This is a genomic window from Micromonospora sp. NPDC049081 (genome assembly GCF_040648835.1).
Taxonomy (GTDB): Bacteria; Actinomycetota; Actinomycetes; order Mycobacteriales; family Micromonosporaceae; genus Micromonospora; species Micromonospora antibiotica.
In genome coordinates, this window is the sequence record NZ_JBEZEK010000006.1 from 57672 (window position 1) to 115342 (window position 57671).

The 57671-nt window shown below is 73.8% G+C and carries 47 protein-coding genes (2 of these 47 cut by a window edge); 27 read left to right on the top strand and 20 right to left on the bottom strand.

The features are described from left to right. The 18 genes in view from AB0B63_RS11725 to AB0B63_RS11810 are tightly spaced (at most 12 nt apart) and all read left to right on the top strand, a layout consistent with a single transcriptional unit that may run on beyond the window. On the top strand, positions 1-1600 hold the 3' portion of the coding sequence (locus tag AB0B63_RS11725; protein WP_357017262.1) for a phage tail sheath C-terminal domain-containing protein. It extends 416 nt beyond the left edge of the window; 1600 of the gene's 2016 nt are visible here — the last part of the coding sequence; its start codon lies beyond the left edge, outside the window; the stop codon is at positions 1598-1600. 12 nt (positions 1601-1612) lie between these two features. Beyond that, positions 1613-2131 carry a phage tail protein gene (locus AB0B63_RS11730; protein WP_208566079.1) on the top strand — a complete coding sequence of 173 codons (519 nt, stop codon included), beginning with the start codon at positions 1613-1615 and terminating at the stop codon, positions 2129-2131. Next, positions 2128-2844, top strand: coding sequence for a hypothetical protein (locus AB0B63_RS11735; protein ID WP_208566080.1), 717 nt, complete (start codon positions 2128-2130; stop codon positions 2842-2844). Before AB0B63_RS11730 ends, AB0B63_RS11735 begins: the two co-directional genes overlap by 4 nt. Continuing rightward, the gene (locus tag AB0B63_RS11740) at positions 2841-3680 is read left to right on the top strand and encodes a hypothetical protein (protein WP_357017265.1); all 840 of its coding nucleotides are present in this window, start codon (positions 2841-2843) and stop codon (positions 3678-3680) included. The genes AB0B63_RS11735 and AB0B63_RS11740 overlap by 4 nt, the downstream gene beginning before the upstream one ends. After that, positions 3677-4963, top strand: coding sequence for a DUF4255 domain-containing protein (locus AB0B63_RS11745; protein ID WP_357017268.1), 1287 nt, complete (start codon positions 3677-3679; stop codon positions 4961-4963). Before AB0B63_RS11740 ends, AB0B63_RS11745 begins: the two co-directional genes overlap by 4 nt. Then, positions 4963-6801, top strand: coding sequence for an ATP-binding protein (locus AB0B63_RS11750; protein WP_357017271.1), 1839 nt, complete (start codon positions 4963-4965; stop codon positions 6799-6801). The genes AB0B63_RS11745 and AB0B63_RS11750 overlap by 1 nt, the downstream gene beginning before the upstream one ends. Further along, positions 6798-7040: a hypothetical protein gene (locus AB0B63_RS11755; RefSeq protein WP_208566084.1), complete on the top strand. Its 243-nt coding sequence runs from the start codon at positions 6798-6800 to the stop codon at positions 7038-7040. Before AB0B63_RS11750 ends, AB0B63_RS11755 begins: the two co-directional genes overlap by 4 nt. After that, entirely contained in the window at positions 7037-14590 is a 7554-nt protein-coding gene (locus AB0B63_RS11760) for a DUF4157 domain-containing protein (RefSeq protein ID WP_357017276.1), read from the top strand. The genes AB0B63_RS11755 and AB0B63_RS11760 overlap by 4 nt, the downstream gene beginning before the upstream one ends. Continuing rightward, on the top strand, positions 14587-15231 hold the full coding sequence (locus AB0B63_RS11765; RefSeq protein WP_208566086.1) for a hypothetical protein: 645 nt from the start codon (positions 14587-14589) through the stop codon (positions 15229-15231). The genes AB0B63_RS11760 and AB0B63_RS11765 overlap by 4 nt, the downstream gene beginning before the upstream one ends. Then, positions 15228-15650: a hypothetical protein gene (locus AB0B63_RS11770; protein WP_219461722.1), complete on the top strand. Its 423-nt coding sequence runs from the start codon at positions 15228-15230 to the stop codon at positions 15648-15650. Before AB0B63_RS11765 ends, AB0B63_RS11770 begins: the two co-directional genes overlap by 4 nt. Then, positions 15643-16794: a hypothetical protein gene (locus AB0B63_RS11775; RefSeq protein ID WP_357017280.1), complete on the top strand. Its 1152-nt coding sequence runs from the start codon at positions 15643-15645 to the stop codon at positions 16792-16794. The genes AB0B63_RS11770 and AB0B63_RS11775 overlap by 8 nt, the downstream gene beginning before the upstream one ends. After that, positions 16791-17297: a phage baseplate assembly protein V gene (locus AB0B63_RS11780; protein ID WP_067303923.1), complete on the top strand. Its 507-nt coding sequence runs from the start codon at positions 16791-16793 to the stop codon at positions 17295-17297. Before AB0B63_RS11775 ends, AB0B63_RS11780 begins: the two co-directional genes overlap by 4 nt. Next, positions 17297-17641: a hypothetical protein gene (locus AB0B63_RS11785; protein ID WP_357017284.1), complete on the top strand. Its 345-nt coding sequence runs from the start codon at positions 17297-17299 to the stop codon at positions 17639-17641. Before AB0B63_RS11780 ends, AB0B63_RS11785 begins: the two co-directional genes overlap by 1 nt. Next, positions 17638-18000 (top strand): GPW/gp25 family protein, encoded by a 363-nt coding sequence (locus tag AB0B63_RS11790; protein WP_219461715.1) that lies wholly within the window; start codon positions 17638-17640, stop codon positions 17998-18000. Before AB0B63_RS11785 ends, AB0B63_RS11790 begins: the two co-directional genes overlap by 4 nt. Beyond that, the gene (locus tag AB0B63_RS11795; RefSeq protein ID WP_357017288.1) at positions 17997-20375 is read left to right on the top strand and encodes a baseplate J/gp47 family protein; all 2379 of its coding nucleotides are present in this window, start codon (positions 17997-17999) and stop codon (positions 20373-20375) included. The genes AB0B63_RS11790 and AB0B63_RS11795 overlap by 4 nt, the downstream gene beginning before the upstream one ends. Then, positions 20372-22828: a hypothetical protein gene (locus tag AB0B63_RS11800; protein WP_357017291.1), complete on the top strand. Its 2457-nt coding sequence runs from the start codon at positions 20372-20374 to the stop codon at positions 22826-22828. Before AB0B63_RS11795 ends, AB0B63_RS11800 begins: the two co-directional genes overlap by 4 nt. After that, positions 22825-24948 carry a phage tail protein gene (locus tag AB0B63_RS11805; protein WP_357017294.1) on the top strand — a complete coding sequence of 708 codons (2124 nt, stop codon included), beginning with the start codon at positions 22825-22827 and terminating at the stop codon, positions 24946-24948. The genes AB0B63_RS11800 and AB0B63_RS11805 overlap by 4 nt, the downstream gene beginning before the upstream one ends. Next, positions 24945-28376, top strand: a complete 3432-nt coding sequence (locus tag AB0B63_RS11810; RefSeq protein ID WP_357017297.1) for a DUF6519 domain-containing protein — start codon at positions 24945-24947, stop codon at positions 28374-28376. The genes AB0B63_RS11805 and AB0B63_RS11810 overlap by 4 nt, the downstream gene beginning before the upstream one ends. Before the next feature lie 287 nt (positions 28377-28663). Here AB0B63_RS11810 and AB0B63_RS11815 read toward each other — a convergent pair whose 3' ends face one another. The 3 genes from AB0B63_RS11815 to AB0B63_RS11825 form a co-directional block, all read right to left on the bottom strand. Continuing rightward, positions 28664-29944, bottom strand: a complete 1281-nt coding sequence (locus tag AB0B63_RS11815) for a multidrug effflux MFS transporter (RefSeq protein WP_357017300.1) — start codon at positions 29942-29944, stop codon at positions 28664-28666. Between the two features lie 135 nt (positions 29945-30079). Next, on the bottom strand, positions 30080-31042 hold the full coding sequence (locus AB0B63_RS11820) for a siderophore-interacting protein (protein ID WP_208566094.1): 963 nt from the start codon (positions 31040-31042) through the stop codon (positions 30080-30082). Between the two features lie 231 nt (positions 31043-31273). Further along, positions 31274-31834 (bottom strand): GNAT family N-acetyltransferase, encoded by a 561-nt coding sequence (locus AB0B63_RS11825; RefSeq protein WP_208566095.1) that lies wholly within the window; start codon positions 31832-31834, stop codon positions 31274-31276. A 458-nt stretch (positions 31835-32292) separates the two neighbouring features. On the opposite strand from AB0B63_RS11825, the gene AB0B63_RS11830 reads away from it, so the two are divergent. From AB0B63_RS11830 to AB0B63_RS11845, 4 genes are read left to right on the top strand one after another with little or no spacing between them, the layout of a single operon-like run. Beyond that, a complete protein-coding gene (locus AB0B63_RS11830; protein WP_357017305.1) occupies positions 32293-32997 on the top strand; it encodes a tryptophan 2,3-dioxygenase family protein in 705 nt (234 codons plus the stop codon). 56 nt (positions 32998-33053) lie between these two features. Then, positions 33054-34433, top strand: coding sequence for a tryptophan 2,3-dioxygenase family protein (locus AB0B63_RS11835; RefSeq protein WP_357017308.1), 1380 nt, complete (start codon positions 33054-33056; stop codon positions 34431-34433). Further along, positions 34430-35596 carry an aminotransferase class V-fold PLP-dependent enzyme gene (locus AB0B63_RS11840; RefSeq protein ID WP_357017311.1) on the top strand — a complete coding sequence of 389 codons (1167 nt, stop codon included), beginning with the start codon at positions 34430-34432 and terminating at the stop codon, positions 35594-35596. The genes AB0B63_RS11835 and AB0B63_RS11840 overlap by 4 nt, the downstream gene beginning before the upstream one ends. Beyond that, positions 35593-36615: a methyltransferase gene (locus tag AB0B63_RS11845; RefSeq protein WP_357017314.1), complete on the top strand. Its 1023-nt coding sequence runs from the start codon at positions 35593-35595 to the stop codon at positions 36613-36615. The genes AB0B63_RS11840 and AB0B63_RS11845 overlap by 4 nt, the downstream gene beginning before the upstream one ends. Positions 36616-36658: 43 nt before the next feature. Here the strand turns inward: AB0B63_RS11845 and AB0B63_RS11850 are convergent, their stop codons facing one another. Then, positions 36659-37675, bottom strand: coding sequence for a methyltransferase (locus AB0B63_RS11850; RefSeq protein ID WP_357017317.1), 1017 nt, complete (start codon positions 37673-37675; stop codon positions 36659-36661). A 57-nt stretch (positions 37676-37732) separates the two neighbouring features. On the opposite strand from AB0B63_RS11850, the gene AB0B63_RS11855 reads away from it, so the two are divergent. Continuing rightward, a complete protein-coding gene (locus tag AB0B63_RS11855; RefSeq protein ID WP_204924355.1) occupies positions 37733-38113 on the top strand; it encodes a YccF domain-containing protein in 381 nt (126 codons plus the stop codon). A gap of 87 nt (positions 38114-38200) precedes the next feature. Here the strand turns inward: AB0B63_RS11855 and mnhG are convergent, their stop codons facing one another. The 8 genes from mnhG to AB0B63_RS11895 form a co-directional block, all read right to left on the bottom strand. After that, the gene (gene mnhG, locus AB0B63_RS11860) at positions 38201-38566 is read right to left on the bottom strand and encodes a monovalent cation/H(+) antiporter subunit G (RefSeq protein WP_208566100.1); all 366 of its coding nucleotides are present in this window, start codon (positions 38564-38566) and stop codon (positions 38201-38203) included. Continuing rightward, on the bottom strand, positions 38563-38826 hold the full coding sequence (locus tag AB0B63_RS11865) for a monovalent cation/H+ antiporter complex subunit F (protein ID WP_088645903.1): 264 nt from the start codon (positions 38824-38826) through the stop codon (positions 38563-38565). Before AB0B63_RS11865 ends, mnhG begins: the two co-directional genes overlap by 4 nt. Beyond that, the gene (locus AB0B63_RS11870) at positions 38823-39500 is read right to left on the bottom strand and encodes a Na+/H+ antiporter subunit E (RefSeq protein WP_357017322.1); all 678 of its coding nucleotides are present in this window, start codon (positions 39498-39500) and stop codon (positions 38823-38825) included. Before AB0B63_RS11870 ends, AB0B63_RS11865 begins: the two co-directional genes overlap by 4 nt. Further along, complete coding sequence (locus AB0B63_RS11875; RefSeq protein ID WP_067303875.1) at positions 39497-41077, bottom strand: Na+/H+ antiporter subunit D; 1581 nt, start codon at positions 41075-41077, stop codon at positions 39497-39499. Before AB0B63_RS11875 ends, AB0B63_RS11870 begins: the two co-directional genes overlap by 4 nt. Next, positions 41074-41592 (bottom strand): Na(+)/H(+) antiporter subunit C, encoded by a 519-nt coding sequence (locus tag AB0B63_RS11880; protein WP_357017325.1) that lies wholly within the window; start codon positions 41590-41592, stop codon positions 41074-41076. Before AB0B63_RS11880 ends, AB0B63_RS11875 begins: the two co-directional genes overlap by 4 nt. Beyond that, positions 41589-44411 carry a Na+/H+ antiporter subunit A gene (locus tag AB0B63_RS11885; RefSeq protein WP_357017328.1) on the bottom strand — a complete coding sequence of 941 codons (2823 nt, stop codon included), beginning with the start codon at positions 44409-44411 and terminating at the stop codon, positions 41589-41591. Before AB0B63_RS11885 ends, AB0B63_RS11880 begins: the two co-directional genes overlap by 4 nt. Before the next feature lie 146 nt (positions 44412-44557). Further along, complete coding sequence (locus AB0B63_RS11890) at positions 44558-45037, bottom strand: potassium transporter TrkA (RefSeq protein ID WP_208566103.1); 480 nt, start codon at positions 45035-45037, stop codon at positions 44558-44560. A gap of 254 nt (positions 45038-45291) precedes the next feature. Further along, positions 45292-46245: an ion transporter gene (locus AB0B63_RS11895; RefSeq protein WP_357017331.1), complete on the bottom strand. Its 954-nt coding sequence runs from the start codon at positions 46243-46245 to the stop codon at positions 45292-45294. 190 nt (positions 46246-46435) lie between these two features. Here AB0B63_RS11895 and AB0B63_RS11900 point away from each other — a divergent pair, with 190 nt between their 5' ends. The 3 genes from AB0B63_RS11900 (at position 46436) to AB0B63_RS11910 (ending at position 48513) form a co-directional block, all read left to right on the top strand. Then, positions 46436-47176, top strand: a complete 741-nt coding sequence (locus AB0B63_RS11900) for a hypothetical protein (RefSeq protein WP_208566104.1) — start codon at positions 46436-46438, stop codon at positions 47174-47176. Beyond that, the gene (locus AB0B63_RS11905) at positions 47176-47838 is read left to right on the top strand and encodes a DUF6529 family protein (RefSeq protein ID WP_219461659.1); all 663 of its coding nucleotides are present in this window, start codon (positions 47176-47178) and stop codon (positions 47836-47838) included. Before AB0B63_RS11900 ends, AB0B63_RS11905 begins: the two co-directional genes overlap by 1 nt. Before the next feature lie 132 nt (positions 47839-47970). Beyond that, the gene (locus AB0B63_RS11910) at positions 47971-48513 is read left to right on the top strand and encodes a Rieske (2Fe-2S) protein (protein WP_208566472.1); all 543 of its coding nucleotides are present in this window, start codon (positions 47971-47973) and stop codon (positions 48511-48513) included. Here AB0B63_RS11910 and AB0B63_RS11915 read toward each other — a convergent pair. From AB0B63_RS11915 to AB0B63_RS11945, 7 genes are all read right to left on the bottom strand, one after another. After that, positions 48510-50147 (bottom strand): CotH kinase family protein, encoded by a 1638-nt coding sequence (locus AB0B63_RS11915; RefSeq protein WP_357017335.1) that lies wholly within the window; start codon positions 50145-50147, stop codon positions 48510-48512. The genes AB0B63_RS11910 and AB0B63_RS11915 overlap by 4 nt on opposite strands. A gap of 99 nt (positions 50148-50246) precedes the next feature. Then, positions 50247-50939, bottom strand: coding sequence for an urea ABC transporter ATP-binding subunit UrtE (urtE, locus tag AB0B63_RS11920; protein WP_208566106.1), 693 nt, complete (start codon positions 50937-50939; stop codon positions 50247-50249). Continuing rightward, a complete protein-coding gene (gene urtD, locus AB0B63_RS11925) occupies positions 50939-51694 on the bottom strand; it encodes an urea ABC transporter ATP-binding protein UrtD (protein ID WP_208566107.1) in 756 nt (251 codons plus the stop codon). The genes urtE and urtD overlap by 1 nt, the downstream gene beginning before the upstream one ends. After that, positions 51691-52878, bottom strand: coding sequence for an urea ABC transporter permease subunit UrtC (gene urtC / locus AB0B63_RS11930; protein WP_219461649.1), 1188 nt, complete (start codon positions 52876-52878; stop codon positions 51691-51693). Before urtC ends, urtD begins: the two co-directional genes overlap by 4 nt. Further along, positions 52875-53762, bottom strand: coding sequence for an urea ABC transporter permease subunit UrtB (gene urtB / locus AB0B63_RS11935; protein ID WP_208566109.1), 888 nt, complete (start codon positions 53760-53762; stop codon positions 52875-52877). Before urtB ends, urtC begins: the two co-directional genes overlap by 4 nt. A gap of 63 nt (positions 53763-53825) precedes the next feature. Further along, the gene (gene urtA / locus AB0B63_RS11940) at positions 53826-55070 is read right to left on the bottom strand and encodes an urea ABC transporter substrate-binding protein (RefSeq protein WP_208566110.1); all 1245 of its coding nucleotides are present in this window, start codon (positions 55068-55070) and stop codon (positions 53826-53828) included. A gap of 585 nt (positions 55071-55655) precedes the next feature. After that, positions 55656-56795 (bottom strand): substrate-binding domain-containing protein, encoded by a 1140-nt coding sequence (locus AB0B63_RS11945; RefSeq protein WP_208566111.1) that lies wholly within the window; start codon positions 56793-56795, stop codon positions 55656-55658. Positions 56796-56890: 95 nt separating this feature from the next. On the opposite strand from AB0B63_RS11945, the gene AB0B63_RS11950 reads away from it, so the two are divergent. Next, positions 56891-57331, top strand: a complete 441-nt coding sequence (locus tag AB0B63_RS11950) for a MarR family transcriptional regulator (protein ID WP_357017342.1) — start codon at positions 56891-56893, stop codon at positions 57329-57331. A 323-nt stretch (positions 57332-57654) separates the two neighbouring features. Here the strand turns inward: AB0B63_RS11950 and AB0B63_RS11955 are convergent, their stop codons facing one another. Continuing rightward, positions 57655-57671, bottom strand: the 3' portion of a protein-coding gene (locus tag AB0B63_RS11955) for an urease accessory protein UreD (protein ID WP_357017345.1). 925 nt of this gene lie beyond the right edge of the window; only the last 17 of its 942 coding nucleotides appear in the window; its start codon lies off the right edge, out of view — the gene reads right to left on this strand; it ends in the stop codon at positions 57655-57657.

The window sequence follows — 57671 nt, forward strand, 5'->3', positions numbered from 1 at the left end:
CAACCTGACCGTCACCGACACCGCCACCGGCGACACCGAACGGTTCACCGGTCTGTCCGCCGACCCGACCAGCGCCGCGTACGCGGTGCCCCTGCTCAACGACCCGGACCGGGGTTCGGCGCTGGTCCGGGCGCGGGCCGGGGCCGCCGGGGCGGGACGACCGGTGCCCAGCGGCACGGTCGGCGCGGCGCTCGGCACGCCCACCGTGGACGCCGCCAAGAACTACCGGCTCACCGTGCAACCCGACCGGCCCACCAAACCGGACCCGAACGACCCCGCCAAGACCGTGCCGGCGGTCGCCCCGGTGACCGTCACCGCGCTGACCAAGGGCGAACGGCTGCCGTCCTCCCCGGCCGGGGTGGCCGCGCTGCTGCAACGGAAGGTCAACACGGCGCTCGGTGCCGCCGACGGCGCGGCCGGCCTGCGGGTCCGGGTGGTACCCACCGCCGCCGGTGGGCTGCGCGTCCTCGGCGACGTGGACGCGTTGGTCGCCCCGGCGGCCGTGGACGCCGCCTTCACCGTCGCGGGGGTCACCCCCGCCGGTGACGTGGCCGACGGCGCGGCCCTGCTGGGCCTGTCAGGTGCTGCCACCAACGTGGGCCGGATCAGCCCGCTCGGCGTCAAGCGGCTCGGGCAGGGCGACCTGGTCACCGGCTCCGACGGCACCACCCTGCCCGGCACCGGCGCGCTGATCGGCAGCGAGGCCGCCTACACCGGCATCTACGCGCTGCTCAAGACCGACCTGTTCAACCTGCTCTGCATCCCCGACGCCACCCGCGCCAAGCGCGGCGACCCCGGCGTCGTCGACAGCGGGCTGGACCCGGAGGCGGTCTGGTCGGTCGCCTACGACGTCTGCGAACGGCGGCGGGCGGTCCTGCTGGTCGACCCGCCGCCGGGAGTGGACGACCCGGACCGCGCCCTGGACTGGATCAACCAACTCGGGGTCAAGGGCCCCAACGCGGTGGCCCACTTCCCCCGGCTGCGCATCCCCGACCCCACCGACGGCTTCCGACCCCGCACCGTCGCCCCCGGTGGCACCCTCGCCGGCCTGTACGCCCGCCAGGACACCGAACGGGGCGTGTGGAAGGCACCGGCCGGCACCGAGGCACAGCTGCGGGGGGTGACCAGCCTGGTCTATCCGCTGACCGACGCCGAGAACGGTGTGCTCAACCCGTTGGGGCTCAACTGCCTACGCACCTTCCCGGTGACCGGCACCGTCAACTGGGGTGCCCGCACCACCGCCGGCGCGGACGTACTGGCCAGCCAGTGGAAGTACACCCCGGTCCGACGGCTCGCGCTCTATATCGAGGAGAGCGTCTTCCGGGGCACCCAGTGGGCCGTCTTCGAGCCCAACGACGAACCGTTGTGGTCACAGCTGCGGCTGAACCTGACGTCGTTCATGCAGGACCTGTTCCGCAAGGGCGCGTTCGCCGGGCGCACCCCGCGCGAGGCGTACCTGGTGCGGTGCGACGCGGAGACCACCACCAGCGACGACCGGGACCGCGGCGTGGTCAACGTGGTCGTCGGGTTCGCCCCGCTCAAACCCGCCGAGTTCGTGATCGTGCGGATCCAGCAGCTCGCCGGCCAGAGCCCGTCCTGAGAGGTGTGAGTCATGGTGCAGTTCGCGGTCAACCCGACGCGCTTCGACCCGTACAAGAACTTCAAGTTCCGGGTGAAGTGGGACGGCCGCTACGTGGCCGGGGTCAGCAAGGTCAGCGCGCTGAAACGAACCACCGAGGTGGTCAAGCACCGCGACGGCGGCAACGCCTCGACCAGCCACAAGTCGCCGGGGCGTACCGAGTTCGAGGCGGTCACCCTGGAGCGGGGGCTGACCCACGACGCCGAGTTCGCCCAGTGGGCCGGACGGATCTGGGCGCTGCACGCCGGGCTCGGCTCGGAGGTGTCCCTGGCCGACTTCCGCCGGGACATCACCATCGAGCTGCTCAACGAGGCCGGCCAGGTCGCCCAGTCGTACCGGCTGTTCCGCTGCTGGGTCTCGGAATACCAGGCGCTGCCGGAGCTGGACGCCAACGCCAACGCGGTGGCGATCGAGCACATCAAACTGGAGAACGAGGGCTGGGAACGCGACGAGGCGGTGCCCGAACCGGCCGAACCCCGGCTCGGGTCGTGACCGGGGGGCCGCCGCTGACCGAGGTGGCGCTGGTCGACGCCTGGGACAGCGCGCTCGGTCGGCCCGCGCCGGTCCGGGGGTTGCTGCTGCTCGGCCGGGCCGACGCCGACCGGCTGCCGGTGGGCGAGGTGACGGCGCTGCTGCTGGCCGCCGCCGGTGACTGGACGGGCGGCCGGGTGGCGGCCACGGTGGACTGCCGGGCCTGCCCGGAGCACCTGGAGGTGGCCCTCAGCGTCGCCGACCTGCTGGCCGCCGCACCGGACCGCACCGACGCGGACCGGGCCGCCGGGCCGTTCACCCTCACCTGGCGGGGGCACCTGCTGAGCCTGCGGCTGCCCACCACCGCCGACCTGGCCGGGGCGGCCCGGGCCGGTGACGCGGCGGCGGCCGAACGGTGGTTGTTCGACGCCTGCCTGCTCGACGCCACCCCGCCGCTGGCCGACCCGTCCGCCGCGCTGCCGGCGGTGTCCGAGGCGATGGCCGAACGCGACCCGCTCGGCGTCGTCGCGGTCACGCTGACCTGTCCCGGCTGTGGCGGCAGCACCGAGGCACTGCTGGACGTGCCGGCCTGGGCGTGGCAGGCCGCCGACACCCGGGTCCGCCGGCTGCTCGACGAGGTGCACCGACTCGCCCGGGCCTACGGCTGGTCGGAGGCGCAGGTGCTGGGGCTGGGCCCGCACCGGCGGGCCGCGTACCTGGAGCGGGTCCCGTGACCGGCTACCTGGCCGCGCTGGCCGCGCTGGCCGTCGGCACCGCCCCCCGGCTGCGCCCGCGCGGCCACGGGCGTTTCGAACCGGACACCCCGCAGGTGGGCGGGTTCCTGGCCGACGAGCAGGAGTCGACGGCACCCCCGCCGGCCAGCCGGCCGGTCACCCCGCCGGTGCCAGACCCGCCGCCGACGCCCCGCCCCCACGTCGCGGTGGCACCGCCCGGCCCGGTGAGGACACCCGCCTCACCGGCCGCCCGGATGCCGGCCCCCGAACCGCCGCACCCGGTGCCACCGCAGGGCAGCAACGCCGCAGGGCGGCAACGCCCGGTGGCCGGGCCGACCCCGGCGGCGGCGACCCGCCCACCAGCACCCGCACCCCTGCCCGCTCCGGCGACCGGTTCCGGCTCCGTCCCGCCTGTCGGCGTGCCGACGGGCCGGGCCACGCCGCCCCCGCCGCCGGCCACCCCCGCCGCCGCGCAGCGGCCCCCGCAGCCATCCCGCCGGGACCACCCGGACCGGCCGCCGGCCCACACCCCCGCCCCGCACCCCGTCGTCCCGCCCCCGGCCGTCGCGCCGGTGCGCGCCGGCACCGTGCCGCCTCCCGCACCGCCCGCCACCCCCGGGCACCGCCCCCCGGTCACCCGGGCCACCGCCCGGAGCCCGGAGCCGGTCACCGTGCACGTGCACATCGACCGGATCGAGGTACGCCTCGCCGGCAACCGGCGGCCCGCGACCGCACCGGCGGCCACCACACCGGCCACCGCCGCCACCCCGGCCGTCGCCCCGGGGCCGGCACCGGAGTTGGAGTCGTACCTGCGCGGGGCGGGGGTGCCGCGATGAGCACCGGGTACGCCCTGGCCGCCGTCACCGCCGTGCTGCGCGGGCAGCTGATGGCCTACCTGCGGGCCACCGGCGCCTCGTCGGCGGTCGGCGGGGTCTCCGTCTCGGCGGGCCCACCGGACCGGGTGACCGTCGGCAACCAGGAGGGCAACCAGGTCAACCTGTTCCTCAGCCGGGTGACCCGGAACCCGACCTGGGCCAACCTCGGCCCGCCGCCGCGCAGCACCGGCGGGGACGACGTCGCCGCGCCGCCGCTCGGCGTCGACCTGCACTACGTGGCCAGCGTCTACGGCCACGACCCGTTGACCGGGGAGATCCTGCTCGGCCACCTGCTGGCGATGCTGCACGAGACGCCGGTGCTGACCCGGGCGACGATCCGCCGGTCACTCGCCCCCGACCCGCCCGACCCGACGCTGCCCGCCGCGGTGGCCGACTCCCGCCTCGCCGAGCAGGTCGAACTGCTCCGGGTCAGCGTCACCAACAGCCCGGGCGGGGAGGAGAGCTTCCGGCTCTGGTCGGCGTTCAGCGCGCCGTACCGCAGCAGTGTCTTCTTCGACGTGTCGGTGGTGCTGATCGACCCGCTGCGCGGTGCCCGGGAGCCCCTGCCGGTCCGCGCGGTCACCGCCGGCACCGTCGACGTCGACGGCCCCGAGGTGGACCTGGTCCGCGCCGACGGGCCGACCGGCACCCCCGTCACGGCCGGTGCGACGCTGGTGGTGACCGGCCGTAACCTGGCCGGGCCGGACGTCCGGGTGCGGATCGGGACGGCCTCGGCCAGCCCGGCCACCGCCTCGGCCGGTGAGTTGCGGCTGCCGATGTCCGCCTTCGACCGGCCCGTCGCGGCCGGGGTCCGTGGCCTGGTCGTCACCCACTCGGTGGCGTTGGGTGACCCACCCACGCCCCGGCCGGCGATCAGCTCCGACGCGGTACCGGTCAGCTACCGGCCGACGATCACCGTCGCCCCCGGCGACGTGGTAGTCGGGTCCAGCCGGACGGTCGACGGGGTGGTGCTGCGTACCGGCACGGTCACCGTCGACGTCGTGCCGGAGGTCGAGGGCGGCCAGCAGGTCACCCTCGGGCTGACCGGGGCGGGTGGCACGGTGCTCGGCGCGCCGGCCGACAACGGGGTGCCGTCCGGTGGGCAGCACACCGGGCGGATCAGCTTCGCCTTCCAGGACCTGCCCGCCGGCACCTACCTGGCCCGGTTGCGGGTGGACGGGGTGGACAGTCCGCTGCACGCCGACCCGACCGGCCGGTACGACGGCCCCGCCGTGGTGCTGTGATGCCCGCCCCACGCCCGGCCGCCCACTGGCCCGGCCCACCGCCGGCCGCCGGGCACGACGGTGGGCTGGCCGCCGAGGTGGAGCGGATCCACCTGCTCCTCAAGGGCGAACCGGCCCCGGACGGCCCGGCCGACGGGTCGACCCCGCACCGGATCGCCACCGGGTTCGGGCTGACCGCCTTCGAACGGGACGTGCTGGTCGCCTCGGTCGCCGGGGAGCTGGGTCTGCTCGACCGACCGCCGACTTTCGCCTGGTGCCTGGCCGCCCTGCCCGGCGGGCACTGGGACGCCCTCGCCGCCGACCGTCCGCTGCGCGCGGCGCGGCTGGTGGAGTTGGGTGAGGGGCCACTGCCGCACGCCCCGCTGCGGGTCGACGAGCGGGTCCTGCACGAGCTGCGCGGCGTCGGACGGCTCGACGAACGGTTGCGGCCCTACCTGGTGTCGTTGCCCCCGCCGCCGGCCGTCCTGCCGGCCAGCCGTCGCCGGGCCGCGCAGCAGCTCTGCGCCGCCTGGCAGGGCGGCCGTCGCCCGCTGCGGGTCTGCGGCCCCGACCCCGCCGACCGGGTCGACGTGCTGGCGGCGGCGTGCGCGACGGTGGGCCGGGCCGGGCACCGGGTGGCCGCAGCCGACCTGCCCCGCGCGGTGACCGACCGGGACGCGTTCGCCCGGCTGTGGAACCGGGAGGTGGTGCTCGCCGATCCGGTGCTGGTCGTCGACCTGACCGGCGACGAGCCACCCGAGGTGAGCGCCGCCGTGGCGCAGTTGCTGGCCCGGCTCGTCGGTGACGTGGTGGTCAGCGTCCCCCGCGCCGTCGCCCTCGACGGGGTGGCCCCCGGGCCGACGGTGGACCGGCCGTCCCGGGCCGAGCAGCGGGCGCTGTGGCGGGAGTCGCTGCCCGGTCGCGCCGAGGCAGCCGCCGCCGTCCTGGCCCGGGAGTTCGACCTGGGACACCGGGAGATCCTCGACTCCGCCGTCCCCGGTCCGACCGTCGACCCGGTGGCGGTGGCGCGGGGGCTGGTCCGTGAGCGGGTCCGGCGGGACCTGGACGGGTTGGCCGAACGGATCGACGTACGGGCCGGGTGGGACGACCTGGTGCTGCCCGCCCCCGCCCTGACCCAGCTACGTCAGTTGACCGCCGCGGCGGCCGGCCGGGCCCTCCTGGCGGAGCAGGGCTTCGCCGTTCGGACCGGCCGGGGTCTCGGGGTGGCCGCGCTGTTCGCCGGGCCCAGCGGCACCGGCAAGACCCTCGCCGCCGAGGTGGTGGCTGGCGCACTCGGGCTGGACCTGCACCGGGTCGACCTGGCGACCGTGGTGAGCAAGTGGATCGGTGAGACCGAGAAGCAGCTGCGGCGGATCTTCGACGCCGCCGAGCGGGGCGGCACCGTGCTGCTGTTCGACGAGGCCGACGCCCTGTTCGGCCGCCGGTCCGAGGTACGCGACAGCCACGACCGGTACGCCAACATCGAGGTGTCGTACCTGCTGCAACGGATGGAGCAGTACCGGGGCGTGGCGGTGCTGACCACCAACATGCGCACCGCCATCGATCCGGCGTTCCTACGTCGGCTGCGGGTGGTGGTCCCGTTCGGACACCCCGGTCCCGCCGAGCGGGCCGGCCTGTGGCGGCGGGCCTTCCCGGCCGCCGTCGCCACCGCCGATCTGGACCTGCCCCGCCTCGCCGCGCTGGACCTCACCGGTGGGGACATCCACACCGTGGCGCTGCGGGCCGCGCTGGTCGCCGCCGGGGAGGGTGACCCGGTCGGGATGCGGCACGTGCTCGACGCGGTCGCCGCCGAGTACGCCAAACACGACCGGCCCGCCGACCCCGGGTTGTGGTCATGAACATCGAGGTCACGACCATCGAGGTCGACATCCGCCGGCTGGTCCTCACCGGTGTCGACGGGCCGGTCGACGCCACCCTCGCAGCCGAGGTGGGCACCCGGTTGAGCCGGCTGGTCGCCGATCGTGGCCTGCCGTCGGCCGGTGCCCCGGCCAGCGCCCCATCCGCCGGCGACGACCTGCCGACCGCGCTGGCCGAGACGATCTGGGCCCGGCTGCGGCTGCCGGGGGTGGGCCGATGACCAGCCCCGACCCGGCCACCGGCGCGGGAGCCGCCCGGGAGACTGCCGCCCACCGGGCTCCGCCACCGACGACGCAACCCGCACCGGGCCGCGACGACGCCCTCGCCACGCTGACCCGTGAACTGGTCGACCGGTACGCCCCGGCGCTGGGGCTGCGGCCGGACGCCGTGCGGGTGCACCTCGGGGCGGCGGGTCGACGGGCCGCCAACCACGGCGCGCGCGGGCTGCTCGCCGATGGCGCGGTGCACCTGGCCCCGGGCTTCGACCCGTCCCGGGCGGCCGGGCGGGCCCTGCTGGTGCACGAGTTGGGGCACCTGGCGCAGGCGACAGCCGGCACGGCGTACCCGGGGCAGCGGGCGACCGACCCGGAGGGCGAGGCGCGGGCGTTGGCCGACGCCGTCTCGGCCGGGCGGGCACTGTGGACGCCGGTGGCCCGGTTGCCGGCAGGTGTGGTCGCCGCCGACACCGGTGCGGTCGCCACCCCGCCGCGCCCGGCCAGCCCGCCGGCCCCCGACCGGGCGCCGGCCGACGAGGCCGCGACCGGCCCGTTGGAGGCGGAGCTGGGCGCGCTGGTGGAGCGCCGGTACCGGGCGGAACGGGCCCGCATGATCGACCTGCTCGACGGCCTCTGGGTCTCCGGCGACGACGTGCGGGGCTGCCTGCGGATCCTGGACACCCTGCCGTTCGTGGTCGCCCGCAGCCTGGTGCACAGCCTGCCCGCGCCCCGGCGCACCGACCTGGCCGGCAACCTCGACGACGACCACCACCGGGCGTACCCGCGTGCCGCGCTGGCCGCCCTCGGCGGGCAGACCCCCTACCTGCTGCGGGTGCTGGAAGCCGACAACGTGCACGGGTTGAGCGCCGAGGGGCTCGACCCGGTGCAGCGGCGCACCGCGCTGAACGTGCTGCGGGCCCTGCGGACCAGTGTGTTGCGGGAGCTGCTGGGTGGTGACCGCAAGGCGCAGTTCCGGGCGTTGCTGGCCGAGCGGCCCCCGTCGGGCAACGACGCCGACGCCCTGCGCGAGCAGGTCACCATCCTGGGTGGGGCGTCGGCCGACGACGCCCGCCTCGACCGGGACACCGATCTGGCCGCCCTGCTGCGGCGGGTGCAACGGTCGATCGGCGACCGTCGGGCCGACGAGGCGCTGCGCCAGCTCGCCGACCTGGCCCCCGCCGTACCCACCGCCGGTGCCCCGGCCACCGCCGCGTCGGCCGCCGCCGGGCCGCCCGAGCCGGGTCCGAGGCTGCGGTACGCGGTCCGCCAGCTCGACGACGGCGGCCACCTCGACACCCTGCTCGACCAGTTGCCGTGGGAGGAGAAGCGGGTCGACGCGCCGCTCGGCCCCCGGCTGCTGGTCGTGCTCGCCGCCCGCCCGGAGCACCGCAACCTGTCCCGGGTGGAGGGACTGCTGTCGTACGGGGTGTTCGACTGGGCGATCCGCGACCATGAGGCCCGTTTCGCGTACCTGCTGCTGCGTAGTCTCCCGCTGGCCGCGCAGGACCGGTGGCGGCGGCTGGACCAGGGCAGCTGGTTCGACCGGTTGGAGGAGAACATCCCGGCCGAGGATGTGCTCGGTGGCGGCTACACCGGCGTGGGTGCCCTCGCCGAGCCGTGGGACCGCCGCCGGCGCAGCGGCGGGCAGGTCGACGCCGAGCGGCTCGCCGCCGACATCCACCGGATCGTGCAGGACGGCCTGGACGGGGTGAAGGCCGTCGAGCTGGTCCGCCGGTTGATCGGCTACGACCGGCCGACCGGGGCGACCGCCGGGCCGGATGCCCGGGGCCGGGAGGCGTTGCGGACCGCCGTGCACCGGCTGGACGCGCTGCGCGACCTGGACCGCATCCTCGCCGCCCTACCGGATGCGTACCTGACCCACGAGATGTGGCGGGCCGAACTGCTCGACCTGCTGGCCCTGCGCGACCCGGCGCATCTGGAACGGCAGGTCCGTGGCCTGCTGGCGATCGGGCTGACCGACTGGGCGGTGAACCCCCGGGAGGCGTGGCTGGCCTTCCAGCTGGTGCGCAGCCTGCCGGTGGCCGACCAGACCCGGCTGGCCGCCGACGATCCGGACCGGTGGGCCCGGATGCAGTCCGGGATGACCCCGCAGATGCGCGCCTCCCTCGCCGTCACCGCGATCTCCGGTCCGCGCCGTGTGGAGGCCCGCGACCAGCTGCGCGACCGGTTGCGCGACGACCGGCTCTGGCGGGCCGGGCGGGTCACCGAGCTGCGGTCGTTGATCATCCAGGCGTACGCGCTGGACGACCGGCGGTGGGTGTTCCTGCGCTCCCGGGAGGTGCGCGCGGACCTGCTGCCCGACCTGGCGACCCTGGTGGCGGAGCTGCGGCTCTACCACGCGACCCGCCGGCCCTCGTTCGACCCGGAGTCGTTGCGCACCGACGGCCTGCCGACCGTGGTGGGTGACCTGGCCCGGCTGGTCGCGGTGGGGCTGAAGCTGCTGTTTCTCAGCCGCACCGGGTTGAGCCTGTTCACCGACGAGGTCACCGTCGACGAGTTCGACCTGCACGACGCCCAGTGGATCAGCGGCGACCTGGGTGGTGCCCGGCTGCGCGACACCGACCGGGAACGCACCAACCGGCTGTCGCTGTCGGTGGACGCCCGGCAGGGGGTGCTGCGGGTCCGGCTGCCCCGGTTGGAACTCGACGGGGTCAACCGCACCTTCACCGGCAGTTCGCTGCGGACCGGCCGGGTCACCCTGACCGACCTGGACATCGTCGCCTCGTTCTCCGACCGGGGCTACGAGCGGCCGGTCGGCGCGCAGGCCGGGATGGGCGCGTTGAGCGTCTCCGACGTGGTGTACGCCAGCGACGGGCTGCCCGGCGGGCTGCTCGGCCTGACCCGGTTCGGGCTGTCCACGCTGGCGTTCCGGGCCGGGGCGACCGGGCAGGAGAACGTGACCGAGCCGGGCCGGCACGGCTGGGTCGGCATCCCCATCATCGATCCGCTGATCCACCTGCTGCACAACGTCATCTCGTTCTACGGTGGGCTGCCGTTCCTGTCCAAGATCAGCGACGCGTTGCTGGCCCCGTACACGGCCGGAGCGCCGTTCCTGGCCCAGCAGTTCACCTCGCTGACCGCCGGGGAGATCTTCACCCCGCTGGCCAACGCGACGATCGGGCTGCTCACCGACGGGGTGTTCCGCCCGCCCCGTGGGGTCGGCGAACGGGTCACCGACGCGGTGGAGATGATGCACTCGCTGCGGGTCAGCTTCTCCAGCGCCACCGCCGAGGGGCTCTCCTTCGCCGGCCTGCAACAGGTCGGCCGGATCGAGGTGGGTCGCACGCTGATCGGGGTGGCCACCAGCCTGCCGGCCCGGTTGCGTGCCGAGCAGGAGTCGCTGCGGCTGCGCCGCGAGACCGCCACCGGGGCGCAACGTGCCACCCTGGAGGAGCGGCTGCGCGCCGTCGACAGCCAGCTCACCACGCTGGAGCCGGCCGAGCGGGAACTGGACCGGTTGGAGGCCCGGCACCGCTGGCACGCCGAGTCGCTGTCCGAGGCCGAACGCCGCCGGCTGGTGGAACTCTCCGACCAGTTGCGCCAGTCCGTCGGCGGCGCGATCGACATCGGCGGCATCCGGGTCACCGGGCTGACCGGCCGGGTCGAGGCCGCCGGGGTGGAGGTCGACCCGATCCACGCCGAGGCGTCCCTGCCGTCGCGCATCGGCGAGTACCTGCCCGACGACGAGCTGATCACCAGGTTCCGCCGCGACCGGGTCCCGGTCGACGCGGCGACGACGGCCCGGGGCAGCACCGGGTCGGCCACCCTCGCCGGGGTACGGCTGCTGCCCGGCCCGGCCGGCGCACCGGCGCTGCGGATCACCGCCGGGGACCTGCCCACCCGGGCCGACGTCGCCGCCCAACTCGCCGCGCTGCCCGCCGAGCCCCGCTGGGCGGACCGGCGGGCGGAGCTGACCCGCTGGCTGACCGACCTGGACCGGTTGCGGGAGTTGGAGTCGCTGGCCGCCGAACCGGTCGACCCGGCCGGCCGCCCCCTGCCGCGACACCGCACCCGGGCCCAGGAGCAGGAGCTTCAGCTGCTGCGGGAACGGGCCCGCCGGTACTTCGGCATCACCGCCGGCGGGCTGACCGTCAACGGGCTCGACGTCACCCTGGACCCGACCACCCTCGGGGTGCAGGTGCGGCTGGCCGAGCTGACCGCCACCGACGTCCGGGCCGGGGCCACCACCGTGGAGCGGCTGGCCGCGTCCCGGCTGCGGGTACGCGCCGACCTCGACACCGTCGGCGGTGGTCCGCTACCCGCCGAGCTGGCCGGCCCGGCCGCCGCCGCGGGGTTGCCGGTCGGCCGGACCGCCGTCGGATTCGGGGTGGGTGAACTGGCGGTGACCGGGGTCTCCGGGCCGGGCGTGCAGGCGCAGCGGATCGCGTTCACCGCACCGGCCCGCGCCGACGGCACACCCGGCGAGGCGATCCACGGCCGGGTGCTGCCCGACGGCGACGACCTGCGCCTGCCCGACCTGGTGGTGGAGCAGACCGAGCTGACCGGGTTGGCGATGGACTCCCCCGGTCGCAGCGTCTACTCCCGGGGCAGCACCCGGATCGGTCGGATGAGCCTCGACGTGCGGGTCCGCACCGGCGTGACCGCCACCGGCCGGCAGGTCCGTGGCGCGCTGGTCCGCAACCTGGTCATCGATCGGATCGACGCCGACCGGATCGGGATGGACGTCACCGACCCGGCGCCGGGGATGAGCGTCGAGGTGGTCTCCGGCGCGCTGATCGGGGTGCGGCTGCGTGACCTCGACGTGGACCTCACCGGCGAGGAGCTGACCTACTCCGGGCGGTTGACCGTCGGGCAGCTCGACCGGCTCCGGTTCGCCGTGGTGTCCCGCGCGGTACAGGGCGGCCCGACCACGATCACCGGCACCGTGGGTGGCCGGGCGACCCGCCCGAACGCCGCCACGGTGACCGTGGACCTGATCCGGGCCGGCCCGCACCAGGTCGACCCGGTGACCGGCCGGATCCTCAGCGACCCCACCGACAGCCAACGCATCCAGCTCGACGGGCTCACCCTCACCGACACCACCCTGCGGACCCCGGACGGCGCGGTCACCGTACGCCGGGCGGGGCTCGGCGGCCGGCTGGTCACCGAACGGGCCGGCGGGCTGCGCTTCGAGGACGTCGGCCCGGCCCGCATCGAGCTGGGCGCGATCGACTGGCGGGCCGGCGACGGGCGGATCGTCTCCCGGGGGGCGACCGTGCTGGACGGGCTGACCGCCAGCGGTCGCTGGGACAGCACGCCGGAGCAGCGCGACGCCGCCGGTCGGGTCGTCCCGGCCACCGCCGCGCTGCACCTGGAGCGGCTGCACATCGCCCGGATCACCGGGCGGGACCTGCGCTACCGCGACGGGGTGCTCGACGTCGGCCTCGGCCGACCCGAACCGCTCCCGGCCGGGGAACCGGACCGGCCGCCGCTGGAGATCCTCGACGTGGACCTGCGCGGCCTGCGCTGGTCGGCGGCGGCGGGGGTGACCGCCGGACGGCTCACCACCGGGGCGACCCGGGTGGAGATCGCCGGCCGGATCGACGCCGCGCTGCACGTCGACGGCGCGTTGTGGGCCGCCCAGCTCACCCTCGCCTTCGGTCGCGGCGGCCGGATCCAGGCCCGGGTGGTCGGCGGTGAGGCTCAGCTCGGCGTCGGTCCCCGGCCGGGCGAACACGACCAGCACGTCAGCATCCAGGGGCTGGACACCGGCGTGGTCAGCGTCGGCCCGGACCACATCGAGATCGGCCCGGACGGGCAGCCGGGGCTGAGCCTGGCCACCATCTCGGTGGACGCGCTGAACTGGCAGGGTGCGGCGCTCGGCCTGCGGATCCCGTCGGGCGCGGGGGCGATCACCCTACTCGGCATCAGCGCGCGGGCCCGGGTCGACCTGTGGCCGGCGGGCACGCCGGGCGGCCGGTTCCGCCGGCTGCTGCTGCGGGAACTGGTGGTGCAGCAGACCCGGGCCAGCGGGCTGCTGGTGGATCTGCACGACGGCGTCACCATCCGGCTCAACCCGGACATCGAGGCAGTGCTCGGGGAGCTGCGGCTGGTGCCGGCGGCCGGGCAGGACGGCTTCCTGGTGGAGGCGACCCGCACGGCGGAGGGGATGCGGATCCTCGGCGGCCTGCGGATCGGGGCCATCGAGGCGGCCCGGGTCGGCTTCGACATCGGCACGTTCCTGTCCGGCGGCACGGCCGACTTCACCGCCGGTGGGCTCAGCGTCGACTTCCTCGACCACGGTGGGCTGCGGCTCAACCTGGCGCAGCCCACGCTGACCGCGATCAGCGCCCAGGTCACCGCCGACCCGCGCCGGCAACTGCTGTTCCTCGGCGCACCGACCGGACGCCCCGAGTACGGGCTACGGTTCACCTCGATCGGTTACGAGCAGGACCCGGCCGGGCCGGACGGCTCGGCGGCCCCCGGCCGGCGGATCGCCGTACGCGGTGGTGAGGTGACCGGGCTGAGTTTCACCGACAGCGGGCTCGGGTTGTACATCTTCGTCGAGCAGGGGCTGCTCGGCGACCTCACCCACGACCTGACCAGCGGGTCGGGCGAGCTGCCGTCGTTGGACATCCGCAACGCCCGGTTCGTGCTGGACCTGGCCACCATGCTCGGCGGCGGCTCCCCGATCCCGGCCCCGCCGCCCGCCCGGACCACCAGCGCGCAGCGCCGGGCCGCCCTGGCCGGGAAATGGGACGCCCTGGTGCGGGTGTTGGACGCCTACCGCATCGGTGAGGTGCTGGACAGCCTCAACGGGCACATCGACTTCGACGTCACCCACGACGGGTTCCTGTGGGGTGAGCGCAGCTGGGAGGTGCGGCTGGCGTTGCGTGACGGGGCGGTCGACTACCGCCGGCTCACCGGCGCGCTGCCGTGGTGGACCCCGGGCCGGTTCATCGTCGAGGGCGACGACCTGGTCTACCGGGTGCACCTGCCCAGCTTCGGGGCGGAGGGTGCGCCCCCGCCGGACAACGACGTCGACCTCCTACGGTGGCAGCTCGACACCGGCGAGGTCAGCCAGGCCCGCACCGAGCACCTGGTACGCCTCAACCGGCTGCTGCGGCCGACCGCCGCCTCCCGTGACGACCTGCTGCACACCATCGCCGACGTGCAGAGCGACGAACCGTCGACCGGTCCGCCCGGCAGGTTGGCGATCGGCAACGTCGACGTGGACCTGTCGATCAACAACCCCCGGGAGATCACCCTGCCGCTGGGCGGTAGCAACGAGATCGTGCTGGCCCCCGACGCGCTGGTGCACCTCGCCGTCGGCGGTGGGGTGCGCCGGGCCGCCGGTGGGGGCGGCCTGCCGGGTCGGCTGCGGCCGGTGTCGTTGCAGAGCGCCACGGTGGCCCGGGTGAACCTGCTCTTCGACGGGCTCGGCCTGTCGACCGGGCAGATCCGGATCACCGACCTGACCGACTGCACCGTCGACTTCAGCGGGTTGGACCCGCTGCTGATGCAGGGCCGGATCACCCGGGCCGTGGCGGAGCGGATCCGCTGGCGGCGTCCCACCTCTGGAGGCACCCCGTGACCAGTCCCCTCAGCCCCCGGTTGCTGCGCGCCGGCCTGGTCGTGCTCGACCCGGACAGCGGGCGCAGCCGGCGGGTGATCACCCTGCAGTACAACCCGGACTCGTTGACCCGGGGCTTCCAGCTCAAGACGGCCGGGGCCGAGGGCGGGGCGCGGGGCGAGGCGTTGCGGATCACCGGCCCGCCGGTGCAGACGCTCACCCTGGAGGCCGACCTCGACGCCGCCGACCAGCTCACCGACCCCGAGGCGGTGGAGCTGGGGTTGACCGCCCAGCTGGCCGCCCTGGAGTCGCTGGCCTATCCCAGCCTGGCCGCGGTGCAGGACGCCGCGGCGCTGTTGGCCGCCGGCACCCTGGAGGTGGTGCCGCCGCCGGCGCCGCTGGTGCTGCTGGCCTTCGGACGACGCCGGCTCTGGCCGGTACGGATCACCGAGCTGACCATCACCGAGGAGGCGTTCGACCCGATGCTGAATCCGATCCGCGCCAAGATCCGACTGGGTCTGCGGGTGTTGACCGTCAACGACGTGGGCACCGACGGCCGGGCCGGTGGCCTGGCCATGGCCGCCCACCAGCAGCTCGAACAGCTCGCCGGCCGGGCGCGCGGCGGGCGGCTGGCCGACCTCGGCATCGACCGGCTGCCATGAGCGACCCGACGGACACCGATCCGGCCCTGGTGGCCGCGCAGAGCCGGGTCGCGCAGACCCTCTTCGCCGCGACCGGCGCGGGTGGCGTCGACACGCCGGCACCCGGGGCGGTCTCCCCCGACAGCCGGTACGCCACCGTGGGCACCACCGTCACCGTTGACCCGGACACCGGTCGGGAGGTCGTGCACCTGCGTCGCCGGTTCGTGCCGCCCGCGGACCGGCTCGCCACCGCCGGCTGGGAACCGGTCGCCGACGGGGACCGGGTGGACCTGCTGGCCGGTCGGACCGTCGGCGACCCCACCGCGTTCTGGCAGCTCTGCGACGCCAACGGCGTCTTCGACCCGGCGGAGCTGGAGCAGCCGGGCCAGGTGGTCCGGGTCGCCCTGCCCGAGGGGTTCCCGGGGGGCCTCGATGCCTAGCGGGGTGCGGTTGCAGGTGCTGATCGGGCCGTTGACCTTCCGGCCGGCCCCGATGGAGCTGGTGGCGGCGGTGCAGGAGGCGCAGGTCACCCAGAACGCCGGGCAGCGCTCGGGCTTCCAGCTGCGCCTGGCGCTGGGCCGGGGGTCGCTGGTGGAGCGGATGCTCGCCGACGGCGGCCTCGACCCGCCGACCCGGCTGCTGCTGGTGCTGCACGTCGACGGCCGGCCGCAGGTGCTCTCCGACGGGGTGGTGACCCGGCACGACGTGGCCCGCAGCAACGACGCGGGCGCGTCGACGCTCACCCTCACCGGGGTGGACGTGAGCCAGATGATGGACCTGATCGACCTGTCGGACCTGCCGATGCCGATGCCGGCGGAGGCCCGGGTGCTGACCCTGCTCGCCCCGTTCGCCGCGTACGGGGTGGTGCCGATGGTGGTGCCCAGCGTGCTGGTGTTCGCGCCGAACCCGGTGCAGCGGATCCCGGCGGTACGCGGCACCACCTTCGCGTACGTGTCGCAGCTCGCCGACGAGGTGGGCTACACGTTCTATGTGGAGCCGGGGCCGACCCCGGGGATGAACACCGCCTACTGGGGGCCGGAGGTGCGGGCCGGTCAGCCGCAGCCGGCGTTGACGGTCAACGCCGACGCGGGCGCCAACGTGGAGTCGTTGTCGTTCTCCTTCGACGGGGTGCAGAAGACCGTCTACCTGCTCACCGCGTTCCCGGAGCAGGTGCGGGTGCCGATTCCGCTGCCGGTGCCGGACGTCAGCCCGCTCAACCCGCCGCTGGGCCGCAAGATCCCGATTCCGTTGTCGTACCGGCGGATGAACATCGGGCGGTCGAACCCGGGCGGCACCGACGACGCCACCGCCCGGATGGACGTCGTGCAGACCCTCGCCCGGGGCCTGGCCCGGGCCGCCCAGTCGGCGAACGTGATCACCGGGTCCGGCTCGTTGGACGTGCTGCGCTACGGCCGGCTGCTGCGCTGCCGGCGGCTGGTCGGGGTCCGGGGCGCCGGCCGGGCCTACGACGGTGAGTACGTGGTACGCAGCGTGACCACCACGGTCAAGGCGGGCGAGGTCAAGCAGCGGTTCACCCTGGGCCGCAACGCCCAGGTCTCCACCTCGGGAAGGGCACAGCCATGACGACGAGGTACTACGGCAAGTATCGCGGCACGGTGGTCAACCACCTCGATCCGTTGCAGCAGGGCCGCATCCAGGTGACCGTTCCGGACGTCACGCTCCCCCCGTCGAGCTGGGCGATGCCCTGTTTCCCGCTGGCCGGCATCCAGGCCGGCATGTTCGCCGTGCCGTTGCCGGGCACCGGGGTGTGGGTGGAGTTCGAGCAGGGCGACGCCGACCATCCGATCTGGACGGGCTGCTGGTACGGCTCCAAGGCGGAGATCCCGGCGCTGGTGTCGTCGGCCCCGCCGCCCACCCCGCCGATCGTGTTGCAGACCCCCGGCCAGGCCACCCTGATGATCTCCGATGCTCCCGGCCCGACCGGCGGCATCCTGCTCAAGACGCTGACCGGGGCGATGATCTCGATCAACGACACCGGGATCATCATCTCCAACGGCAAGGGTGCCTCGATCACCCTGGTCGGGCCGACCGTCGCGGTCAACCAGACCGCGTTGACGGTGACCTGATGCCCGGCCCGCTGCTGCACGTCGGTGCCGTGCTCACCTGCCCGCACACCGGCCCGGTCACCCCGCAGACCGGCAACGCGCGGGTGCTCGTCGGCGGCCTGCCGGTGGTCACCGCCACCGACGCGTACCCGGTCACCGGGTGCCCGTTCCAGGTGCCGGTGGGCGCGGGCACCAAACCGCAGCCCTGCGTCCAGCTCCGGTGGACCACCCCGGCGGCCCGGGTGCTGGTCAACGGGCAGCCGCCGGTGCTCGCCACCAGCGTCGGGCTCGGGGTGAGCGCGGAGGGCATCCCGCAGGGGCCGCCGACGGTGGCCGGCGTGCAGGTCCGGGCGGTGGCGTCATGACGTACCCGGCGTTCCCGTGGCGGCCGGACAACCGGGGCCGCTCCGGCCTGGCCGGCCCGGACCGGCACGTCGCCGACCTGGTGGAGGCGGTGCTGTTCACCGCGCCCGGCGAACGGGTCAACCGGCCGGACTTCGGCGCGGGTCTCGGCCAGTTGCTGTTCGCCCCGGTCGACGACGCGGTGGTGGGCACCGCCGAGTTGCAGGCCCGCAGCGCGTTGCAACGCTGGCTCGGCGAACTGATCGAGGTCGACGACGTCCGGGTCGACCTGGCCGAAGCGGCGGTGCGGGTGCACGTCGGGTACCGGCTGCGGGCCACCGGCCGGCCGGCGCAGGTGTCGGTGGAAAGGGGTGCGGGATGAGCGTGCGCTGCGACGACGACGAGCGGCGGGCCGAGGTGGGCCGGCCGGGCAGCGCCTTCAACGGCATCGACTGGGTCGAGGTGGACGCCACCGACCAGCGGCTGCTGCACGTCGGTTTCCTGCACCCGTTGCCCGGCCAGACCGGCGGGGTGCCCGCCGGGGCCGCGCTGGCGGTGGAGAACGTACTGGTCGACGGCGGGGTCCGGATCACCGGTGTGCGGGTGCTCAGCGTCGCCGCCACCGGCGCGGAGTTGACCGTCCGGGTGGACCGGGCCGGTGACTTCTCCCCGTACACCCTGCGGTTGGTGCGCTCGGCGGTGGACGACCGGGTGCCGCCCGGGTTCGACCCGGTGCTGTCGGTGCAGACCTTCTCCTTCAAGGCCAACTGTCCCAGCGACCTGGACCCGGCACCGGCCGCCCCCACCGTGACGCCGCCGCCGCCGACCACCGCGCCGGCCGACTACCTGGCCAAGGACTACGCCGGGTTCCGGCGGCTGATGCTCGACCGGCTCGCCGCCCTGCCCGGTGGGGCCGAACGGCACCCGGCCGACCCGCTGATCACGGTGGTGGAGGCGCTGGCGCACGTCGCCGACCGGCTGTCCTACCGGCAGGACGCCGCCGGCACCGAGGCGTACCTGGGCACCGCCCGCAGCCGGATCTCCGTGCGCCGGCACGCCCGGCTGCTGGATTACGCGGTGCACGACGGTTGCGCGGCCCGCGCCTGGCTCAGTGTGCGGGTGGCCGCCGGGTCGGACGTGGAGAGCCGGGGTGTGCCCGCCGGGACGCCGGTGCTGGCCGCCGACCGGGCCACCCCGGCGGTACGGCCCGCCGACGCGGTGGCGCTGCTGGCCGACGGCGCGACCGGCTTCGAGACGTTGACCCCGCTCGCCCCCCGGGCCGCCCGCAACGAGATCGCCCTGTACGTGTGGGGCGGCCGGGACTGCGGGCTGCCCGTCGGCGCGACCCGGGCCACCCTGGTCGACCTGCCGGCCACCGGCCTGGCCGCCGGTGACCTGCTGCTGCTGGAGGAGGTGCTCTCCCCGCAGACCGGCAGACGCGCCGACGCCGACCCCACCCACCGGCAGGTGGTCCGGCTGGTGTCGGCGAACCCCACCACCGACCCGGTCACCGGGGTGGCCGTGCTGGAGGTCGAGTGGAGCGCCGCCGACCGGTTGGCCTTCCCGCTGACCGTCACCGCCTCCGTCGCCGGCACGGGCACCGGCCAGCTGGTGACCTGTGCGGTGGCCCGGGCCAACCTGGTCGCCGTCCAGCACGCCAGCGCGGTGTCCGGGCAGCTCCCGGCCGCCGCCGAACACCGGTGGCGGCCGGTGCTGACCGGCGAGCCGGTCGCCTCGGCGGTGCCGTTCCCGACCGACACCCCGGCCAGTCAGGCCCTCGACCAGGACCCGCGTGCCGCGGTGCCGCTGATCCGGTTGGAAACCACCGAGGGCAGTTGGCGGCCCCGCCGCGACCTGCTCAACGCCGACCGCTTCGACCAGGGTTTCGTCCCGGAACGCGAACGCGACGGCCGGGTGAGCCTGCGGTTCGGCGACGACGTGTCGGGGCGGCGACCACCGGCCGGCACGGTCTTCCAGGTCACCTGGTGGCGCGGCGGCGGGGCGGCCGGCAACCTCGGCCACGACGCGCTGACCACCCTGGTCACCGACCGGGTCGGGCTGCTCGCCGCGACCAACCCGCTGCCCGCCGTCGGTGGCACCGATCCGGAGGACATCGAACACGCCCGGCAGCATGCCCCGGTCGCCTTCGCCACCCAGGAACGGGCGGTCGCCACCGCCGACTGGGTGGCGGCGGCCCTGCGGCTACCCGAGGTGGCCAACGCCACCGCCCGGGTCCGCTGGACGGGGTCGTGGTGGACGGTCTTCCTCACCCTCGACCTGACCGGCGGGCAGCGGCTCACCGACGAGCCGGCGCTGGCCCGACGGCTGGCCGGGCGGCTCGACCGGTTCCGCGTCGCCGGGTACGACCTGCAACTGCGCGACCCGGTCGACCTGCCGGTGGAGCTACGGCTGTGGGTGTGCGTCACCCCGGGCGCGTTCCGCTCCGACGTACGCCGGGCCCTGCTGGACCTCTTCTCCCCCCGCGACCTGCCCGGTGGGGTGCGGGGCTTCTTCCACCCCGACCGGTTCAGCTTCGGCACCCCGCTCTACGTCAGCCAACTGCTGGCCGCCGCGGTCACCGTCCCCGGGGTCACCGACGTCCGGGTGACCGAGCTGCACCCGGTGGGCGTGGTGGCCGGCGGCGAACTGGCCGCCCGGGTGCTGCGGGCCGGCGACACCGAGGTGATCCGCCTCGACAACGATCCCAGCGTGCCGGAGCACGGCATCCTGCACCTCGACCTGGTGGGTGGACTGTGACCTCACGAGTGGGCCGGGGGCCCAACCCGCCCGGCCGCAGTGGCATCGCCTACCGGCTGGGCCGGCAGGCCGACTTCGCCGCCGACCTGGTGGCCCGGCTCGGTGGGCGGCCGGAGCTGGCCGGGCTGACCACCCGGGAGGTCGACGACCCGGCGGTGGCGCTGCTGCACGCCTGGGCGACGACCCTGGACGTGCTCGCCTTCTACCAGGAGCGGATCGCCAACGAGGGTTTCCTCGGCACCGCCACCGAACGCGGTTCGGTGCTGATGCTGGCCCGCGCGATCGGCTACGAGCTGCGCCCCGGCGTGGCCGCGACGACGTGGCTGTCGTTCACCGTCACCGCCACCCCCGGTGCCCCGGACGGGGTGCCGATCCCGGCGGGCAGTCAGGCGCAGAGCGTGCCCGGCCCCGGCGAGCTGCCGCAGGTCTTCGAGACGGTGACGCCGCTGCTGGCCCGGCCGGAACTCAACGCGGTGGGGCTGCGGGTCACCGCGCCCCGCGCGCCCCGCCCGGGCGACGCCACCCTGTACCTGGCCGGCACCGACACCGGGCTCACCCCGGGCGGTGCGCTGCTGGTGCTCGGCCCCGACTGGTTCGACGTCCGTCGGGTGCGCGCGGCCACCGCGGTGCTGCCGGCGGCGGCCACCGCGCTGGACGGCGGTGCGGTGGTGCCGGCGTACACGGTGGTCGGGTTGGACGCGGCGGTGACCGCCCAGCCGCTCGGCACGGACCTGCGTCAACCGGGACGGGACGTGCAGGTGCACCTGCTGGCGCAGCGGGCCGCGCTCTTCGGGCACCAGGCGCAGCCGTGGTCGGCGCTGCCGGTGGCGCTGCGGGTCGGTGAGTTGAACCCGGGCACCAACCAGGTGCTGCCGGGCGCGTACGCCACCCGCAAGGACAGCTGGGTGGACGCCCCGCTGGGCAAGGACGAGCGGGCACTGCACCTGGACCAGTCGTACCCGTCGATCGTGGCCGGGTCGTGGCTGGTCCTGGAGACCGCCGGGGTGCCGCAGCTGCGCCGGGTCGACGCGGTGGCGGAGGTGCCGGTGGCCGACTTCGGCATCGCCGCCCGCACCACCCGGGTCACCGTGGCCGGCGGCGACTCGAACATGTTCTCCCGGCGCACCACCACCGTGCTCGGCGACAGTCGGTTGCTGCCGCCGGCCGCCGCACCGCTGACCGCCCCGCTGACGGCGACGGCGACCCTGGAGCTGGCCCGGCCGACGCCGGGGCTGGAGCCGGGCCGCCCGCTGGTGCTCACCGGTGTCGACCCGGACGGCCGGCCGGTCGGCGAGGTGGTGACCGTGCTGCGGGTACGGGACGAGACCACGGTGGACCTGACGGCCAACGTGACACGGCGTTACCGGCGCGACAGCGTCCGGGTGCTGGGCAACGTGACGGCGGCGACCCACGGGGAGAGCCGGGCGGAGGTGCTCGGGGGCGGCGACGCGCGGCGGGCGTTCCAGCGGTTCACCCTGCGGCACGTGCCGCTGACCTATGTGCCCGCCGCGACCGCGAGCGGCTCCCGCACCACCCTGGCGGTCTGGGTGGACGGGGTGCGCTGGCAGGAGGTTCCGGCGCTGCTCGGGCAGGCCCCCTCCGCCCGGGTCTACACCGTGCGCCGGGCCGACGACGGCACCGTCACGGTCACCTTCGGCGACGGCCTGACCGGGGCCCGGCTGCCCACCGGGCAGGACAACGTGGTGGCCACCTACCGCAGCGGCGTCGGGCGACTGGCCGATCTGGCACCCGGCCGGTTGACGATCCCGCTGTCCCGGCCGCTGGGCCTGATGGAGGTCGGCAACCCGGTGCCCGCCACGGGGGCCGACGACCCGGAGGGGGTGGACCGGGCCCGTCGCAACGCGCCGCTGGCGGTACGCACCCTGGGCCGGGTCGTCTCGCTGGACGACCACGCCGACTTCGCCCGCGCCTTCGCCGGGATCGGCAAGGCCCGCGCGGACCTGGTCTGGGACGACGCCCGGCAGCTGGTCCTGCTCACCGTCGCCGGCCCGGACGGGGCGGAGATCCCGCCGGACGCGGCGGTCCGCGCCGACCTGCTGCGGGCCCTGGACGCCGCCCGCCAGGCGACCGTGCCGGTGCGGATCCTCGGCCACCACCGGCGCCGGGTGGCGGTGACCGCCAGGCTGTTGTTGGCCGCCGGGCACCGGTTCGCGGCGGTCTCGACCGCCGCCCGCGCGTCGCTGGTCGCCGGGTTGAGCTTCGACGCCCGCGACTACGCCCAGCCGGTACGCGCCAGCGAGGTGCAGGCGCTGCTGCACCGGGTGCCCGGGGTCACGGCGGTGGTGCTGGAGCTGCTGTACGACGCCGGGCAGTCGCCGGCCCGCCTCGACGTGATCACCGCCGCGCCGGCCCGTCGGGTCGGTGACGTGCTGCTGCCCGCCGATCTGCTCACCGTGGACGCCGGTGACGTCACCCTGCTGGAGGCATCGTGAGGGCCGAGGAGATCTGGGGCCTGCTGCCGGCCGCGCTGCGCAGCCAGGACGAGGCGGCCGGCGGGGTGCTGCACGCGCTGGTGGAGGTGATGGCCGAGCAGGCCGTCGCGTTGGGTGCCGACGTGGACCAGCTCACCGACGACTGGTTCGTGGAGACCTGCGCCGAGTGGGTGGTGCCCTACCTGGGTGAGCTGGTGGGGGCGGGTCAGTTGCATCCGCTGGCCGACGGCACCGGCCTGTCCGACCGGGCCCGGGTCGCCGACACCATCCGGTTCCGCCGACGCAAGGGCACTGCCGCCGCGTTGGAGGAGCTGACCCGGGCCAACACCGGCTGGAGCGCCGCCGTCGTCGAGTTCTTCGAACGGCTGGTGGCGACCCAGCACGTCAACCACGTCCGCGACGCGCCGGCCACCGCGTCGATCCGGGCCGCCGCGCCGTTGGAGCTGGTCGGTGGGCCCTTCGAGACGGTCTGCCGGACGGTGGACGTACGGGCGATGGACGCCGGTCGGGGCCGCCCCAACATCGGGCACATCGGCCTGTACGTGTGGCCGCTGCCGTCGTACCGGCTGGACCGGGCCACCGCCGCACCGGCCGTGGTGCCGGCGGACGGCCGGTGGTGGATCGACCCGGTGGGGGTGGGCCGGCAGCTGACCGGGCCGACGGTGACCGAGCCGGACATCGACCACCGGGCCGACGAGGCGAACGTGCCCGGTCCGCTGCGCCGCCGGCCGTTGCGCGACGAGTTGGCGGCGCTCGCCGGCGGCACCCCGCCCCCACCCGAGCAGCGGCGCTGGTTCCGCGACGACGACCCGTCGTTCGTGGTGTGGATCCAGCCCACCCCGGCCGACGAGCTGCGGCCGGTCCCGCTGGACCTGCTACGGATCTGCGACCTGGCCGGCTGGGAGCTGCCGACCGGCAGTGTGGTGCGGGTCGACCCGGTGCGCGGCCGGATCACCGTCGCCGCCGGTCGGCCCGTGCACCGCCTCGCGGTCTCCTGGTGGTACGCGTTCAGCGCCGACGTCGGCGCCGGGCCGTACCCCCGCCGGGGTGACCTGGGGGCGGCGGACGGGCCGGTGGACTGGCAACTCGCGGTGAGCGTGACCGAACCGCCACGGGCCGGGGAGGTCGTCGCCTCGCTGGGTGAGGCGGTGACCGCCTGGCACGACTTCCAGGCCACGCACCCGGGCAGCACCGGCCGGATCGTGGTGCTGGACAGCCACCGTTACCGGGAGAACCTGTCGGTGCGGGTGGGGCAGGGCAGCCGGTTGAGTGTGCTGGCCGCGCAGTGGCCCCGGCCGCCGGACCGGCCCCGGCGGCAGACCGACCTCGACCCGGTCGGGGTGCGTCCCTGCCTGCTGGGCACGCTGGCCGTCACCGGGGTCGGTGTCGGGGACCGCCCGGGTGAGCTGGTCGCCGACGGGCTGCTGGTCGCCGGGGCGGTGACCGTCGCCGCGCCCGGTGACGGCGGACCGGGCCTGGGCCTGGTGGAGTTGCGGCACTGCACCGTCGGCCCGGCGGCGACCGGGCTCACCGTCACCGCCGGCAACGACCGGACCCGGGTGGTGGTGCACCGCTGCGTGACGGGTTCGCTGACCACCACCGACGGCCCGTTGACCATGACGGACACGCTGGTGCACGGCCCGGTGGCCGCCGGGGACGCGGCGGCGGAACTGGCCGGGGTGACGGTGCTGGGCACCACCACGGCGCGGGTGCTGACCGCCACCGACTGCCTGTTCGACCAGCAGGTGACGGTGGCCCGCCGGCAACAGGGGTACGTCCGCTTCAGCTACCTGCGGCCCGGCTCGGTCACCCCGCGCCGCTACCGCTGCCAACCGGACCTGGCCCAGCAGGCTCAACCCGACGACCCGGACGTGTCCACCCGGGTCGGGCCGGCCTGGGCGAGCACCCGCTACGGCGACGCCACCTACGGCCGGCTCGCCGACACCGCCGCCACCGAGTTGCGTACGGGGGCGGAGTCCGGGGCGGAGCTGGGGGCGTTCCGGCGTGCCCTGACCCCGCAACGCCTGCACAACCTCACCCTCGCGCTGGCGGAGTACCTGCCGCTGGGGCGGGTGGCCGCTGCCCTGCCCGTCCTGCCGACCGGAGGAACCACACCATGAAGGGCGACATCAGCCGCGTCACGTTCGACCAACGGCGGCACGCGACGAGCGTCCGCAAGCAGCAGGGCCGGGTCGACCTGGACGCGGACTGGAACGAACAGCAGGACATCCAGGCGCACCTGCGGGCCACCGCGCTGACCGACATGGTCGGCGCGGCCGGTGCGCCGCTGGTCGGCGGGGCGTTCGGGTTGACCGGCGGGGCCGACCTGAAGCTGTCGGCCGGCCGCTACTACCTCGACGGGGTGCTCTGCGAGAACGACACCCCGGTGTCCGTGTTCGCCCAGCCGGACCTGCCGGCGGCCGGCCCGTTCGTCCGTAAGCTCGACGGCTCCTGGCTGGCCGGTGGCACCCCGGTGCCGCCGGGGGTGTACGCCGCCTGGTTGCAGGTGTGGTCGCAGCACGTGACCGCGATCGAGGACCCGGCGCTGCGGGAGGTCGCCCTCGGCGGGCCGGACACCACCACCCGGCTGCGGACCGTGTGGCAGGTGCGGTTGTTGCAGGCCGGGCCGCCCAACACCCCGGTCGGCTGCGCGGACACCCCACCCGGCTGGGCGGAGCTGACCGCCGCCTCCACCGGCACCCTCGCGGTCCGTGCCGACCCGACGGGCAGTTCCGGGGGTGACTGCGTGATCCCGACCGGGTCGCCGTACACCGGGCTGGACAACCAGTTCTACCGGGTGGAGATCCTGACCGGTGGGGCGCCCGGGGTGGCCGGTTTCGTCTGGTCCCGGGACAACGCCGCCACGGTGGCCACCTGGGAGAGCATCGACGTCAACGTGCTGACGGTGAAGGTCCCCGGCCGCGACGGCAGTGCCGGCTTCACCAACGGCTCCTGGGTGGAGCTGACCGACGACGGCCGGGAGCAGAACGGCCTGCCGGGCACGTTGGTGCAGGTCGACCGGGTGGAGGGGGACCGGATCGTGATCCGGCCGGGCACCGCCACCGGCAGCCTCGACCGGGCGGACTTCCCGTCGCGGCCCCGGGTCCGCCGCTGGGACGGCCGCGGCACCGTGCCGGCCGGCGGCGTCGAGGTGGACCTGGAACTCGGCATCAAGATCCGGTTCTCGGCGGCGGGCAGCTTCCGCACCGGCGACTGGTGGTCGTTTCCGGCGCGCTCGGCGCTGCACGACGTCCAGTGGCCCCGGGTCGGCACCACGCCGGTGGCGCAGACCCCGCACGGGCCGCGTCGGGCGCACAGCCGGATCGGCATCGTGAGCTGGGACGGCAGCCAGTGGAGCGTGCTGCGCGACTGCCGGCCGGTGTTCGCCCCGTTGACCGGGCAGGCCACCCTGAGCCTGCTCGGCGGGGACGGCCAGGAGGCGGTGCCGGTGCCGGGCAGCCCGGCGACCCTGGTGCCGCTCGGGCACGACCTGGTCACCGGGGTGGCGATGGGCGGTCAGCCGGTCGCCAAGGCCCGGGTCCGGTTCACCGTCACCGGCGGGGCTGGCCGGCTCACCGCCGGGGCGGTCACCGCCACCACCGTCACCGTGGAGACCGGTGCCGACGGCCGGGCCCGCTGCGCCTGGCAACTCGACTCGGCCGCCGCCACCCAGGAGGTCACCGCCCAACTCCTCGACGAGGCCGGGCAGCCGGCCCACCTGCCGGTGACCTTCACCGCCGCGCTGTCGCGCGCCGACCGGGTGTCGTACGACCCGGCCGGGCGGCCCTCGCTGGCCGGGGCGACCACCGTCCAGGCCGCCATCAACCAGCTCGCCGCGTCCGCCACCGGTGGGTGGGCGACCATCACCATCCGGCCGGGCATCGACTGGGTGCAGGCGCTCACCACGCTGCCTGCCGGGGACGTGCTGATCTGCTTCGCCCCCGGCCTCTACACCAGCACCGTGCCGGTCACCTTCACCGGCCGGGCCAACATCCGGGTGCTGGGCAGCGGGCCGGCCAGTCGGATCCGGGTGCAGGGTCAGGAGTTCGCGCTGATGTTCGTCAACTGCGGCACCGTGTCGGTGTCGCACCTGGCGGTGGAGACTCCCGGCCCGGCTGCCGCCGAGGGGCGGCTCGGCCCGGTGTCGGCGCTCAACTGCGCCGAGGTGACGATCGAGCACTGCCAGCTCACCGGGGTGGCCGGCGCGTCACCGCAGAGCACCTGCCTGACCGTCCGCAACGACCAGGGCGCGGCCCCCGGGAAGGTCCGGGTGCTCGACTCGGACTTCCTCATCGGCCACGGCCAGCAGGGTGTGTTGCTGGTGAATCCGGACCACGCGGTGATCACCCGGTGCCGGTTCTCCTGCCCACCCCGGCCGGCCTCGTTGACCCTGGCCGAGCTGGTCAAGGACGAGAAGTTCCGCAGCCAGCTCGCCACCCAGTTGGTGGGGCGGCTCGCCCTGGACCGCGACGACCGGTTGGAGACGGGCGAGTGGAACACCGTGGTCCGGGTCGGCCGGTGGGGCGTACGGATGAACTCGATGGTCCCGCAGAGCGAGTGGAAGACCCTGACCACCCTGCGCCCGCCCACCGCCGAGGACCAGCGCACCGCCGGGGCCGCCGAGGCGTACGTGCTGCGGCTGGCGGACCTGGCCACCGAGGACCCGGCCCAGCTGCCCTCGTACAAGCGGCAGCTCACCTCGCTCAAGGGGCGGCTCGGGCAGAACGCCGGGCGGATCTTCGACACCGACGAGGGCCGCAAGACGCTGCGCGACTACCTGGTCGGTGAGGGGATCGACGTGCGGGAGGCCGACGACATCGCCCGCGACCGCCGGGAGGTGGCACTGCCGGCGCCGGGGGCGAGCCTGCGCTTCGACTCGGCGTTGAGCCAGGGCGCCTGGGAGGCGGCGGTGGCCGCGTCGCCGCCGTCGCGCCCGGTGCAGACCCCGTCGGCGGCGGCGAAGCACCTGCGCAGCGTCGCCGACCGGATCCTGCTGGAGCCGGCCTTCGGCGAGAAGTACGCCGGTGGTTACCGGCGGGACCTGACCGCTGCGGCGGAGGTCTCCGTCGGGGCCTGCGCGGTGGTGATCGGCGGCGGTACGGCGGTCGGCGACGTCGAGGTCTCCGACTGCCGCATCGACCAGGTCGCCGAGGGGATCCACATCGGGGTCTCCTACCACAAGGGACCGCCGATCCAGGGCCGCACCATCCGGGTGACCGGCAACGACATCCACCTCTACCAGGCGTGGTGGCGTGGTTCGGGCACCATCCGGGGCATCAAGATCGGCAGCATCCGGCACGTGTTCGTCTCCGACAACCGGATCTCGGTGGCCGCCGGGGCGGGCGTCGGCATCTGGGCCTTCGCCGCCGGGGGTCCGATCATGGCGATCCGCGACAACCTGGTGCAGAACTGCGAGCCGGCGATCCTGTGCAACCCGTCCTGGTCGGGGGCGCCGGCGAAGCGGCTGTGGTCGGTCACCGACAACGTCTCGTCGAACGGTTCCATCCAGGTGGCCGGGGGTGCGCGCAGCTCGGGCAACGTCAGTTGAGCTGTCACAAGCACGACTGCGTCGGCCCGACGGGCGGGACTACGCTCATGGTGACTGCCACTTAGCACGGTTGCGGATTGCAGATGTGGTCTAGGGGTTCAAATCCTCTGGTAGTCGCCAACAAACGGCAGGGCGGGCCCTCGGGCCCGCCCTGTTCGCCTCGTGCGGGCCGGTGCCCACGCCGCCGGTGCGGGCGACCGCGCCGGTCACGGGCCTCACCCTCTCCCGCCGCTGTTCACCCCGTTTGCGGCCGGAGTAACCCGAGTCGACGTGTCCGGCCGGTCCCGTCAGTGCACCACGACCACTGCCACGGGCGGTTCCAGGTCGGCGAGCCTGGACGGGCGGACCACCAGGAACAGCACCGCCAGCGCCGCCACCATCCCACCCGCCACCACCAGCGCCATCGCCACCGCACCGTTGCCCAGCACCCCCACCATCGGCGCGGCCACCGCACCGACGCCGAACTGCACGGCACCGAGCAGGGCCGACGCGGTGCCGGCCGCCTCGCCGTGGCGGGACAGCGCCAGCGCCGGGGCGTTCGGCATCGCCAGGCCGGCCGTCGCCAGCACCACCCATAACGTCACCAGCAGGGCGGGCAGCCCGCCGAATCCGGTCGCGGCGAAGGCCAGCAGCGCCAGCCCGGCCAGCGTGCCGACGCTCAACGAGGTGACCAGGATGCGCTGCGGGGAGAAGCGACGCAGCAGCCGTACGTTGTACTGGGCCGCCCCGATCAGCCCCACCGCGCCCGCTCCGAACGCCAGCGCGAACTGCTGCTCGTCGAGCCCGTACCCCTCCTGGAGGACGAAGGACGAGCCGGCCACGTACGCGAACAGCGCCGCCATGGCCAGGCCGGCGACCAGGACGAGCCCCACGAAGGTGCGGTCGCGCAGCAGCGAGCCGTACAGGCCGACGGTCGTCCACACGCCGCCCCGCTGACGACGGGCGGCCGGCAGGGTCTCGGGCAGGCCGATCACGGCGAGCACGGCGAGCAGCACGCCGAAGACGGCGAGCGTCACGAAGACACCCCGCCAGTCGGTCCAGCGCAGCACTCCGCCGCCGAGGGTGGGGGCGAGGATCGGCGCCGCGCCCATCACCAGCAGCAGCCGGGAGAGGAGGGTCGCGAAGGCGGTGCCGTCGAACAGGTCACGCAGCACCGCCATGGCGACCACCGTGGCGGCGGCGACCCCGAGGCCCTGCACCACCCGCAGTGCGCCGAGGACGGCGATGTTGGGGGCGACGACGCAGAGCGCCGAGGCCACGACGTGCACCGCGAGCCCGACGATCAGCGGGCGGCGGCGGCCGACCGCGTCGGAGAGCGGCCCGATCAGCAGTTGACCGAGGGCCAACCCGGCGAGCGTGCCGGTGAGGGTCAACTGGACGGCCGCCGAGGTGGTCGCGAAGTAGGTGGCGATGGCCGGCAGCGCCGGCAGGTACATGTCGATGGTCAGCGGGCCGATGGCGATCAGCGAGCCGAGGACGAGAACGAGTCGCACGCGCTGCCGGCGGGTCATCAGGTCCCCCGGCGTCGACGCGACCTTCGGCGACTGGTCGTGGACGACGTCGGTCATCGGGAAGGCTCCGCCCGGTCGGGGTGCGGCCGGACGGTAACGGGTGCGAAGGTCACACCTGGCTTCAAATCCTGATCCGCTGTTCTGATTCCCGCTCCACCGAGAGGTAACGCGGGTCACAACCGCTGGTCACGGTCAAGCCGGGTCCGTCCGGCCGTGCCGCCAGTACCCCATGAAGGCGACCGCGCGCCGGTCCATGCCCCGGTCGGCGACGAGGTGCCGGCGCAATGCGCGGATGACGCCGGCCTCCCCCGCCAGCCAGGCGTAGACCGGCACCGGCGCGGTCGGGGTCGGCACCTCCCAGAGCACAGCCTGGTCGGTATCGACGTCGACGTCGACGGTCGGCCCCCCGGTGGGGTGTGCGCCGACGTCGGAGAGCAGGTGGTGCGCTGCGGCGGCGACGGCGGGTAGCAGCCGACTGCCGTGGTCGCCGCCGTCGCGGGGCAGCCAGTCGACCGTGACCCCGGGCGGGGCGACGAGCGGCAGCACGTCGGCCCGCTCCGGCACCTCCAGCAGCACCCGGCCCCGGGCGTCGAGGGGCAGCCGCTCCAGGATGGCGCTGATCGCCGGTACGGCGGTCTCGTCACCCGCCAGCAGCAACTGACCGGCGTCCGGTGGGCGGAACTCGATGCCGCCGTGGTCACCGTGGTGACCGGCGTCGGGTCCGAGGAGGCCGGCCTCGTCGCCGGGGCGGGCCCGCAACGCCCACCGACCGGCCGGACCGCTGTCGCCGTGCAGCACGAGGTCGATGTCGACCTCGGCCAGGTACGGCCGGACCGCCCGGACGGTGTAGGTGCGGATCGGGCAGCGCTCGTCCTCGGGCAGCGCCCGCCAGTGGGAGTACCAGTCGGCACCGCCGGGCAGGTGGACGCCGGGCCGGCCGGGCAGCGGCAGCACCAGCTTGATCCGCTGGTCGTAGCCGTTGTCGGCGAACCGGTCGAGGTCCGGGCCGGTGAAGGTGACCCGCAGGAAGGACGGGCTGAGTCGACGCGCCGCGCGTACCTGAACGTCGAACAGCCGCCAGGGGGCCACGGGCAGGGTCGCGGTGCCGGTGGCGTGGTGGGGCTCCCCCGCCGGGCGAACTCGATCACTAAGCACGTAGGTGAGGCTAACCTAACCAAGAAGATGAATGGCGAGGTGGCCCACCCCGTCCCCGTTCGGGTGAACCGCCGTCGCGGCCACGCCACGTCGCGGCCAGGACCACGCGGGTCTCGACATGGCGACCGGTCAGGACCACGGGGCGCCCCCGACCCTGCGGCACCATCGGCAGGCACGACCAGCGAGTACGACCAGCGGGCACCGTCGGCGCACCCGACCGGCGGGCGGCGGTCAGTGACCCGGCGCGACCCGGTCGAGGAACATCAGTTGGGCGCGCTTGTCCGGCAGGTCGATCTGCGGGCCGGGTACGAAGCCGGCGCGGGCCAGCCGGTCGACGGCCCGGGTGTTGCGGGCGTCCGGCTCGGCCACGATCCGCAGCCGGGTCGGATCGGCCAGCACGAACGCGAGGAACGCGTCGAGGAGCACACCGGTGAAGCCGGGCTCCGTACCGCCGTCCGGGGGGCCGATGAGCAGGTGGACACCGAAGTCACCGGGGCGCACCTCGTAGCACCGCCCGACCGGGTCGGCGGCCGGTTCGTAGGTCTGGAACAGGGCCACCGGGCGGCCGTCCCGGTGGACCAGGTACGCGTGATGGGTGCTCAACGAGTCGAGGTACGCGTATATCTCGTGCACCCGCTCGCGGTCGGCGTCCCGCATGCCCCAGAACCGGGACCGCTCCCGGGTGACCCAGTCGTGGATCACCTCGACGTCCCGGTCGGGCCGCACCGGCCGGATGGTCACCTCACCGAAGCCGTCGATCAGACGCGAGGCGGAGGTCGACACCGTCGCCATGGCACTCCTTCCGGGACCGAGCCGTCGACCCAACGAACCGTCGACTCACGAACCGCCACCGCCACCCGCCGACCGCCGTTGCCGACCGCCGCAGCCGATAGGCAAGGACGACCCAACCACGCATCCGCACAGTAAGCAATCGAACACTCCGAGTACGCCCGGATTCCCGGCCGGACCGCCCCGCCCACGCAGGCCCCCGTCGGGCGACCGCGGAACGGGTCACCCACCCCGGACCTCGCCCGGGCCGGGCGGATGTGACACGTCAGGCACCGTTCGGCATTGACGAAAGGAATTATTCATGTTAGCGCTCACATGCTGAGAGAAAAAGTGCGTTTCCTCCCCCGAGGCCGACCACCCTCCACTTCGAGAGGGGGTGACACATTGCCGTTCTTCGTTGGATAATTGCGCCGTTGAGCGCCGACATCCGTGCCGCGCCGGCATTTACCGGAGGGACATTCGTGAAACGTAACCAGTCACCCGTGCTGCCCGGCGACGGTCCTACGGACTACGCCCGCTACATGCGCACCGGTGAACTGCTCGATCTGCAACGCCGCCCGGAGGAGGTGCTGCACCGCGACGAGTTGCTCTTCCAGGTCGTACACCAGTCCACCGAGTTGTGGCTGAAGCTGGCCGGGGCCGAGCTGAGCGCCGCCGTGGCGCGGACCGAGGCCGCCGACCCGGCAGCGGCGGCGGCGCTGCTGGCCCGTGCGACGCTCGCGGTGCGACTGGTCACCGACCAGTTGGCGATGTTCGACCATCTGGCACCGATCGACTTTCAGACGATGCAACCGGCGCTGGGCAACGGATCCGGTGCCGAGTCACCCGGCTGGCGTCAGGTCGCGTCGGTGAGCCGGCAGCTCGGCCGGGCCTTCGCCGGGCAGCTCGCCGACCGGGGCGCGACGCTGCACACCCTGCCGCCGACCGACCCGACACGTCGGCTCGCCGAGGCGATGGCCGGATGGGACGAACAGGTCTCCCGGTGGCGGGCACGTCACTACCAGGTCGCCCTGGCCGTCGGTGGCCACCCCGCCGACGGCAGCCCGGCCAGCCCGGCCACGATGCTCGCCAAGCTCGTCGAGCACCGGTTCTTCCCCGAGCTGCGAGCGGCCCGGCCGAACACCGACACGCCGGTGTCGGCCCATTCCCGCTCCGCAGAAGCATGACGACCAGCGCCACTCGAAGAATCGTCGGCGCCTCCCTTGACATACCCCCACCCGAGGTGCGGATCGTGCTTGAGCTGACCAGCTGGTCGTCCGGTACGGCCGATCCCGAGAGATTTCCCTACGATGCGGTTGTCACCGAATTTCAACGCGTCGGCAAACACTTCGTCAAAAAGGAACTGCTGGCCGTCCTTGATCAGGTCCGCGCCCGGGTGGGCACCCGGACGCCCCCCGCCCGCCAGTTGTCCACCTTCCTCGACGTTGCGCTCGACAAGTGGGACGACCGGTACGACTACCGCAGCTACCTGGCCCTGCCCCTGCTCCCCCTGCCCGCCGCCGGACCCACGGACATCCGCCCGGCCGGGCCGGCCCCGTCGACCGGCCAGACCGACCAGACCGGGCCGACCGGGCCGGCGACGCGGGCCGGGCAGAGCCAGCAGGCGACGCGGGCCGGGCAGGCCGGCGGGCGGCGGGAACGCGACCGGCTGCTGGTCGACCTCGTCGCCGACGCCCTCGCGTTCGAGTTGGCCGTCGCGACCGACGCCACCGATCTGCTCCCCGAGCAGCGGCCGGAGCCGACGGTGGTGGCCAAACGGTACCGACTCGGGGTGCGGGCCGGGATCTCCGCGCTGACCCGGCTCGGCCGTGTCGGGGCGGTCACCGACCCGGACCCGGTGACAGCGACCCGGGACCCGGTGGCGGCGGCGACGGCGCTGCACCGGCTCGCCGTCGCCGGCCGTGATCCCGCCCGGGAGCGGGTCCTGCGGCTGAGCATGTTGCCGGTCTACGTCTCCCACGACGAATACCTGTTCATCCGGGTCCTACAGGCGTACGAGTGTGTGTTCGCCGGGGTGGCCGAGGAGTTGCGGGACACGATCACCGCGCTGGCCACCGGTCGTCCCCACCGGGCCGCCGCCTCGCTGGCGTACGCCCGGGAGCTGATCAGTGACGCCGGTCCGCTCTTCTCGCTGCTGGCCACCATGCAACCGGCGGCGTTCCGGACGTTCCGGGATTACACCGAGGGGGCCAGCGCGATCCAGTCCCGCTCCTACAAACTGATGGAGTCGCTGTGCCGTCCGCCGACGCCGGACCGGTTGGACTCCACCGCGTACCGGTCGGTGCCGGAGGTGCGTGACCTGGTGCGGTCCGGCCAGCCGTCGATCGACCAGGCCTACCGGGCGGCGGTCCACGACGGGCTGCTGCGGGGCCCCGACCAGGCGCTGGTACGCCAGCGGATGGCGGCCTTCGCCGAGGCCGTGCTGACCTGGCGACGCACCCATCACCGGCTGGCGACCCGGATGCTCGGCAGCCGTTCCGGCACCGGTTACACCGAGGGCACCCCCTACCTGGCGGCCGTCCGCGCCGATCCGGTCTTCACCACCGTATCCGCAGACCCGGGCACCACCCGGGTCGACCCGATTGGAGGCTGCTCCGAGTGAGCGGACCCGACACCCTCCCGGCAGGCTGCCTGGACACCGCCGCGCACACCACCCTGCGCGCCGAGTTCCCGCTGCTGGAAACCTGCGTCTACCTGGGCAACAACTCCACCGGCGCGTCGCCCCGGGGCGTCGAACGGGTGCTCGCCGACTACTGGGCCACCCTGCGCGACTGGCGCGACGACGTGTGGCAGGGCTGGCACGTCGGCCTCGACCGGTACGCCGACTCGGTCGCCGCGCTGCTCGGCGCACCGCCGGGCAGCGTGGTCACCGACGCCAACCTGAGCACGCTGCTGGTCCGGGTACTGTCCTGCTTCGACTACCGCCCGCCGCGCGACCGGATCGTCACCACCGACCTGGAGTACCCGACGGTGCCGTTCATCGGCACCGCGTTCCGCCGCTACGGCGCGCGGCTCGACGTGGTCGGCACCGGCGGCCCCCGGTTCGACGAGGACGCCCTCGAAGCCCGCATCGACGAGCGGACGCTGCTGGTCTGCGTACCCCATGCGAGTTTCTCCTCCGGGGCCACCATCGACCTGGCCCGGCTGGTCGCCCGCGCCCACGCCGTCGGCGCCCTGGTGGTGGTGGACGCCTTCCAGACCGTCGGGGCGGTCCCGCTGGACGTGACCGCGCTCGGCGTCGACGTCGTCCTCGGCGGTGCGCACAAGTGGCTGTGCGGGGCCGGCACCGCCTTCCTCTACGTCCGCCCCGACCTGGCCGAGCGGCTGGAACCGGCGGCGACCGGGTGGCAGGCCGGCGACCGGGCGTTGACCTTCCGGGTGTCGACCGGGTGGGCGGCGGGGGCGCAACGCTTCGCCGGCGGCACGCCGTACCCGTTGACCTCGCTGATCTCCCAGGTCGGCCTGGACCTGCTCGCGGGCGTCGGGATCGGGGCGATCCGGGCGCACTCGCTGGCGCTGACCCAGCGGGTCCTGGACCGGGCGGCGGCGGCCGGCATCGCGGTGGTCAGCCCCACCGACCCGCAGCGCCGGGGCGGGGTGGTCTGCCTGGACGTCCCCGACGGCGAGGCGGTCAAGCGGCGGCTGGCCGCACGCAACATGATCTGCACCTGGCGGGGCTGGCTGCGGGTCGGACCGCACGTCTACAACACCCTCGACGAGGTCGACGCGTTCATGGACGCGCTCGCCGGGGAGTTGGGCCGGTGAGCGTCACCCTGTCCCCCCGGGCGCTGATGAGCCTGCTCGTCAACGGCCCCAAGGCCGTCGACGTGCTGGAGACCGCGCTGGCCCTCGGCCTGCTCGACGCGCTGGAACCCGGCCCGGTACGCCTCGACGCGCTGGCCGACCGGTTCGGGGTGCGCCCGCTGCGGCTATACAAGTTCCTCGACTGCCTGGAGAGCCTCGGCTGCGTCACCCGCCACGAACCCGGCGACGACATCGCCGCAGCCAGCTACCAGGCGGTGCCCGGGTTGCGCGATGCCGTGCTGGCGGTGGTCGGCCCGGACGCGATCGAACGGGACCGGGACCGCTACCCGTGGCGACTGCTGCACGGCCGGCTCGCCGAGAGCCTGCGCGGCGAGGTCGGCATGACCGACGACGACTTCGCCTGGCCGCCGAAGACCGACGCGCAGACCGCCGACTTCGAACGCAGCATGGCCGCCGGGCTCGGCCCGGTGATCGAGACGCTGCGCCGGCACGCCGACCGGCTCTGGTCGGACCGGCGACGCCTGCTGGACGTCGGCGGTGGTGACGGCACCCTCGCCGCGCACGTCCTCGACACCGCCCCCGCCCTGCGGGTCGACGTGTTCAACCTGCCGGCGGTGGCACCGCTGGTGGCGGCCACCCGGGCCGACCGGGGGCACCCCGACCGGCTGGGCTTCGTCGGCGGCGACTTCCTCGCCGGGCCGCTGCCGACCGGCTACGACGCGATGGCGTTCGTCCGGGTGCTGCACGACTGGCCCAACGACGTCGCCCGCCGCCTGGTCGAGCAGGCGTACGCGGCGCTGGAGCCCGGTGGGCTGCTGCTGATCGCCGAGGAGTTCCGCACCCCGGACCGGCTGGCCGTGCAGTTCTTCTGGAGCTACTTCCTGATCGGGGTGGACAGCTGCGTCAGCCGGCTGCGGGAGGTCGAGTTCTACACCGGGCTGCTCGCCGAGGTCGGCTTCACCCGGGTGGCGGTGCTGCCCGGCGGGTGGGAGCTGGTCACCGCGTACAAGCCGGGGTGAGCGGGCGGGCCGGCGGGCCGTGGTGGCCCGCCGGCCGGGCCGGTCAGGGGCGGCGGGCCAGCACCGCGCCGTTCGCGCCGGGGGCCTCGAACGGCACCGTACGCACATCGACGAAGCCGGCGTCGGTCAGCCAGGCCCGGTACTCCGCACCGGAGTAGTTCTTGCCGCCCTCGGTCTCGACGAGCATGTTCATGCCCATCAGGGCGGCCTCCGGCGGGCCGGTGCGCTCGTCGTTGAGCAGCAGCTCAGAGATGACGACCACCCCGCTGGGCGGCAGCGCGGCGAAACACCGGGCCAGCAGCGCCCGGTTGGTCGGCTCGTCCCAGTCGTGCAGGATCATGCTGAGCAGGATCACGTCGTGCCCGTCCGGCAGGGCCGGGTCGGCGAGGAAGTCCCCGGGGACGGCGCTGATCCGGTCGGTCAGGCCCGCCTCCGCGATCCGCTCCCCGGCCCGCACGCACACGTGCGGCAGGTCCAGGATCGTCGCCCGCAGGTGCGGCAGACGCAGACAGAACTCGATCGGGAACGCCCCCGCGCCGCCGCCGACGTCGAGCAGCCGGCGGTGCGCGCCGAAGTCGTACGCGTCGGCCAGGGCGCGGGCGGTGAACCGGGAGGTGGCGAACATGGCGTCCCAGAACTGGGCCACCAGCTCCTGGTCGGTGGTGTCGAACAGGGAGTCCTGCTGCTGCGGGTCCCAGGTGAGCGGCCGGTTACCGCGCAGCGCCTCGCCCACCCGGTGCCAGGGCAGGTAGGTGCGCAGGTCGGAGTAGCGCACCTGGGCACCGAAGTAGTAGGGCCGCCCCTCGACCAGGAACTGCTCGGCCAGCGCGGAGTTGCGGTAGCCGTCACCGGCCCGCTCCAGCAGCCCCAGCGACGCGCTGGCCGACAGCAGCAGGTCGGCGGGGCGTTCGTCGAGCCCGAACTCGGCGGCGGCCTCGGCCACGGTGACGGTCCGGCCGCCGGCCAGCTTGGTGAACAGCCCGAACTCGACCCCGACGGCGAGGGTCTTGAAGCCCCAGACACCGGCGACGAGATGCATGAGAGGAGTGGGAGTGATCATGGGAACATAAGATCATGGAACGGTGACGCGGTGGCACGCACCCGTCACTATGGAGTAATGATTCGCTTCATCCTGAACCTGTTGTGGCTCATCCTCGGTGGCGGAATCGTGCTGGCCCTCGGCTACTTCGTCGCGGCGGTGGTCTGCTTCGTGCTCATCATCACGATCCCGTTCGGGGTGGCGTCGCTGCGGTTGGCGTCGTACTCGCTGTGGCCGTTCGGGCGGACCCTGGTCACCAAGCCGGGGGCCGGCGTCCCGTCCGGGCTGGCGAACGTGCTGTGGGTGCTGCTCGCCGGCTGGTGGCTGGCACTGTCGCACCTGCTCGCCGGGATCGCGCTCTGCGTCACGATCATCGGCATCCCGTTCGGCATCGCCAACTTCAAGCTCGTCCCGGCGGCGTTCTGGCCGCTCGGCCGGGAGGTCGTAGAGGCCCCCTGACCGGCCCGGGGACACCCCGGTCAGGGCAGCGACGACCCGGCCGCGACGACCCGGCGGCCGGGGCCCGAAGGCCGGGGAACACCCCGGTCAGGGCCGGCGGTCGGCGTGCAGGCGGTCGAGGTGGGCGGCGAGTTCGTCGGTGATCAGGAGATCGGTGCGGATCCGGTCGTGCGGGTAGCCGGCCCGGCCGATCATGTGGGCGGCGACCGGCGCGGTGGCCAACTGGAACGCGCCGACCAGCACCAGCGTGGTGACGTCCACCCCGGTCCGCAGCCGCAGCGCGCAGCCGAGCAGCACCAGCAGCAGGCCGAGCACCTGTGGCTTGGCCGCGGCGTGCATCCGCGACAGCAGGTCGGGGAAGCGGACCAGGGCGACCCCGGCGGCGAGACTGAGCAGCGCGCCGCCCAGCAGGCAGACCGCGGCCACCACGTCCAGCACCGCGTCGACGCTCACCGGTCGTCCCGGCGGGTGGCGAAGCGGGCGACGCTTACCGACCCGACGAATCCGAGGATGGCCAGCACCACCAGGATCGGCAGCGCGGTCGCGTCCCGGCTGTAGGCGGCCTCGGTCGCCACGGCGGCCACCACGATGGCCAGCAGCACGTCGGTGGCGACCGCCCGGTCGAGCACCGACGGCCCCCGGACGATCCGGGTGAGGGTGAGCGCACCGGCCACCGCCAGCAGCACGGTGACGATCACGGCGACAGCGGTCATCTCGAACTTCCTTCCAGGGTGGACGGTGTGTGCTCCCGGATCAGCCGTTGCTCCTGCGCCGAACCGATCGCCGCGATCAACCGGGCCTCCAACTCCAGCACGCCGTCGCGGAAGCGTTCGACCTCGGCGCGGTCGCGCACCCCGAGGACGTGGACGTAGAGGATGCCGGCGTCCCGGTCAACCTCGACGATGAGGCTGCCGGGCACCAGGGACAGCGCCTCGGCGGTCAGGGTGAGGTTGAGGTCGGAGCGGACCCGCAGCGGCACCGCGATGATCGCGCCCAGCGGGGGGTGCCCGAACCGCAGCGCCAGCACCGCGATCTGGACGCTGGCCACCACCAGGTCCCGCAGGAAGCGCAGGGCGAACCGCAGCAGCGGCACCGGGTGCACCCGTCCGGCGAAGGTCACCGGCGGCAGCGGGAAGACGGTCAGCACCACCAGCCCCACCACCAGCCCACCGAGCACGTTGGCCCAGCTCAGCGTCCCCCAGAGCAGCACCCAGACGGTGACCAGGACGATCATCGCGACGGCCTGGTTGCGGCGGCGGGCCGCCGGGGTCAACGGCAGATCCTCGGGATGCACCGGCGGCGACGGTTCCCCGGCGCGCTGCGGCGACAGGTCCTCCGGTGGCGGCGAGAGTTCCTCGGGCCGCTGCGGCGGCGGATCGTGGCTCACGGGGTACCCCCGGGGTAGACGGCCTCGACGTACGGGGTGCGCCGCAGCAGGTCGTCCGCGGCGTCGGAGCTGAGGTCGAACAGTGGCCCGGCCACCACGGTCAGCCCCAGCCCCAGCACCACCAGGGCGACCGTCGGCGCGATCATCAGGCGGGGCAGCATCGCGCCCGGGTGGGCGTCGCGGTCCGGCCCCCGGTAGGGCTGCTCCACCCCGTCGGTACGCACGGTGTGCACGCTGTCCTGCGGTTCGGGCATCTCCGGGTGCGGGCGACGCCAGAACGCCAGGTTCCACACGCGGGCGATGGCGTAGAGGGTGAGCAGGCTGGTCAGCAGCCCACCGGCGACCAGCACCCAGGCCAGCACGCCACCGTCGTCCACCCCGGCCTGGACCAGGCCGAGCTTGCCGAGGAAACCGGAGAACGGTGGAATCCCGGCCAGGTTCAGCGCGGGCACGAAGAACAGCACGGCGAGCAGCGGCGACAACCGGGCCAGCCCGCCGAGGCGGTCCAGCGCGGTGCTGCCGCCCCGGCGTTCGACCAGCCCGGCGGCGAGGAAGAGGGTGGTCTGGATGGTGATGTGGTGCACCACGTAGAAGATCGCGGCGGCCAACCCGAGCGACGAGCTGAGGCCCACCCCGAACAACATGTACCCGATGTGGCTGATCAGGGTGAACGACAGCAGTCGTTTGATGTCGGACTGGGCGACCGCGCCCAGGATGCCGACCAGCATGGTCAACGCCGCCACCACCAGCAGCAGGTCGGCGGTCCGGCCACCGGGGAACAGCAGCGTCTCGGTGCGGATGATGGCGTACACGCCGACCTTGGTGAGCAGGCCGGCGAAGACGGCGGTGACCGGTGCGGGCGCGGTGGGATAACTGTCGGGCAGCCACGCCGACAGCGGGAAGACCGCCGCCTTGATGCCGAAGGCGAGCAGCAGCATCCCCTGCAGCACCAACCGCAGGTCGTCGGGGAGCGCGTCGAGCCGGTCGACGAGCTGGGCCAGGTTGAGGGTGCCGGTGGCCGAGTAGACCAGCCCGATCGCCACCAGGAAGATCAGCGACGACAGCAGGCTGACCACGACGTACGTGGTGCCGGCCCGGATGCGGGTCTCGGTGCTGCCCAGGGTGAGCAGCACGTAGCTGGCGACCAGCAGGATCTCGAAACCGACGTAGAGGTTGAACAGGTCACCGGAGAGGAACGCGTTGCACACTCCGGCGGTCAGCACCAGGTAGGTGGGGTGGTAGACCGACAGCGGGGTGTCCTCGTGCCCGTCGGCCATGCCCTGCCCGATGGAGTACACCAGCACGCAGAGGGTCACGGCGGCGGACACCACCAGCATCAGCGCGGCGAGCTGGTCGGCGACGAGCACGATGCCCAGCGGCGCGACCCAGCCGCCGACCTCGACGACGAGTGGTCCGTCGATCGAGGAGCGGACCAGCAGGGTGGCGGCCACCGCCACGGTCGCGGTGAGCACGGTGAGGCTGACCCACCGCTGCGCACGGGGGCGGCTGGCCAGCAGCAGGGTCAGGGCCGCGCCGAGCAGTGGCATCACCACCGGCAGCGGGACGAGGTAGTTCACGCTTCCCTCCCCCGCCCGCCGGCCGCCGCCGCCACCGACGCCGCCGAGGGCCGCCGGCTGTCCGGATCGGGCCGCCCGTCGCCGTCGAGCTGGTCGTCGGAGTCGGGCTGGTCGTCGGAGTCGGGCTGGTCGGCGTCGTCGGTGCCCGGCCCCTCGTCCCGGTCGGCCAGGTCCATGATCCGGCGGTCCTCCACGTCGTCCTGCACCTCGTCGTGGCCGTTGAGGTGCCAGCTGCGGTATGACAGCGCCAGCAGGAACGCGGTCATGCCGAGGGTGATGACGATGGCGGTGAGCACCATCGCCTGGGGCAGCGGATCGCTCATCTCGTCGGCGTCGCTGGTGCCGACGATCGGCGGGCCACCGGCCCGGCCCCCGGTGAGCAGCAACAGGTTGGCACCGTTGCCGAGCAGGATGACGCCCATCAGCACCCGGGTGAGGCTGCGTTCCAGCAGCAGGGTCACCCCGGCGGCGAAGAGCACGCCGACCACGACGATGTAGGTGAGGTTGGGGGTCACACCAGCTCCTTGTCCCGTACGTCGTCGTGGGCGTCCTCCTGCTGGCGGTCCATCTCGGCGCCGAGGCTGCGCAGGATGTCCAGCACCAGGCCGACCACGATCAGGTAGACGCCGACGTCGAAGAAGACCGACGAGACGAAGTGGACCTTGCCCAGCAGGGGCAGGTGCAGGTCGAGCACCGCGCTCTGCAGGAACTCCCCGCCCAGCGGCATCGCCACCACGCCGGTGCCGACGGCGAGGAACAGCCCCGCGCCGAGCACCGCCCCGGCGTCGACCGGCGCGGCGGCGTTGAGTTCCCGCCGGCCGCCGGCCAGGTAGCGCACGGCCAGGGCCAGGCCGGCGACCAGCCCGGCGGCGAACCCGCCACCGGGGGCGTTGTGACCGGAGAAGAGCAGGTAGACCGAGAACAGCACGATGGCGTGGAACAGCAGCCGGGTGACCACCTGGAGGATCACCGAGTGCCGGTGCGCCTCGAAGCCGGCGGTCAGCCAGCGCGGCCCGCCGGTGGTCGCCGGTCGGGGGCCGGGGACGGCGCTGCGCCGGTCCAGGTCCCGGGAGCGGCGGAAGATCAGGCTGGCCACCCCGGTGGCGGCCACCACCAGCACCGCGATCTCGCCCATGGTGTCCCAGGCGCGGATGTCGACCAGGGTCACGTTGACCACGTTCTTGCCGCCGCCGTAGGAGACCGCCTCGTCGGGGAACCGCTCGGAGACCGGGGTGGCCAGCCGGCCGCTCGACGCGACCCAGGCCATCCCGGACACGACCGCGCCGACGGCGACCCCGAGGGCGATCCGGCCGCGCCGGCTGCGGCGGATCGGCCGGGCCGAGAACTTCACCGGCAGCCGGCGCAGCACCAGCACGAACATGACGATGGTGACGGTCTCCACCAGGAACTGGGTCAGCGCCAGGTCCGGCGCGCCGTGCAGGACGAACATCAGCGCAGTGCCGTAGCCGGCGACACCGACCAGGATCATCGCGGTGAGCCGGCGCAGCGCGCGGGCGGCCATCACGGCGGCGACGATCACCAGGGCGGCGACGACCGCCTGCAACGGGGTGTCCCAGGCGCGGAACTCCCGGGGCCAGGGCCCACCGGTGAGCAGCGCGCCGCCGGGCAGGACGACCAGCACCACCAGGATGATCCCGAGGTAGAACGGCAGCGAGCCCCGCTGGGTGGCGCCGGTCAGCTCCACCGCGAGCCGGTCCACCCCGGCGACCAACCGCTCGTAGCCGGCCGCGCCGTCGACCGGGGTCCACCGGGTCGCCCGCAGCCGTCCCCGGTGCAGCAGCAGGAACAGCCCGCCGCCGACCGCCACCGCCAGGGCGGACAACCCGAGCGCCGGGGTCAGGCCGTGCCACAGCGCCAGGTGGTAACCCGGCTCGGCGGAGGCGAACCCGTCGGCGTACGGGGCGAGCAGCCCGTCGAGGGCCGGGGCGGCGACGCCGACGGCCAGCCCGGCCACGGCGAGCAGCGCCGGGGCGGCGAGGAACGACCGGCCCGCCGGGTGCGGCTCGGTGGGCGCGACCCCGGGCTTGCCGGCGAACGCGCCCCACAGGAACCGCAGCGTGTACGCCACGGTCAGCGCCGACCCGGCCACCACCCCGGCCAGCACCAGCAGGTCGGCCGTACCCCCGTGCTGGAACGCCTCGAAGGCGGCCTCCTTGGCGACGAAGCCGGCCATCGGCGGCAGCCCGGCCATCGAGGCGGCGGCCAGCACGGCGACCCCGGCCAGCACCGGCGCGCGCCGGCCGAGGCCACTGAGTTCGCGCAGGTCACGGGTGCCGGTGGTGTGGTCGACGATCCCGACGACGAGGAAGAGGGTGGCCTTGAACAGGGCGTGGGCCAACACCATCGCCGCGCCGGCCAGCGCGGCGTCGCGGGTGCCGGCACCCAGGACCACCATCAGCAGCCCGAGCTGGCTGACCGTGCCGTAGGCGAGGAGGAGTTTCAGGTCGGTCTGGCGCAGCGCCACCCAGGCGCCGAGGAAGAGGGTGGCCAGGCCGGTGACGAGCAGCACCACCCGCCAGGCGGTGACGTCGGCGACGGCCGGGCCGAGCAGCGCGACCAGGAACACCCCGGCCTTGACCATCGCGGCGGCGTGCAGGTAGGCGCTGACCGGGGTGGGCGCGGCCATCGCCCCGGGCAGCCAGAAGCTGAACGGGACGATCGCCGACTTGCTGAGCGCACCGAGCAGGATCAGCATCAGCGCGGTGACCAGGTAGCCGCCCCCGGGCAGGTCGGTGGCGACGACCGACCAGCGGTAGCTGCCGGCGTGCTGGCCGAGCATCACGAACCCGGCCAGCATGGCGAGCCCGCCCAGGGTGGTGACCAGCAACGCCTGCATGGCGGCCCGCCGGCTGGCCCGCTTGGCCGGGTCGTAGCCGATCAGCAGGTACGAGAAGACGGTGGTCAGTTCCCAGAAGACGTAGAGCAGCAGCAGGTCGTCGGAGACCACCAGGCCGAGCATGGAGCCGGCGAAGGCGACGAAGACCGCAGCGAATCGGCCCAGCCCGGGGTCGTCGGATCGGAAGTACCTGGCGCTGTACGCCAGCACCAGCGCGCCGACCCCGCCGACGAGCACCACCATCAGCCAGGACAGGGTGCCCATCCGCAGGGCGAGTTCCAGGCCGATCCGGGGCACCCACGGCCAGGTCTCCACCACCGGCTCGCCGGCCCGGACCCCACCGGTGCGGGTCAGCGCCCAGACCAGCGTGGCGGCCGGGGCGAGCGCGACGGCGTAGAGCGCCCGGCGACCGAAGCGGCGTACCAGCCCCGGGGCGACCACGGCTGCCAGTGCGTGGACCGCCACCAGGACCAGCACATACCCTCCTCAAAGATCAGTGTCGGCGGCCACCGACCCGATCGGGGCGGTGCGGAACCGGCGGCGCGGGGACGGGCGTCCCCGGGTCGCACGGCCACCGCGGCGGTGGCGTCACCAGTGGTTGGTCGGTCGGTGGTGGTACCCGGTCAGTGACCGGCGAACACGTCCACGGCGGCCGTGGTGGCCGCCTCCGCGCCCGCGACGACGACCTCGTCGCCGGCGAGCAGGACGTAGTCGTCGCCGGGGGTCGGGACGACCCGGCCGGCGCGGACCACCGCCAGCAGCGACAGCGGCAGGCCGGACGACGCGGTGTCCCGCCAACGTTTTCCGTCGCCGGCGCCGCCCACGGCGACGGGTATTCGCACGACGGTGACGCCGGGGAGCTGGCGTTCCAGCTCGGCGAGGTGGTCGACGGTGACCGCCTGGTTGAGCACCCCGGCGACGGCCTGTGCCTCGGACTGGTCGAGCACCAGCGTGCCGACCGCGGTGTCGGTGTCGTCGGGGTGGTAGATCACGATGTCGCGCCGCCCGCCGGGGTGGGAGATGACGCTGGCCCACTGGCCGTGCGCGGTGGCGAAGCGCTGGCAGAGTCCGACCCCGTGAATGACCGTACGTTCGAACCGCACACCGACCTCCTTCGCCCAACATCGAAGGGGCGTCCGGCCGGTAACGGCCGCGCGCCCCTTCATCCCTATCATGATCGGGGCGCGACCGCCCACCTCCACCGTCCCACCATTCGGGAAACCTGGACGTCGAAGGGGGTGCCGACGGACCCTCGGCTCCGCTCGGGGGCGACGGTCACGGGTCCACCGACCGGCACCGGCCGGTCAGCGGCCGACGGTCCGGGTGACATGTCGACGGCGGATGCCGACGCCCGTCGTCAACGGGCGTCGGAGCGTTCGGCCGACCGGTGCCGGCTCGCCGGGTCGTCCCGGTCGATGCGCAGCTCACGTTCCAGCTCGGCGATCACCGCCCGCAGGTCGTCCAGGCGCTGGGTCAGGGCGATCCGGTCCACCTCGTCGGGCACCCCGTCGCCGTCGGCGTCGTAGCCGGGTGCCAGCCGCTCGGTCATCTCCAGCCGGCGGGCCTCCTCCATCGAGTTCACGATGACCGCGATCAGGATGTTCAGCAACAGGTTGACCGTGATGAGCACATAGCTGACGTAGTAGACGAGGGTCCACGGGGACAACGCCATCCCCTGCTCCACCAGATCCGGCAGGGTCTCCAGGGACAGCAGCACGAACAGGGTCAGCAGCGACCGGCCGATGTCGCCGTACTGCTCCGGGTAGGCCCGGCCGAAGATCAGCCAGCCGGCCATGCCGTAGACGTAGAGGGTCACCATGGCCAGCGCGAGGAACCCACCGACACCGGGCAGGCTGCGCCACAGCGCGGCCACGATGGTGCGCAGCCCCGGCGAGAAACGCACCAGGCGCAGCACCCGGGCCACCCGCACGACCCGCAGCAGCGCCGAGTCGCCGTGCAGCCCGGGCAGGAAGATCGCCGCGATCACCACCAGGTCGAAGACGTTCCACCCGTGCCGCAGGAAGTCCTGCGGCCGACGCCCGTACGCCAGCACCCGGATGGCGATCTCGGCGACGAAGGCGACCCGGAAGCTCAGCTCCAGCCAGTGCAACGCGGGTCGGGCCGCACCGAGATCCGGATAGGTCTCCACCCCGAGGACCGCCGCGTTGGCCATGATGAGCACCACGATCGCCGCCTCGAACGGACGCGACCGGGCGATGCGGGCACACCACCTGGGCAGGCCGGACAGGTCGGCGGGACCGGGATCGGGGGCACCCCCTGGGGTGGGAACCGGCGACAGGGGTGTGGCCACGGGCGGCACCGGTCACCCGGTCCCGCAGCGGGGCGGAAACGCGGCAGCCATGCCGACACCCTAACGGCCACCCCGGACGGTCACCGAAAGTCACCGACCGGCCACCGGCCCACTTTCGGGCACAGCTTCTCGCCGCGACATTGAACGACCGGGGCCCGGACTTCGTACATCCCGGTGAAGGGAGCTGCTCATGAAGCGCATGACCCCGTTGCTCACCCTGCTGACCGGGACGGGCATGGCCGCCGTCCTGTTCGCGATGAGCGCCCAGGCGGCGCCGCGTACGGTCGACGCCGGGCCGGCCGCGAACGCGGCGGCCTCGCCCGAGGCCGCCGTCGAGTCGCCCGCCGCACCAGCGGAGCCGGCACCGGACGCCACCCCGGCGGAGCCGTCGGAGCAGCGGGGCCAGCCCGCCCCGCCGCAGACGCCACCGCCGAGCACACCACCGGCGGCCAAGGCCGACTCCAACTGGACCGGGCGGCTCGACGGCGGCGCCACCATCGCGATCACCGTCACCGACGGTAAGGCGGTGGCGTACGTCTGCGACGGCAAGAAACTGGAGGTGTGGCTCAAGGGCACCGCCGCCGACGGCCGGATGAAGTTGACCGGCAAGAAGGGCGAGGTGCTCACCGGCTCCTTCGGCGACGGCGTCGCCTCCGGCGAGATGGTGGTGGGCCAGCGCCGGTGGAAGTTCACCGCCAAGCAGACCAGCAAGCCCGACCCGGTGCTCTACCGGGCCACCTCGCAGCAGCGCCGTTCCGGTGTCGACGGCGGCTGGATCATGCTGCCCGACGGCAGCCAGATCGGGGTGGTGACCCGCGACGGCACTGCGGTGTCGGCCCCGCCGCTGGACCCCGCGTTCGGCACCACCATCCTCGACGGCCGGACCGTCACCGCGGCCCCGGTGACGGCCGACCCGGGCGTCGGTGAGTGATGACCGCCCGCCGCAGGTTCGAGACCGACGTGGGACGCGACGTCGACGACGGGCTGTCCGTCCGGGTCCTGTCCGACCCCCCGTCCGTCGGGATCCCGCCCGACCCGACCGGTACGCCGTCCACCGCCTCCGGCGGACCACCCGCCTCGGTGGTCGTACCGCTGCTGGTCGGGGCGGCGGTCACGGTGGCCATCGGGGCGTACGCCAAGGTGCACCAGCCCACCGGGATCGCGGTGAACGTGGCCGGCTTCTCCAGCCCCCAGGCGGTCAAGGTCTGGTTGGGCACCGGGGCGGCCTTCTTCGCCGTGGTGCAGCTGGTCACCGCGCTGTCGATGTGGGGCCGGCTCGGTAGCTTCTCGCCCTCCTGGGCGGGGGGGCTGCACCGGTGGAGCGGCCGGGTGGCGTTCCTGCTGACCGTGCCGGTGGCGGTGCACTGCCTCTACGCGTTGGGCTTCGCCGACTACGACCTGCGGACCCTGCTGCACTCGCTGCTCGGCTGCCTCTTCTTCGGCATCTTCACCATGAAGATGCTGGCTCTGCCCAAGCGGGGGTTGGCCGGCTGGGTCCTGCCGGTCGTCGGTGGGCTGCTCTTCACCGTCCTGATGGGAATCTGGGTGACCTCGTCGCTGTGGTACTTCACCACCTTCGGGGTGGGCACGTGACGCGGGCCGGTAGCCGATACGCGGGCCGGGTGGCTGACGCGGGCCGGTAGCCGATACGCGGGGCGGGCACGTGCCGCGGCGGCGGCCCGTGGACAGGGTGGGCGTGTGACACACGAGAGGAACGACGGGCAGATGTGCGACGAACGTGGGGCGGGCTGTGCGTCCCGGCGGGCCGTGCTGGCCGGTGCCGGTGGGGTGGGCGTGACCGCCCTGCTCACCGGCTGCCAGACGTACGGTGAGTCGACGGCACCGGCCGCCGCTCCGGCGGCCAGCGGTTCCGCCGGGGCTCCTGCGGGTGGCAACCCGGCCGGCGCCTCACCGGGCGCGGCCGGGCCGTCCGCGGGGGCGAGCGGTTCCCCCGCCGGAGGTGGCGAGCAGCCGCCCGCCCCGGCGGCGCTGGCCGCGGTGGCGGACATCCCGGTCGGCGGCGGCAAGATCTTCAAGGCCGAGGGGGTGGTGGTGACCCAACCCGCCGCCGGCACCATCAAGGCGTTCTCGGCGACCTGCACCCACCAGGGCTGCACGGTCACCTCCGTCAAGGACGGCACCATCGTCTGCGGCTGCCACAACAGCGTCTTCGGCATCGCCGACGGCGCGGTGCGCAGCGGCCCGGCCGGTAGCCCGCTGCCGCCCCGGGCGGTGACCGTCGACGGTGACGACATCCGGCTGGCCTAGACGGCGGAGTCCAGCCACGCCATCCGCCGGTCCAGCCAGTCCCGCAGGTAGTCGAGCTGCCCCTGCCACGTGTCGGCGGTCGGGGTGACGATGGGGCCGATCTTCTCGGTGGTCAGGTTCGGCCACCGCTGGAAGTTGCGGTCGGCGGCGTTGGCCAGCGGCGCGGTGAGAGCGGCGAGGCGCGCGTCGAGCCCGGCGGCGGAGAGCGGACCCTGGCGGAGAGCGGCCCAGCGGGCCCGGACCAGCGCCATGAACCCGGGGTCCGTGACCAGCCGGTTGATCCAGTTGTTGGGCTTCGGCCAGCGGGGCTGCGCGTACTGCCAACCGGTGGTCTCCAGGTTGTCCCCGCCACCGATGCCGTAGGTGAGGTCGAGGTCCCACAGCGGCCCGGCGGTGATCTTGCCGCCGCGGTCCTTGTGGAAGTACGAGCTGCGGGCGTACGCGTCGAAGTTGCGGGTCAGCTCGTTGACGATGAACGAGTCGACGAACGATCCCACGTCGATCCAGGCGGGATAGCCCGTGCTCGGATCGGCGAAGTCGCGGGACTGCATCAGGTCGTTGAACTGTTGGAGGTGCCCGGTGAGCCAGGCCTGCTGTTCCGGTTGCAGGGGCGAGGGGTCGACCACCTCCAGGTAGTGCCAGCAGGTCGCGGGCCGTCCCTGGCACTCCAGGGTCGGCTCCTCGGCCGTCAGCCACTCGAACTTGAAGATGTACCCGCCGGAGATGGCCGGCAGGGTGACGTCGTCGGGGTCGAGGTCCTTCAGGTCGAGCCGGTTCTTCGAGTTCTTGATGGTCTCGACGATCAGGTAGACGCCCTGGTAGTCCTCGGCGTTCACCGGCCGGTCCGCGACGTTGTGGTAGAACTCGACGAAGGCGTACCGGGGGGCCGCGAACCCCATCTCGCGGGCCAGGTCAAAGGTGAACGCCTCCCGGATCAACGCCTTGTCGGTGTAGGGCCCCCGCAGCACCCAGTCGGATTCGGCCGGCATGCCGAGCACCGGATGGTCGACGTCGTCGTCCTCGTTGTCCCGGAACTCGACCCGGTAGGGCGCCTTGTCGAACAGGGAACTCGACGTGCCGCGCAGGTGGTAACCGATCCGGGTGGCGAGGGTGGGTGGCGTCGAGAGCGACGCGTGTCCCCCGGTCGGCGCGAAGAGCAGGGCTGCCGCATCGACGAACTCCCGTCCCGGCGCACCCTGGCCGTACCCGTCGATCAGCAGGATCGGCAGGTCGAGGCTGACGTCCACGGCCCGCTCGACGTAGAGGGCGGTGCCCGGGTCGCCGGTCGCCACCCCGTCGACGAACGCCGCGGCCCGTAGCTGGGTGGTGGCGGAGATGGCCACCGGGGTGCCGTCGTACCGGGGGGAGTCCGTCCCGGGCAGCGCCCCGTCGGTCGTGTAGCGGATCTCGGCGTCGGTCACCGTCGTCCGCAACGAGACCGCGAGTGCGTCCCGGAAGGTGCCGCTCGGCGTGGAGAAGACGATGTCGCCGGTCAGTTCGTCGGCCGGGTCCGCCGCCGGGGCGGCGGTGGCCGACGCGCCGGCCGGCCGGTCCGGGGTCGGCGACGGGCCGCCGACCACACCGAGCGAGATCGCGGTCACGACGCCCAGGATCCGGGCCGGCAGATTCCGCACAGTCACTCCCCTGCGTCACGGGCGGTTGAAGCACCTCCATGCCATCTACGCACGCCAATGTTACAGGTTCGACCACTTTCGGTCATCGATCCAACACGGTCAGACAGCGAGCGCCTGGCGGACCGACCGTTCGGCGTCCCGGCCACCGTCGCCGGTGGCGGTGACCCGGCCGGACTCCAGCACGTAGTGCCGGGTCGCCACCCGTAGCGCGAAGCCGAGGTGCTGCTCCACCAGTAGCACCCGGATGCCGGCCCCGGTGGCCAGCTCGACGATCCGGTCCTGGATCTCGGCGACCACCGAGGGTTGGATGCCCTCGGTGGGTTCGTCGAGCAGCAGTAGCCGGGGCCGGGTGACCAGCGCGCGGGCGATGGCCAACTGCTGCCGCTGGCCGCCGGAGAGCAGGCCGGCCCGCCGCCGCAGCAGTGGGCGCAGCGCCGGGAACAGGTCCAGCGCCTCGGCGGTGGCGGCGGCCCCGTCACGCCGGCCGTCGGCCACCAGCCGCAGGTTCTCCGCCGCCGTCAGGTGCGGGAAGCACTGCTGGCCCTGCGGGACGTACGCCAGGCCCCGGGCGACCCGCTGGTGCGGGGCGAGCCGGGTGACGTCCTCCCCGTCGAGGGTGACCGTGCCGGCGCGGGGCCGCAGCAGCCCGACGGCGACCCGCAGCAGGGTGCTCTTGCCCGCGCCGTTGTGGCCGAGCACGGCGGCCACCCCGTCGGCGGGGACGGCCACGTCCACCCCGTGCAGCACCTCACTGCGGCCGTAGCCGGCGTGTACGCCACGCAGATCCAACATCACGCCTCCGGTGCGGTGTCGACGCCGAGGTAGACCTCCTGCACCCGGGGGTCCGCCTGGACCTGGGCGACGGTGCCCTCGCTGAGCACCTTCCCGGCGTGCAGCACGGTCACGCTGCGGGCGAAGCGCCGCAGGAAGTCCATATCGTGTTCGATGACCACCACGGTGCGATCCCGGCTGACCGTCTCCAGCAGGGCGCCGGTGGCGTCGCGTTCCTCGTGGCTCATCCCGGCGACGGGTTCGTCGAGCAGCAGCAGCCGGGCGTCGGAGACCAACAGCATGCCGATCTCCAACCACTGCTTCTGCCCGTGCGCCAACGCGCCGGCCAGCTGGTCACCCCGGTCGGTCAGCCCGATCGTCTCCAGCGCGGCGGCCACCTCGTCGGGGATCCGGTTGCGTCGTCGGGCCAACGTCCACCAGTTCCGGGTGGCACCGGCGGCGATGTCGAGGTTCTGCACCACGGTCAGTTCCTCGAAGACCGAGGCGGTCTGAAAGGTGCGGCCGATGCCGAGCCGGGCGATGCGGTGCACGTCGCGACCGAGCAGTTCCCGGTCGCCGAAGCGGGCCGAGCCGGTGGCCCGGACCAGCCCGGTCACGGCGTCGACCACTGTGGTCTTACCCGCCCCGTTCGGGCCGATCAGAAAGCGGATGTCGCCGGGCGGCACGTCGAGGTCGATCCCGTCGACGGCGGTGAAGCCGTCGAAGGTGACCCGCAGGCCGCGTACGCACAGGCCGTCGAGTTGCGGGCCGGTCATGCCGCCGACACCTCCGTCCGGTTCTCGGCCCGGTCCACCGGCCGGGTCCGCCGCCACCACCGCGCGCCGGCCGGGTCCGACCGGCGCTGCCGGGCCAGCACCCACAGCGATGCCAGGCCGCCCGGCAGGAACGCCACCACCAGCACGAACAGCAGGCCCTGCAGGTACGTCCAGGTGCCCGGGAACCGTTCCGACAGGGCCGTACGCGCCCAGGCCACCGCCACCGCGCCGAGCACCGGACCGAGCAGGGTGGCCCGGCCGCCGACCGCGACACCGATGACGAACTCGATGGACGGGACGATCCCGATCAGGGCGGGTGAGATGATCCCGACCGCCGGGACGAACAGTGCCCCGGCCAGCCCGGCCATCCCGGCGGCGATCACGTAGCCGACGAGCTTGACGCCGGCCGGGTCGTAGCCGAGGAAACGGACCCGTTCCTCACCGTCGCGGACGGCGACCAGCAACTCGCCGTAGCGGCTGCGGATCAGTTGCCGGGCCAGGGCCAGCAGCGCGAGCAGGCTGGCGGCGATGATGAAGTAGACCATCCGCTGGTTGACCGGGTCGTCCAGGTCGTACCCGAAGAAGCCCTGGATGTCGGTGAGGCCGTTGGTGCCGCCGGTGGTGCCCTGCTGGCCGACCAGCAGGATCACCATCGCGGCGGCGAGGGCCTGGCTGAGGATGGCGAAGTAGGCGCCGCGGACCCGGCGGCGGAAGACCAGCGAGCCGAGGCCGAACGCGACAGCCATCGGCAGCAGCACGGTGGCCGGCAGGGCGATCCACGGGCTGGCGAACGGCCGCCACCACAACGGCAACTCGTCGAGTTGGCCGTAGAGCTGCATGAAGTCGGGCAGTTCGCCGGGGCCGGCGTCGGCGAGCTTGAGGTGCATCGCCATCGCGTAGCCGCCGAGGCCGAAGAACACCCCCTGGCCCAGGGTGAGCATGCCGCCCCGACCCCAGGCGATGCCGATGCCGACCGCGACCATCGCCACGCACAGGTACTTGGCCAGCAGCGACAGCCGGAAGTCCGACAGGGTCAGCGGGGCGACGGCGAACAGCAGCGCCGCCCCGAGGGCGAACCCGGCGGCGGTGCGGGCCGGGCCGTCGAACCGGCGGCCCCGCCGGCCACCGGCCGGGGTGCCGGCCGCGCTGGCGGGATCGGTGCCGACCAGCGGCGCGGCGGTCATGCGAGACTCCTGGTACGCAGGGTGAACAGCCCCTGGGGCCGCCACTGGAGGAACGCCACGATCGCCACGAAGACGATCACCTTGGCGACACTGAGGGTGGTGAGGTACTCGCCGGTGGCCTGGAGCACGCCCAGCGCGAAGGCGACGATCACGCTGCCCTTGAGCTGGCCGATGCCGCCGACCACGACGACCAGGAAGGCGTCGATGATCAGGTTGGTGCCCATCGTGGGGCCGATCGGCCCGAGCAGGGTCAGCGCGACCCCGGCGACGCCGGCCAGCCCGGATCCGATGAAGAAGGTCGTCCGGTCGACCCGGGCGGTGGGGATGCCGGAGACGGCGGCGAGATCGCGGTTCTGCACCACCGCGCGGATGCGCCGCCCGAGCGGGGTGAGCCGCAGTGCCAGGGTCAGCGCCAGCACGGCGGCCAACGCGAGGGCCAGGATGAACAGCCGGTTGTTGGCGACGGTGAGCCCGCCGGGCAGAGAGATGTTGCCGGTGAGCAGCGCCGGGGCGCGGGTCTGCACGTTGGGGCTGCCGAAGACGTCGCGGGCCAGTTGCTGGAGCATCAGCGAGACGCCCCAGGTGACCAGCAGGGTGTCCAGCGGGCGGGCGTAGAGGCGGCGGATCAGCAGCACCTCCAGCAGCACGCCCATGGTGCCGGCCACCGCGAAGGCGACCGGCAGCGCCACCAGCAGCGACCAGCCGGCGGCCGTCACGGTCTGCTGCAGGACGTAGGTGGTGTAGGCGCCGGCCATGATGAACTCACCGTGCGCCATGTTGATCACGTTCATCTGGCCGAAGGTCAGCGCCAGGCCGAGGGCGATGAGCAGCAGCACCGCGCCGATGCTGATGCCGGTGAAGAGCTGACCGAAGAGGACTGTCACGTTCGCGCTCCGAAGTGGTGGGTCGGCCCGGGCGGGGGTGCCTCCCGCCCGGGCCGGGATCGGTCAGCTCAGGCCGCTCGCCCAGGGGTAGCTCTTCAGGTACGGGTCGGGCGTGATCGGCTTGCCCGAGTTCCACACCTCGGCGATCAGCCCGTCGGCGCCGACCTTGCCGATCCGGGCGGTCTTGGCGATGTGCTGGGTGGGGCCGTCCACGGTGACCAGGCCCTCCGGGGCGTCGTAGGTGATGCCACCGGAGGCGGCCCGGACCTTCTCCACCTCGAACGTGCCGGCCTTGTCGACCATCGCCTTCCACAGGTACACCGCGACGTAGGCGGCCTCCATCGGGTCGCTGGTCGGCTTGTCCGCGCCGTACTTGGCCTTGTAGGCGGCGACGAACTTCTGGTTGGCCGCGCCGGGGGTGGTCTGGTAGTAGTTCCAGGCGGTCAACTGGTCCTTGAGGTACTGGGTGCCGATCCCCTTGACCTCCTCCTCGGCGATCGACACCGACACCACGGGCATGCTCGCGGCGGTCAGCCCGGCGGAGGTGTACTCCTTGAAGAACGCCACGTTGCTGTCGCCGTTGAGGGTGTTGAACACCGCGTCGGCCTTGGCGGAGCGGACCTTGTTGACGATGGTGCCGAACTCGGTGGAACCGAGCGGGGCGTAGTCCTCGCCGAGCACGGTCATCCCGTTCGCCGCCGCGTACGCCTTAATGATCTTGTTGGCGGTACGCGGGAAGACGTAGTCGCTGCCCACCAGGTAGACCGACTTCTTGCCCTGCGCCTTGAGATAGTCCAGGCCGGGCACGATCTGCTGGTTGGTGGTGGCCCCGGTGTAGAAGATGTACGGCGACTGCTCCAGCCCCTCGTACTGCACCGGGTAGAACAGCAGCGCCTTGTTCTTCTCGAAGACCGGCTTGACCGCCTTGCGACTGGCCGACGTCCAGCAGCCGAAGACGGCGGCGACCCGGTCCTGGGAGATCAGCTTCTCGGCCTTCTCGGCGAAGGTGGGCCAGTCGGAGGCACCGTCCTCACCGACCGGGACGATCTTCTTGCCCAGCACGCCACCGGCGGCGTTGATCTCCTCGACGGCCAGCATGATGGAGTCCCGCACGGTGACCTCGCTGATGGCCATCGTGCCGGAGAGCGAGTTGAGCAGCCCGACCTTGACGGAGTCGCCGGAGACGTCGGCACTGACACCGGCGGTCGACTTCTCGTCGGAGGTCTTGCTGCCACAACCGGTGAGTGCGGCGGCGGCGATCAGGGTCATGGCGCCCGCCAGGATGCGGCGGCCCCGGAACTGTGACATTCATTCTCCCTGCGCGGAGCGAATTTCGCCGGACGATTTTCCGTGCCGACCAGCACTGGTCGGCAGACATTGGTCCAACTCGGCAATCGGTGCGGTAGCGGTGGTCGTCGGCGGTACCGCCGGGCGACGGGTGGGACGTCACCGTGGCGGTCCGCAGTGGACTTCGGGCAGCAAGAGCCTCTGCCCAATTGATTGCCGCCACGTTTCCCAGCCCTTAATTGGCTGTTTCACCAATCGATCTCGGCGCATAAGAAAAGGCCACCGCCGCAAACCGACGATGACCTCAACAGAATCCGCGAAATAGCATCCGCCACCACCGGCACAGGCACCCGACCAAAAAACCCGGCCGCACGCCCCACAATGGCAGGAATGGCGATTACTTCACGCAGGAAGCATCCTAGAGCCCCCACCCACCCCCCTGTCAACCACCACCCGACCCCCACGCCCACTCCCCCACGCCGCCCCACCCCGCATCTCCCCGGTGATCAAGAGGTTTGCGTCATCCGTCGGCCGTTTGGTGACGCAAACCTCTTGATCACTGGGGTCTGGGGGGTGGGTGAGGCCGGGGGTGGGGTGGGGTGGGGGTCAGAGTTGGGAGAGGACGGTGAAGTCGAGGCCGTCGGCCTCGGCGAGGTAGATGCGTTGGCGGACGTGGCGGTGGCGCAGGTGCAGCTCACCCCGGGGGCCGTGGTACGTGACGGCGTCCGCAGCCGCGCCGATCGCCCGTACGTCCAGGGTGCGGGCCCGGGTGATCAGGGCGGCGAGCAGCATCACGCCCTCGTAGCAGGACTCCCCCAGGCTGCCCAGCGGCGGGGCGTCCACCCCGAACCGGCGGGCGAACGCGCCGTGGAAGTCGAGGTTCTCCCGGGTGACCAGGCCGGCGAAGAACCCGGCGGTGCTGAACAACCGGCGGGTGCCGCCGACACCGCTGGCCATCAGCATGTTCTCGTCCATCAGGGTGCTCAACCGCAGGCACCGCTGGTCCAGTGCGGACCGGCCGAAGGCCCGGTTGAACCGGACGGCGTCGGCCCCGACGAGCAGCATCAGCACCGCGTCGGCCTCGGCCCGCTCGACCGCCCGCAGCACCGGCCCGAAGTCCTCGGTGCCCAACGGCAGGAAGGCCCGCCCGCACACCCGCGCCCCGTCGTCGCGGGCGTAGCGCTGGGCGGCCTGCGCGGTCCGGCGTGGCCAGACGTAGTCGTTGCCCACCACGTACCAGCGTCGTACGCCCTGCTCCCGGGCGAGCAGCCGCATCGCCGGCCGGAGCTGGGCGTCGGGTGTCTCGCTGGTCAGGAACACCCCCTCGGTACGCTCCCCGCCCTCGTACAGGGCGGTGTAGACGTACGGCACCCGGTGCGCGATCCTCGGCGCCACCGCCTGCCGGACCGACGAGATGTGCCAACCGGTCACCCCCTGCACCGCACCGGTCGACACCAGCGCCTCCACCTCGGCGGCGACCTCGGCCGGTGGCGCACCGCCGTCGACCGGCACCAGCCGCAGCTCCCGACCGAGCACCCCGCCGGCCCGGTTGACCTCCTCCACCGCCAACTGGGCGCACAGCTCACAGGTGGGGCCGAACATGCCGGCCGGGCCGCGCATCGGGAAGACCAGCGCGACACTGACCACCGACCGGTCGACGGTCAGCCAGGGGGCCGCACCGGCCGTGCCGCCCGGGCGGGACAACGGCTCCGGCAGGCCGGGGGAGCCGGGCACCGGCACGGACATGCTGACATGATTGCCGGCAACCCTGGCGGGCCACCAGACCCGACCGAAAACCGGGACGCTTCGGTAACATGGCAAGCCACCGAACGGGGAGAGACATGGCCGACGATCCCACCACGCCCGTCGACCTGATGCGCGCGCTCACCCGCGCCGAACGGCTGCTCGCCCGTCGGGTCGGTGTGGTGCTCACCGCCGAGGGGCTCACCGTCGAGGCGTGGCGGGTGCTCTGCCGACTCGCCGACGGGCAGGGTCACCCGATGAGCGAAGTATCCACCGAGGAGTCGTTGCCGCCGGGCACCCTGACGAAGATCGTCGATCAGCTCGTCGACCAGAACCTGGTACACCGCCGGATCGACCCGTTCGACCGGCGACGCATCCGGGCCTACCTGACGCCCCGGGGCCGGCGCGAACACGAACGCATCGATGCCCTCGTCCGGGCAGAGCTGGCCGGGATCATCGACGACGCGACGCTGACCGGCCAGCTCGTCGACCTCGTCGCCCGGCTCGACCCCCGCCGACTGCCGGTCCGCGCCGGCTGACCGGCAACCACGGCGGACCGACCGACTGCCGGTGCGGACCGACTGACCGGCAGCCCCACAGTCCGACTGACCGGCAGCCCCACAATCCAGCTGACCGGCGGCCGGCGCAGGTCAGCTGTCCGACGGCCGCATGAGCCAGCTGACCGACGGCCGGCGCAGGCCAGCTGACCGACGGCCGCACCAGCCAGCTGACCGGCAACCACACCGGGCCAGCTGACCGACTGCCGGCGCAGGCCGACTCCCCCGGCAACCACACGGGCTGGCTGTCCCTCCGGCCGGCTGTCACCGGCACCAGGCCGGCCGTCAGCGGCGACCGGCAGCCGTCACCCACCCCGTCTCC

What these genes read in the sequence shown, in the direction of transcription:
- AB0B63_RS11825 (WP_208566095.1), bottom strand. Translation starts at nt 31,834, where the DNA reads ATGGCGACGGTGTCGACCTCCGCCTCGCGTCTGATCGACGGCTTCGGT.
- AB0B63_RS11770 (WP_219461722.1), top strand. Translation starts at nt 15,228, where the DNA reads ATGAGCGACCCGACGGACACCGATCCGGCCCTGGTGGCCGCGCAGAGC.
- AB0B63_RS11865 (WP_088645903.1), bottom strand. Translation starts at nt 38,826, where the DNA reads ATGACCGCTGTCGCCGTGATCGTCACCGTGCTGCTGGCGGTGGCCGGT.
- urtC (WP_219461649.1), bottom strand. Translation starts at nt 52,878, where the DNA reads ATGACCGCCGCGCCGCTGGTCGGCACCGATCCCGCCAGCGCGGCCGGC.
- AB0B63_RS11755 (WP_208566084.1), top strand. Translation starts at nt 6,798, where the DNA reads ATGAACATCGAGGTCACGACCATCGAGGTCGACATCCGCCGGCTGGTC.
- AB0B63_RS11775 (WP_357017280.1), top strand. Translation starts at nt 15,643, where the DNA reads ATGCCTAGCGGGGTGCGGTTGCAGGTGCTGATCGGGCCGTTGACCTTC.
- AB0B63_RS11750 (WP_357017271.1), top strand. Translation starts at nt 4,963, where the DNA reads ATGCCCGCCCCACGCCCGGCCGCCCACTGGCCCGGCCCACCGCCGGCC.
- AB0B63_RS11785 (WP_357017284.1), top strand. Translation starts at nt 17,297, where the DNA reads ATGCCCGGCCCGCTGCTGCACGTCGGTGCCGTGCTCACCTGCCCGCAC.
- AB0B63_RS11945 (WP_208566111.1), bottom strand. Translation starts at nt 56,795, where the DNA reads ATGTCCGTGCCGGTGCCCGGCTCCCCCGGCCTGCCGGAGCCGTTGTCC.
- urtA (WP_208566110.1), bottom strand. Translation starts at nt 55,070, where the DNA reads ATGTCACAGTTCCGGGGCCGCCGCATCCTGGCGGGCGCCATGACCCTG.
- AB0B63_RS11790 (WP_219461715.1), top strand. Translation starts at nt 17,638, where the DNA reads ATGACGTACCCGGCGTTCCCGTGGCGGCCGGACAACCGGGGCCGCTCC.
- urtD (WP_208566107.1), bottom strand. Translation starts at nt 51,694, where the DNA reads ATGACCGGCCCGCAACTCGACGGCCTGTGCGTACGCGGCCTGCGGGTC.
- urtE (WP_208566106.1), bottom strand. Translation starts at nt 50,939, where the DNA reads ATGTTGGATCTGCGTGGCGTACACGCCGGCTACGGCCGCAGTGAGGTG.
- AB0B63_RS11900 (WP_208566104.1), top strand. Translation starts at nt 46,436, where the DNA reads ATGAAGCGCATGACCCCGTTGCTCACCCTGCTGACCGGGACGGGCATG.
- AB0B63_RS11810 (WP_357017297.1), top strand. Translation starts at nt 24,945, where the DNA reads ATGAAGGGCGACATCAGCCGCGTCACGTTCGACCAACGGCGGCACGCG.
- AB0B63_RS11815 (WP_357017300.1), bottom strand. Translation starts at nt 29,944, where the DNA reads ATGACCGACGTCGTCCACGACCAGTCGCCGAAGGTCGCGTCGACGCCG.
- AB0B63_RS11780 (WP_067303923.1), top strand. Translation starts at nt 16,791, where the DNA reads ATGACGACGAGGTACTACGGCAAGTATCGCGGCACGGTGGTCAACCAC.
- AB0B63_RS11910 (WP_208566472.1), top strand. Translation starts at nt 47,971, where the DNA reads ATGTGCGACGAACGTGGGGCGGGCTGTGCGTCCCGGCGGGCCGTGCTG.
- AB0B63_RS11730 (WP_208566079.1), top strand. Translation starts at nt 1,613, where the DNA reads ATGGTGCAGTTCGCGGTCAACCCGACGCGCTTCGACCCGTACAAGAAC.
- AB0B63_RS11745 (WP_357017268.1), top strand. Translation starts at nt 3,677, where the DNA reads ATGAGCACCGGGTACGCCCTGGCCGCCGTCACCGCCGTGCTGCGCGGG.
- AB0B63_RS11760 (WP_357017276.1), top strand. Translation starts at nt 7,037, where the DNA reads ATGACCAGCCCCGACCCGGCCACCGGCGCGGGAGCCGCCCGGGAGACT.
- AB0B63_RS11850 (WP_357017317.1), bottom strand. Translation starts at nt 37,675, where the DNA reads ATGATCACTCCCACTCCTCTCATGCATCTCGTCGCCGGTGTCTGGGGC.
- AB0B63_RS11855 (WP_204924355.1), top strand. Translation starts at nt 37,733, where the DNA reads ATGATTCGCTTCATCCTGAACCTGTTGTGGCTCATCCTCGGTGGCGGA.
- AB0B63_RS11950 (WP_357017342.1), top strand. Translation starts at nt 56,891, where the DNA reads ATGGCCGACGATCCCACCACGCCCGTCGACCTGATGCGCGCGCTCACC.
- AB0B63_RS11795 (WP_357017288.1), top strand. Translation starts at nt 17,997, where the DNA reads ATGAGCGTGCGCTGCGACGACGACGAGCGGCGGGCCGAGGTGGGCCGG.
- AB0B63_RS11905 (WP_219461659.1), top strand. Translation starts at nt 47,176, where the DNA reads ATGACCGCCCGCCGCAGGTTCGAGACCGACGTGGGACGCGACGTCGAC.